At 46.3% G+C, this 57671-nt stretch carries 52 protein-coding genes and 2 pseudogenes (1 of these 54 running past the window's edge); 31 read left to right on the forward strand and 23 right to left on the reverse strand.

The window, feature by feature from the left end; all coding sequences use genetic code 11:
- The first annotated feature begins 352 nt into the window (after positions 1 to 352).
- The 5 genes from JWH17_RS06425 (at position 353) to JWH17_RS06445 (ending at position 5720) form a co-directional block, all read left to right on the forward strand.
- The gene (locus JWH17_RS06425; RefSeq protein WP_205221767.1) at positions 353 to 1876 is read left to right on the forward strand and encodes an ATP-binding protein; all 1524 of its coding nucleotides are present in this window, start codon (positions 353 to 355) and stop codon (positions 1874 to 1876) included.
- A 12-nt stretch (positions 1877 to 1888) separates the two neighbouring features.
- Positions 1889 to 2566: a response regulator gene (locus tag JWH17_RS06430; protein WP_232370944.1), complete on the forward strand. Its 678-nt coding sequence runs from the start codon at positions 1889 to 1891 to the stop codon at positions 2564 to 2566.
- A 409-nt stretch (positions 2567 to 2975) separates the two neighbouring features.
- Positions 2976 to 3749: a DUF1045 domain-containing protein gene (locus JWH17_RS06435; protein ID WP_205221769.1), complete on the forward strand. Its 774-nt coding sequence runs from the start codon at positions 2976 to 2978 to the stop codon at positions 3747 to 3749.
- Positions 3694 to 5028, forward strand: coding sequence for a PhoH family protein (locus JWH17_RS06440; protein ID WP_205221770.1), 1335 nt, complete (start codon positions 3694 to 3696; stop codon positions 5026 to 5028). The genes JWH17_RS06435 and JWH17_RS06440 overlap by 56 nt, the downstream gene beginning before the upstream one ends.
- A complete protein-coding gene (locus JWH17_RS06445) occupies positions 5025 to 5720 on the forward strand; it encodes a hypothetical protein (protein WP_205221771.1) in 696 nt (231 codons plus the stop codon). Before JWH17_RS06440 ends, JWH17_RS06445 begins: the two co-directional genes overlap by 4 nt.
- A 4-nt stretch (positions 5721 to 5724) precedes the next feature.
- On the opposite strand, the gene JWH17_RS06450 is transcribed toward JWH17_RS06445, so the two are convergent.
- From JWH17_RS06450 to JWH17_RS06495, 10 genes are all read right to left on the reverse strand, one after another.
- Positions 5725 to 6717 carry a glycosyltransferase family 4 protein gene (locus JWH17_RS06450; protein WP_232370945.1) on the reverse strand — a complete coding sequence of 331 codons (993 nt, stop codon included), beginning with the start codon at positions 6715 to 6717 and terminating at the stop codon, positions 5725 to 5727.
- Positions 6674 to 7489, reverse strand: a complete 816-nt coding sequence (locus tag JWH17_RS06455) for a UDP-2,3-diacylglucosamine diphosphatase (RefSeq protein ID WP_205221772.1) — start codon at positions 7487 to 7489, stop codon at positions 6674 to 6676. The genes JWH17_RS06450 and JWH17_RS06455 overlap by 44 nt, the downstream gene beginning before the upstream one ends.
- A 328-nt stretch (positions 7490 to 7817) precedes the next feature.
- Positions 7818 to 8972, reverse strand: coding sequence for a glycosyltransferase (locus JWH17_RS06460; protein WP_205221773.1), 1155 nt, complete (start codon positions 8970 to 8972; stop codon positions 7818 to 7820).
- Positions 8973 to 8977: 5 nt separating this feature from the next.
- Positions 8978 to 9538 (reverse strand): DedA family protein, encoded by a 561-nt coding sequence (locus JWH17_RS06465; protein WP_205221774.1) that lies wholly within the window; start codon positions 9536 to 9538, stop codon positions 8978 to 8980.
- Between the two features lie 6 nt (positions 9539 to 9544).
- Positions 9545 to 10675, reverse strand: a complete 1131-nt coding sequence (locus JWH17_RS06470) for an MGDG synthase family glycosyltransferase (protein WP_205221775.1) — start codon at positions 10673 to 10675, stop codon at positions 9545 to 9547.
- Between the two features lie 211 nt (positions 10676 to 10886).
- Positions 10887 to 12701 (reverse strand): putative Na+/H+ antiporter, encoded by a 1815-nt coding sequence (locus JWH17_RS06475; protein WP_232370946.1) that lies wholly within the window; start codon positions 12699 to 12701, stop codon positions 10887 to 10889.
- A gap of 431 nt (positions 12702 to 13132) precedes the next feature.
- The gene (locus JWH17_RS06480; protein WP_205221776.1) at positions 13133 to 13714 is read right to left on the reverse strand and encodes a hypothetical protein; all 582 of its coding nucleotides are present in this window, start codon (positions 13712 to 13714) and stop codon (positions 13133 to 13135) included.
- Positions 13711 to 14397 (reverse strand): potassium channel family protein, encoded by a 687-nt coding sequence (locus tag JWH17_RS06485; RefSeq protein WP_205221777.1) that lies wholly within the window; start codon positions 14395 to 14397, stop codon positions 13711 to 13713. Before JWH17_RS06485 ends, JWH17_RS06480 begins: the two co-directional genes overlap by 4 nt.
- Positions 14394 to 15980 (reverse strand): cation:proton antiporter domain-containing protein, encoded by a 1587-nt coding sequence (locus JWH17_RS06490; protein WP_205221778.1) that lies wholly within the window; start codon positions 15978 to 15980, stop codon positions 14394 to 14396. Before JWH17_RS06490 ends, JWH17_RS06485 begins: the two co-directional genes overlap by 4 nt.
- 118 nt (positions 15981 to 16098) lie before the next feature.
- The gene (locus JWH17_RS06495) at positions 16099 to 17931 is read right to left on the reverse strand and encodes an SLC13 family permease (RefSeq protein WP_205221779.1); all 1833 of its coding nucleotides are present in this window, start codon (positions 17929 to 17931) and stop codon (positions 16099 to 16101) included.
- Positions 17932 to 18251: 320 nt separating this feature from the next.
- Between JWH17_RS06495 and JWH17_RS06500 the strand changes: the two genes are divergently transcribed.
- From JWH17_RS06500 to JWH17_RS06540, 8 genes and pseudogenes are all read left to right on the forward strand, one after another.
- Positions 18252 to 19370: a M20 family metallopeptidase gene (locus JWH17_RS06500; RefSeq protein WP_205221780.1), complete on the forward strand. Its 1119-nt coding sequence runs from the start codon at positions 18252 to 18254 to the stop codon at positions 19368 to 19370.
- 110 nt (positions 19371 to 19480) lie between these two features.
- On the forward strand, positions 19481 to 20566 hold the full coding sequence (locus JWH17_RS06505; protein WP_205221781.1) for an ABC transporter substrate-binding protein: 1086 nt from the start codon (positions 19481 to 19483) through the stop codon (positions 20564 to 20566).
- 170 nt (positions 20567 to 20736) lie between these two features.
- A pseudogene (locus tag JWH17_RS06515) lies at positions 20737 to 21536 on the forward strand (branched-chain amino acid ABC transporter permease).
- Positions 21536 to 22414: a branched-chain amino acid ABC transporter permease gene (locus JWH17_RS06520; protein ID WP_205221784.1), complete on the forward strand. Its 879-nt coding sequence runs from the start codon at positions 21536 to 21538 to the stop codon at positions 22412 to 22414. The pseudogene JWH17_RS06515 and the gene JWH17_RS06520 overlap by 1 nt, the downstream one beginning before the upstream one ends.
- Entirely contained in the window at positions 22414 to 23184 is a 771-nt protein-coding gene (locus tag JWH17_RS06525) for an ABC transporter ATP-binding protein (RefSeq protein ID WP_205221785.1), read from the forward strand. Before JWH17_RS06520 ends, JWH17_RS06525 begins: the two co-directional genes overlap by 1 nt.
- Positions 23171 to 23872 carry an ABC transporter ATP-binding protein gene (locus tag JWH17_RS06530; protein WP_205221786.1) on the forward strand — a complete coding sequence of 234 codons (702 nt, stop codon included), beginning with the start codon at positions 23171 to 23173 and terminating at the stop codon, positions 23870 to 23872. Before JWH17_RS06525 ends, JWH17_RS06530 begins: the two co-directional genes overlap by 14 nt.
- 744 nt (positions 23873 to 24616) lie before the next feature.
- Positions 24617 to 25300 (forward strand): class I SAM-dependent methyltransferase, encoded by a 684-nt coding sequence (locus JWH17_RS06535; RefSeq protein ID WP_205221787.1) that lies wholly within the window; start codon positions 24617 to 24619, stop codon positions 25298 to 25300.
- 256 nt (positions 25301 to 25556) lie between these two features.
- Positions 25557 to 25868 (forward strand): hypothetical protein, encoded by a 312-nt coding sequence (locus tag JWH17_RS06540; protein ID WP_205221788.1) that lies wholly within the window; start codon positions 25557 to 25559, stop codon positions 25866 to 25868.
- Here the strand turns inward: JWH17_RS06540 and JWH17_RS06545 are convergent.
- A complete protein-coding gene (locus JWH17_RS06545) occupies positions 25865 to 26008 on the reverse strand; it encodes a hypothetical protein (RefSeq protein ID WP_205221789.1) in 144 nt (47 codons plus the stop codon). The two genes, JWH17_RS06540 and JWH17_RS06545, sit on opposite strands and share 4 nt — an antisense overlap.
- 330 nt (positions 26009 to 26338) lie before the next feature.
- Here JWH17_RS06545 and proV point away from each other — a divergent pair, with 330 nt between their 5' ends.
- The 6 genes and pseudogenes from proV to map all read left to right on the forward strand — a co-directional run.
- Positions 26339 to 27556 (forward strand): glycine betaine/L-proline ABC transporter ATP-binding protein ProV, encoded by a 1218-nt coding sequence (gene proV / locus JWH17_RS06550; RefSeq protein WP_205221790.1) that lies wholly within the window; start codon positions 26339 to 26341, stop codon positions 27554 to 27556.
- Positions 27557 to 27848: 292 nt separating this feature from the next.
- Positions 27849 to 28688, forward strand: a complete 840-nt coding sequence (locus JWH17_RS06555) for an ABC transporter permease (protein WP_205221864.1) — start codon at positions 27849 to 27851, stop codon at positions 28686 to 28688.
- 16 nt (positions 28689 to 28704) lie between these two features.
- Positions 28705 to 29733: a glycine betaine/L-proline ABC transporter substrate-binding protein ProX gene (gene proX / locus JWH17_RS06560; protein WP_205221791.1), complete on the forward strand. Its 1029-nt coding sequence runs from the start codon at positions 28705 to 28707 to the stop codon at positions 29731 to 29733.
- Positions 29734 to 30037: 304 nt separating this feature from the next.
- The gene (locus JWH17_RS06565) at positions 30038 to 30511 is read left to right on the forward strand and encodes a MarR family winged helix-turn-helix transcriptional regulator (protein WP_205221792.1); all 474 of its coding nucleotides are present in this window, start codon (positions 30038 to 30040) and stop codon (positions 30509 to 30511) included.
- Positions 30512 to 30663: 152 nt separating this feature from the next.
- Positions 30664 to 31320, forward strand: a complete 657-nt coding sequence (locus JWH17_RS06570) for a class I SAM-dependent methyltransferase (RefSeq protein ID WP_205221793.1) — start codon at positions 30664 to 30666, stop codon at positions 31318 to 31320.
- Positions 31321 to 31706: 386 nt separating this feature from the next.
- Positions 31707 to 32480, forward strand: a pseudogene (gene map / locus JWH17_RS06575) (type I methionyl aminopeptidase); the annotation flags it as partial.
- A gap of 272 nt (positions 32481 to 32752) precedes the next feature.
- Here map and JWH17_RS06580 read toward each other — a convergent pair.
- The 9 genes from JWH17_RS06580 to JWH17_RS06620 all read right to left on the reverse strand — a co-directional run bounded on the left by JWH17_RS06580 (position 32753) and on the right by JWH17_RS06620 (position 40894).
- On the reverse strand, positions 32753 to 33613 hold the full coding sequence (locus JWH17_RS06580; RefSeq protein ID WP_205221795.1) for a response regulator: 861 nt from the start codon (positions 33611 to 33613) through the stop codon (positions 32753 to 32755).
- A 282-nt stretch (positions 33614 to 33895) separates the two neighbouring features.
- On the reverse strand, positions 33896 to 35143 hold the full coding sequence (locus JWH17_RS06585) for a lactate racemase domain-containing protein (RefSeq protein WP_205221796.1): 1248 nt from the start codon (positions 35141 to 35143) through the stop codon (positions 33896 to 33898).
- A gap of 10 nt (positions 35144 to 35153) precedes the next feature.
- Positions 35154 to 36362, reverse strand: coding sequence for an L-2-hydroxyglutarate dehydrogenase (gene lhgD, locus JWH17_RS06590; protein ID WP_205221797.1), 1209 nt, complete (start codon positions 36360 to 36362; stop codon positions 35154 to 35156).
- A 180-nt stretch (positions 36363 to 36542) separates the two neighbouring features.
- Positions 36543 to 37316: an EI24 domain-containing protein gene (locus JWH17_RS06595; RefSeq protein WP_205221798.1), complete on the reverse strand. Its 774-nt coding sequence runs from the start codon at positions 37314 to 37316 to the stop codon at positions 36543 to 36545.
- A gap of 21 nt (positions 37317 to 37337) precedes the next feature.
- Positions 37338 to 38069, reverse strand: a complete 732-nt coding sequence (locus tag JWH17_RS06600; RefSeq protein WP_205221799.1) for an amino acid ABC transporter ATP-binding protein — start codon at positions 38067 to 38069, stop codon at positions 37338 to 37340.
- 27 nt (positions 38070 to 38096) lie between these two features.
- Positions 38097 to 39104 carry an amino acid ABC transporter permease gene (locus JWH17_RS06605; RefSeq protein WP_205221800.1) on the reverse strand — a complete coding sequence of 336 codons (1008 nt, stop codon included), beginning with the start codon at positions 39102 to 39104 and terminating at the stop codon, positions 38097 to 38099.
- Positions 39105 to 39167: 63 nt separating this feature from the next.
- Positions 39168 to 39992: a transporter substrate-binding domain-containing protein gene (locus JWH17_RS06610; protein WP_438941063.1), complete on the reverse strand. Its 825-nt coding sequence runs from the start codon at positions 39990 to 39992 to the stop codon at positions 39168 to 39170.
- A 56-nt stretch (positions 39993 to 40048) separates the two neighbouring features.
- Positions 40049 to 40216 (reverse strand): hypothetical protein, encoded by a 168-nt coding sequence (locus JWH17_RS06615; protein ID WP_205221802.1) that lies wholly within the window; start codon positions 40214 to 40216, stop codon positions 40049 to 40051.
- Positions 40217 to 40609: 393 nt separating this feature from the next.
- On the reverse strand, positions 40610 to 40894 hold the full coding sequence (locus tag JWH17_RS06620) for a hypothetical protein (RefSeq protein ID WP_205221803.1): 285 nt from the start codon (positions 40892 to 40894) through the stop codon (positions 40610 to 40612).
- A 406-nt stretch (positions 40895 to 41300) separates the two neighbouring features.
- Between JWH17_RS06620 and JWH17_RS06625 the strand changes: the two genes are divergently transcribed.
- The 5 genes from JWH17_RS06625 (at position 41301) to JWH17_RS06645 (ending at position 47367) form a co-directional block, all read left to right on the forward strand.
- The gene (locus JWH17_RS06625) at positions 41301 to 43439 is read left to right on the forward strand and encodes a hybrid sensor histidine kinase/response regulator (RefSeq protein WP_205221804.1); all 2139 of its coding nucleotides are present in this window, start codon (positions 41301 to 41303) and stop codon (positions 43437 to 43439) included.
- Between the two features lie 279 nt (positions 43440 to 43718).
- Positions 43719 to 44750: a DctP family TRAP transporter solute-binding subunit gene (locus tag JWH17_RS06630; protein WP_205221805.1), complete on the forward strand. Its 1032-nt coding sequence runs from the start codon at positions 43719 to 43721 to the stop codon at positions 44748 to 44750.
- On the forward strand, positions 44751 to 45230 hold the full coding sequence (locus JWH17_RS06635; protein ID WP_205221806.1) for a TRAP transporter small permease: 480 nt from the start codon (positions 44751 to 44753) through the stop codon (positions 45228 to 45230).
- Positions 45230 to 46513, forward strand: coding sequence for a TRAP transporter large permease (locus JWH17_RS06640; RefSeq protein WP_205221807.1), 1284 nt, complete (start codon positions 45230 to 45232; stop codon positions 46511 to 46513). Before JWH17_RS06635 ends, JWH17_RS06640 begins: the two co-directional genes overlap by 1 nt.
- A gap of 11 nt (positions 46514 to 46524) precedes the next feature.
- The gene (locus tag JWH17_RS06645; RefSeq protein WP_205221808.1) at positions 46525 to 47367 is read left to right on the forward strand and encodes a hypothetical protein; all 843 of its coding nucleotides are present in this window, start codon (positions 46525 to 46527) and stop codon (positions 47365 to 47367) included.
- Here the strand turns inward: JWH17_RS06645 and JWH17_RS06650 are convergent.
- From JWH17_RS06650 to JWH17_RS06660, 3 genes are all read right to left on the reverse strand, one after another.
- Entirely contained in the window at positions 47353 to 47790 is a 438-nt protein-coding gene (locus JWH17_RS06650) for a hypothetical protein (RefSeq protein ID WP_205221809.1), read from the reverse strand. The genes JWH17_RS06645 and JWH17_RS06650 overlap by 15 nt on opposite strands.
- Before the next feature lie 176 nt (positions 47791 to 47966).
- Entirely contained in the window at positions 47967 to 49421 is a 1455-nt protein-coding gene (locus tag JWH17_RS06655; protein WP_205221810.1) for a CoA-acylating methylmalonate-semialdehyde dehydrogenase, read from the reverse strand.
- 81 nt (positions 49422 to 49502) lie between these two features.
- Positions 49503 to 50924, reverse strand: coding sequence for an aminotransferase family protein (locus tag JWH17_RS06660; RefSeq protein ID WP_205221811.1), 1422 nt, complete (start codon positions 50922 to 50924; stop codon positions 49503 to 49505).
- Positions 50925 to 51319: 395 nt separating this feature from the next.
- On the opposite strand from JWH17_RS06660, the gene JWH17_RS06665 reads away from it, so the two are divergent.
- The 7 genes from JWH17_RS06665 to JWH17_RS06695 form a co-directional block, all read left to right on the forward strand.
- Positions 51320 to 51799, forward strand: a complete 480-nt coding sequence (locus JWH17_RS06665; RefSeq protein WP_205221812.1) for an Lrp/AsnC family transcriptional regulator — start codon at positions 51320 to 51322, stop codon at positions 51797 to 51799.
- Between the two features lie 358 nt (positions 51800 to 52157).
- Positions 52158 to 52907, forward strand: coding sequence for a (Fe-S)-binding protein (locus JWH17_RS06670; RefSeq protein WP_205221813.1), 750 nt, complete (start codon positions 52158 to 52160; stop codon positions 52905 to 52907).
- Complete coding sequence (locus JWH17_RS06675) at positions 52900 to 54366, forward strand: LutB/LldF family L-lactate oxidation iron-sulfur protein (RefSeq protein WP_205221814.1); 1467 nt, start codon at positions 52900 to 52902, stop codon at positions 54364 to 54366. The genes JWH17_RS06670 and JWH17_RS06675 overlap by 8 nt, the downstream gene beginning before the upstream one ends.
- Before the next feature lies 1 nt (position 54367).
- Positions 54368 to 55093: a LutC/YkgG family protein gene (locus JWH17_RS06680; protein WP_205221815.1), complete on the forward strand. Its 726-nt coding sequence runs from the start codon at positions 54368 to 54370 to the stop codon at positions 55091 to 55093.
- A gap of 32 nt (positions 55094 to 55125) precedes the next feature.
- A complete protein-coding gene (locus JWH17_RS06685; protein WP_205221816.1) occupies positions 55126 to 55911 on the forward strand; it encodes an outer membrane lipoprotein-sorting protein in 786 nt (261 codons plus the stop codon).
- A gap of 2 nt (positions 55912 to 55913) precedes the next feature.
- A complete protein-coding gene (locus tag JWH17_RS06690; RefSeq protein WP_205221817.1) occupies positions 55914 to 57137 on the forward strand; it encodes an ABC transporter permease in 1224 nt (407 codons plus the stop codon).
- Positions 57138 to 57159: 22 nt separating this feature from the next.
- Positions 57160 to 57671, forward strand: the beginning of a protein-coding gene (locus JWH17_RS06695; RefSeq protein ID WP_205221818.1) for an ABC transporter permease. Its footprint extends 727 nt past the window's final position; 512 of the gene's 1239 nt are visible here — the first part of the coding sequence; the start codon lies at positions 57160 to 57162; its stop codon lies off the right edge, out of view.

Genomic DNA, 57671 nt, shown 5'->3' on the forward strand with positions numbered 1-57671 from the left:
GAAAAAGAAGGAAATCCAAAGAAAAGGGAGGAAGAAGAGATAAAAAATGCCAACTACAAAAAGAGGGAAGAAAAGCAAACAGAGAAGAAAAGACACAACATAATTAATCTCGCAACATAATTCCTGTTTATCCACAGTCCAAAATAATTCCTGGACATCGCTATGTTTGTCTTGAATTATCTTTTCCCGGCAATAACTTTGATAGTCATAATCTATAGAAGAAATCTTCACTTTATTAAATAGTTCTGTCCTCTTTTTTGCTGAAATCATGCCCATAAATCCGGGCGAGTCCATATTCCTTGCATATTTGCAGTGTAGAATCGGATTAGCTACATCATTTAACTGCTACAGCATGACAAAAACACCATGCGAAGCAAACACTTTTCAACAACCAAAATCCGTCCCGATCCGCGTGAAACTCAAAATACGACATAAACTTTTTTCTACTCTTCTGTTAACAAGTCTAGTGGTTGCAGCGGTCCTCTTTCTCTTCCTCCAATGGAATTTTGATCGAGGCTTTATCAATTACGTCAATAAACAGGAAATAAAAGAACTCGACCTTTTGGCTGAACTGCTCAGTAAAGAATATGGTTCGCATGGTAATTGGCTTTTTATGGTCGACAACTATGAACTGTGGGTTCAGCTGCACTCTATAATAACCGGAGAATCACTCCCTTTTCCTCTTTCTCAACAGAGGCGAGGAAAACAGCTCGGCAGTCCACCTAGCCACAACGGCCCCAAACCTCATCATCGGGAAATTGAACATCCGCCGCCAAAAGGTGGTTCTTTTTTAGGACCACGAATACTTCTTGTAAACGTTGAGAAAGAAAAAATTATTGGAGAACCGATTCAAGATAGTAAAAATATCACCTTTCGCCCCATCGTCTACAAAACGGAGACAGTCGGTTATCTAGGAGTTGTACCAGTAGAGGAACTTTCAGAAGCCGGCGACCTACTTTTTGTAGAACAACAAACAGTATCATTTGCTGTGGTAACCGCGGTGATGGTCATATTTTCTTTTCTGGTCTCTTTTCTTGTTACCAGTCACCTTATACGACCGATTAACGAACTCATTGAAGGCACCAGAAAACTCATTGGCGGCTGGTTTTCAACGCGCATCCCTGTAACCACAAGAGATGAGCTGGGAACCTTGTCTGAACATTTTAACAACCTCGCTAACACTCTGGAAGAAAATGAAAAAGCCAGGCAGCTATGGGTGGCGGATATTTCTCACGAACTCCGTACCCCGCTGGCGATTCTCCTGGGTGAAGTTGAAGCTATGCAGGATGGTATTCAAAAAACAGATGCGCAGAGCCTGGCTGGACTACATGGTGAGATTCTGCACATGGGAAGACTGGTAAATGACCTGTATGAGCTTTCCATGACAGATATCGGCGCATTGAATTATAAAAAAATCAATGTTGATATCTGTCAAACCCTGATGGAAACGGTAGATCTTTTTGAACAACGGTACCTGAAAAAAGATTTGCAACTGAGCGTGGTCCCACAAAACCTCCCACCTGTCACACTGCTGGCCGATCCTGACCGCATGCAGCAGCTCTTTACAAATGTACTCGAAAATAGCCTGCGTTACACATCTTCACCCGGAGAAGTCGAAATACGTGTATCAATGACAGCTGAAACGATCTCTTTCCAGATTATGGACAGTGAACCGGGTATCTCGCCGGTACAACTTCCCCGTATATTTGATAGATTATTTCGTGCAGATGCGTCCCGTAATCGCAAGTCGGGTGGCGCTGGTCTTGGAATGTCTATTTGTAAAAATATTATTGAAGCTCACCAGGGGTATATTGATGCTGCGGATTCACCCCTCGGCGGCCTGCAGATTACTATCAGATTACCTCGAGCCACGTGAATGGAACATATTATGAAACAGATGGTCCTTGTTGTTGAAGATGAGCCTAGACTTGCGGAAATTCATCGAAAATATTTAGAGCAGGCAGGGTATGAAACACACGTCCTGGATGATGGAAATGCAGTTACGCCATGGGTAAAAGAAAACATGCCGTCCCTTATCCTGCTCGATTTGATGCTGCCGGGATGCGATGGCCTGGATATCTGCAAAAAAATCCGTCAGTTTTCCAACCTCCCTATCATCATGGTTACCGCGCGTGTTGAAGAAATCGACAGGCTCCTTGGCCTCGAGTTGGGAGCTGATGATTATATCTGTAAACCCTTTAGCCCGCGGGAAGTTGTGGCCCGGGTCAAGGCTGTATTGCGTCGCAATTTTCCGCCTAAGAAAAATGAAGAAATGTTAGTCATTGACCAAGAGTGCTATGTGGCAAGTCTTTTTGGGAAAAAACTTGATTTAACGGCGGTGGAGTTCCGTTTGCTGAATATTCTTGCTGCCAGACCTGGGCAAATTTTCTCCCGTGACCAGTTGATGGAACGTATTTACCCAGATCAACGTATTGTGTATGACCGGACGATTGACAGTCACATAAAAAATCTACGGAGAAAAATAGCAGCAATTGATCCGGATTTGGAAATTATTCAGTCTGTGTATGGAGTTGGGTATAAGTATGAGCTGCACATCCCTGATTAATATCAGCAGGTGGACGCAGAATCCGGCTTTAAACATATTAAAGATATGTGTCACTTCAAAGTAATACAAACGGGGCTCCGGCATCTATTTGAAAAGTACCTGTAACTCCTCACAGGTACCCCACGGAGTCTCCCGTTTGTCGCTTACCTCTTCGGACAGTTACCACTTCAAGGCATAGAGAGGCAACCGGAGTCTTTGCTTACCTGATCTCAAACGAACTCACTAATAATTCAAGTTCCCCTGCAAAAAGATACTCGCTTGCCGCAACCGATTCTTTAAACACTCATATACTTTTAACAAAGCTGTAACCGTTCATTAAAAGGCTGGTGGCATACTTTAGGAAAAGAGTTTGGAGCGAAAAGGCATGTAGCCCCTGATCCAGACAATGTTTTTCATCAAGGAACCTTTTATGCGCTACGCCCTTTCTTTTTCGCCGTCTGTCTCCAGTCAACTCTTTCAAGCAGGAAGTCACTGGCTTGGGAGAAATACCTACTCCGGTGAAAACATTTCCCAACCCCAGGTCCAGGGCATTTCCGCAGACAGGTTATGGGAACTGACCAGTTATGCCCGTTATTACGGGCTGCAGGCCGTTATAAGATTTCCTTTCCGGCTTGCTGCAGAGGTTACCTTAAAAACATTCTTTGAAGAGCTTGAAAAATTTGCCGTACAGCAAACACCACTAGTCGTTTCCCCCCTGAAAATTGACCAAGATGTAGGTGTATTTTACCTCGAAACAGAACACTTACCCAATAGACTGCTCCATCTGACAGGTGATGCCGTCAAAATTATCAATCGATTAAGCGCTCCTCTGACCCCCAGTGAGTACGCTCGATTAAAAGCCGGAATTCTCAGCACCCAGGAAAAACAAAATCTCCAAAATTGGGGGTACCCTTACGTCTTTAACCAATATCGTTTTCGGATCTGGTTAACTTCCCACATAAATCATACAGCCGAAAAGGAGGTGATTTATTCTGCGCTCAACAGATATTTTTCTGCTACGTGTGCGGATCCTCTTATGATTGATGCGATTTCTCTTTTTGTTGAAAATGGTCCAGGAGAGCCGTTACGCTTTTTTCACCGCTTTTTATTCACTCCGCATCCTTCAGAGGAAGAAAAACGCCAACGTTATGCAAACAACACAACCAAAAACATTCATTCTGGATACCAACGTAGTGCTCCATGATTCTTCCTGCATCCACCACTTTGACGAGCACGATATTGTTATCCCTATAACTGTTATTGAAGAACTGGACAGGTTTAAAAAAGGTAGTCAATCTTTAAATTATCACGCCCGCGAGTTTGTCCGTATCCTTGACGGTTTAAGTGCCAACAAGCTTTTTAACGGAGGTGTTAAGATTGGTCCCGACAAAGGAAGGGTGAGTATCAAGCTTGAGCACCCTCTCCATAGCGACCTGCGTGACCATTTCCCTGCTGTGGGAAAAGCAGATCACCAAATTCTCAATATCAGTTATCACCTTGCTCATCAGGACAGTGATCGCCGGTTTATTCTTGTGACCAAAGATATCAACCTGCGGATGAAAGCAAAAGCCGTTGGCTTGATGGCTGAAGATTACACCAGCGACCATGTCAAAGAGTGCAAAACCATCTATACCGGTAACCGCCATGTGGAGGTAGAGGAACCACAGATCATAGAAAATTTATACCAAACGGTTCATGGTATTCCACCGGAGCGGGTGGCAGTGGAACCTCCCCTGCTCGCAAATGAATACCTCGTTTTAAGACATGGCCTGCAATCCGCTCTCGCTTTTTTCCATGCCAAGGCGGGAGCCATTACCAATGTGCAAAAAAGAAGTGTTTACGGGATTGTCCCCCGCAATGCAGAGCAGTGCTTTGCTGCCCATGCCCTCACCCATCCCACTATTCCCTTGGTTACTGTTTCTGGAAAAGCAGGAACAGGAAAGACCCTCCTTGCTTTAGCGGCTTCTTTAGAGCAGCGATCACAGTATCGGCAAATAATGCTTGCCCGCCCCATCGTCCCACTTTCAAACAAAGACATTGGCTACTTACCCGGTGACATCCAATCGAAAATAAGTCCTTACATGCAGCCATTGTATGATAATTTATCTGTTATTCGAGCACAGTTTCCGGAACAGTCGTCGGCCAATCAACGACTTGACAGAATGCTGGAAGAAAAAAAATTGGTTATTGAACCGCTTGCCTATATTCGTGGTCGAAGTCTGGTAAAAATATATATGATCATCGACGAGGCGCAAAATCTTACCCCCCACGAGGTCAAAACAATCATCACTCGAGCCGGAGAAGAGACCAAAGTTGTCTTTACAGGCGATATTCATCAGATCGATCACCCCTACCTGAACAGTCAGTCAAATGGATTAAGTTATCTGATTGAAAAAATGCAGGGACATCCCCTCTATGCGCATATCACTCTTGCTAAAGGAGAGAGGTCGGAATTATCAATGCTTGCCAGTGAATTATTGTGACATTTCTTACTCCATGGCGGCCGGATACCGTTCTTTGCATTATCTTGTTTGCTGCAGCCCTGACCACAAAGTCATGGGCTGTGGCACAAGATGTATATGCATACAGGGAACGAACCGGTGATGAACAGCAGATAGACTACACGTGGAGCCTCGAACAGCGAAATGAACTGTTTATCATTTCATCTATCCAGCCGAAAAAACAGTTTCAAACAGTTTGCACAGCTGATGGGGCAACCCTTTCCTGGACTGTGCAAAAAAGCAATGGTGAGCGAATGACAGCACGCCGGGAGGGTAACACTGTGCATCTTTTCGGCACAATGGATGGCAGTACGATTGATCAAAAGATCACCATTGATGCCCGTCCATGGTTTCAACCGCTTTCATTCAGCCTTCGATCCATGGCAACAGGCATACAAACTGAACAAAATTTTTGGATCATACGACCTGACAATTTTGAACTGGTTACACTTAAGGCTGATAAAAAAGACTGTCAACAGTCTGTAATCGAAGACAAAATGGACGATATCTGTGAAGTCGAGATTAAAAAGAGCGGATGGCTTGGCGCTTTCTGGCATGCCTCCTACTGGTTTCGGAAAAGTGACGGTCTCTTTGTAGAGTATCGTGGTGTCCACGGACTTCCGGGGACAAGTGAAACCATTATCGAGCTTATCCAGGAGAGTAGGAAAAAATAGCAGGTTAGTTTATTGCCAAATTGTTAACAAATTGTTTGGTACATGCCTCCCATGCATAGGCTTCGGCTGCCTGGCGACAGCTGTCGGGAGCAACTTTGAGTGCCTCCATGGCCGCATAATGCAGATCATTGCTGACAAATCCACTGGTACCGTTTTTGACGATAAACTTTGGCCCTGTTACCGGGAACGCTGCTACGGGAACACCGCATGCAATTGCCTCAAGCAACACCACTCCAAAAGTGTCGGTAAGACTGGGAAAAACAAATACATCTGCAGCCGCCACATGACTTGCAAGGTCTTCTCCTTTTTTAGTGCCGGTAAAAACGACCTCCTTATACTTCTTTTTATATTCTTGTAAAGCCGGCCCGTCGCCGATGACGTATTTTGATCCAGGTAAATCCAGATCAAGAAATGCAGGTAAATTTTTCTCCACCGCAACTCTTCCCACATAGACAAAAATAGGACGTTTACTTTGCAGAATATCTTTTGGCCTCGGCTTAAAAAGGGTTGTGTCAACGCCCCTTGACCAAGGGGCAAGATTTTCAAAAGATCGAAGTTGTAGTTCATCAATCAACGTTGGCGCAACCATTGTTCGCTTTGCAGCTCCATGGAATCGTTTAACAACCCAGTAGCTCGTTGCCAGAGGAACAGGGAGCCTCATTTTTATATACTCCGGGAAACGGGTATGGTAGGAGGTCGTGAATTCCAATCCAGCCTCTTTGCAGGCCCTTCGCGTTGCCCAGCCGATGGAACCTTCTGTAGCGATATGTACTGCATCCGGGTGTTCAGTTTTCAAAATTTTGCGGACCTTCTTTTTGGTAACAAGTGAAAGCCTGATTTCCGGGTAGGTCGGGCAAGGAATAGTGGTAAATTGAGCTGGGGTAATGGTTACGACTTCATGTCCCCAATTCTTCAGGGTCTGGATGGTTTTGCTCAGTGTGGTAACCACCCCGTTAATTTGAGGATGCCAGGCATCTGTCGCGATACATATCTTCATAATCTTCTTTAGCTGCCATGTGTTCATAGTTGGTGTTTTGGGCCCATTCTATAACGCCGAGTCTACCTTCCTTATTCTCGGCCAACGCCGTACAGCTTTCCACCCAGTCTCCGGAATTTGTATAAAGGATGTTACCTATCTCTCGAATTCCGGCTTTATGGATGTGCCCGCAGATCAAACCGTCCACATCGTTTTCTACGACCTCCTGAGTAACTACATCTTCAAACTGCCCCATGTAGTTAACTACAATTTTCACCTGATGTTTCATCCAGGCGGAAATGGAACGGTAATCTTTTCCCATCATCCTCCTGCCGACATTCAGCCACCGGTTGACGACGAGCAACATTGCATAGGACGAACTGCCAATGCTTGCAAGCCAAGGACTTTTTTGAATGACAGGATCGAATTTATCACCGTGCATAACCAGATATTTACCACCATTAACAGTAGTGTGGATAACATTGTTTTCGATTTGGATGTTGTTAATGGTGTTGCCGCTGAACTGGCGAAGAACATGGTCATGGTTACCTGGAATGTAATAAACTTTGGTTCCATTGGCGGCCTTATCAAAAACTGCCTGCACAATCCGGGTATTAATTGCCGGCCAGTGCCAGTTTTTTTGAGCTTGGAGCAGATCAAGAATATCTCCAACCAGGTAGAGGTATTCGGATTCGGTTTTTTGAAGAAAATCCAGCAGCTTTTTGCTCTGCAGGTTCTTTGTCCCTAAATGTACATCCGATATCCAGATGGATCGGAAGTGTAATTGCGACATGTGATCCTCCTTGTGTGGGATACAACCATGCATAGTGTGATTAACAGTATCGTCACAGTCAGTTCCCTTTGACCAAAACTCGCAAAAAGCTGGGCCTCACGAGACCGAAACGATGTATATCTTCAACACTTGTCATGGTACCAAGAGGATATTTTCATATGATAATGGATCTGTTTTTTTTGTATTGAATTTATATTTGTATTCTCCTTATTTCCTTTATTTTTGAGCAAAGCGAACTACAAAAAAATCCATCATGCGAAGGAGTAACTTTTGCAAATGATGCAAAGAGACTGTCAAACGGCTCTGACAACAGCTTTTACGCTACGAATCATTGCACCGATTGATACCACTCTATATACTGTTGGACCGTTCGATGATGATCGTGCTCGCAAGCACGGTGCCGACTTTCCGCCCCCCATTTTTGCCAATCTGATCGCTGATCCCAAAAAAGCTGGAAACACCTGGCAAGGGCTTTGCTATCATGGGCCGGAAAAAGATAGCCATTTTCATTATCCTCCACCAACTCCGGCAAGGCACGGGCGTTTGCCGCAATAACGGGGAGACCGCTGGCCATGGCCTCCAGGGTCGAGATGGACTGTAGCTCAGCGTGCCCTGCCATGACAAAGCAATCCGCACTGTGCAGTAGACGGGGTAAATCTTGTTCAGGAATAAACCCGGGTAAGATGACCCGCTTTTGCAGTCCCAGCTGATTCCTTTTTTTTGTAAGCGCACTGCTGTAACTTCCCTTACCGGCAAGATACAAAATACATTGCTCATTATCAAAGTCAGCAAACGCTTCCAGCACAGTATCAAGGCCTTTTTCGTGATCTATTCTACCGACATAGAGAAAAACGGTTGCGTCGCTGTCCATTGTAAAATATTGCCGACCATGGTTTCTCTGTAATTCAGTGGGAGGCTGGAATCTGGAGGTATCTATACCGCAGGATATTGCTTCAACGGGTGGCTTAATCTGCTGCGTGCAGAGGATATTCACTCCGGTTTGAGTAGGAGTGGTTACCTTTTTCAACTTATTATAATGTTTGAGCATGTGCGCCCAGAGCAAGCTTGTTGCTGCCTGTTTGGTAAATCGCGGCAAACAGAGATTATCGATAATATTATCAGGTAAAAAATGGTTGGTACCTACCATTGGTATGGAAGACTTTTTCGCAGAGGTATAAACGTTGCCGGAAATGAAATAATGATCCTGCAAATGAATAATATCCGGCCGGAACGATTGAAGAATATCGACAACAATACGGCTTGAACGAAAAGTAATGTTGGTATTGAATGGCATGCGGATCGTCGGCACGTGCTGAACCCGGACTTGGCCCACCATCTTTTGTTCGGCTTTCCCACTTGCTGAAGGTGCAATTACCATCACCTTGTGTTGTGCATCTGCCAGACCTTTGGCAAGGCGGCATGTGAAGACGGCCTGGCCATTATCTTCTCGAAAATAGGTTTGCCCTGCTAAGAGTATACGCATGAGAACTATTGGGGAGTACGGTGGGATGCCGCCGTAATATTTTTATAGAGCATAAACGCTGCAATGATAATTATAGCGCTCGTTCCGAACAGTATTGCATTTTCAAACAGTGCGGTAACTATCCGGCGAAAATTGTTGCCTGCAAACATGCCTACAAGCAGCAAGGCGCCTGTCCAAACAATCTCTGTGCATACTGCGGCAATAAACCAGTGTTTCCTGTTTACGTGGAGCATGCCGGCTGCAATAAGCAGGGGAATTGAACCAATACCGAAACCGAGCTTGGTCAGGATAAAGACCCTCAGGCCTCGGCGTCGAATTTCCAAAGTGGCACGTTTGACTAATCCTTTCTGATAGCGAAGCCAAGGGAGGCAGACTAAAACTTTCTCATGCTTGCTCAAGCTGCCGAGTAAATACCAGCAAAGATCGGCTGTAAGATTGCCAAGCCCGGCCGCTGCAAATACATAGACGACCTTCAAGTCTGGAGATTGTGCAGCCAATGCCGCTGCAGCCAGAGTAGCAATAGGCCCTTCAATCAACACGGCACAAAATAGAAATAAATACGCCATGATTTTTCACGCTATTTGACAAATGTCTGATGCAATATGCAACGCAGCATGGGGTTTAGCGAGAGCGGTCCCATTATCAGCCAGTTCCTGTAATGTTGCCTCGCTATTATCGAGCCACTGTTTCAATGTTGAGACAAGCTGCTTTGTTTGCGGGGCATAGGTACCGGCACCGTGCTGCTTGACAAATGTGACATTGCCGGTTTCCTGACCGGGGATGTAATCAGAAATCAGGACAGGTAATCCGGCAATAAAGCCCTCGCACAGAGTGCTTGGCCCGGCCTTGGTGATAAGGATGTCTGACGCTCCCATCAAAGTAGGCATGTTTTCTACAAAACCAAAGACCTTGGTCGGTATATTCCAGGCTACCTTTTTGAGTTGATTTTCCAGTTTTTTATTTCGTCCGGCAACTATCAGTAACTGGCCGTGATCAATGTTTTTTGCAATAAGACGTGCTGTTTTATACAGTTGCGGTTGGCCTTCTCCTCCGGCCGTCATAAGAATAGTTGGTTTGCCTGGATCAAGACCAAGCTGTTTCTTGTTGTTTGCCTTGTCCTGCTGCAGATTGGAAAATTTCAGCCCTACGGGATGACCATGCAGGGTGAGCTTATTGTATGGCATGCCGTACTCTACGGCCCTTAGCCATGCTTCCTTGGTTGAAACAAAACAACGATCAACATCAGGACAAATCCAGGAGGGGTGAAAGGAGACCATGTCTGTTACCACCGTGACAAAAGGAACGTCCAACCCTGCTTTTTTCAGCCAGTGAACACCAAGGTGGTTCATCAACGGGTGCACTGAAATGACAATATCCGGCTGAATAGAAGTGATATATTTGACCATGTTTTGGGTCGTAAATGGTAAGAAACTGCCAAAAAGCATGGATTGCAGGCGATGATATGATGAGAGTTTCCACATGGTCAGCCACAGTGATTTTCCCGGCCCGGTCATCCAGCCATAGGTGTCAGGGATACAACAAATAGGCCATGGCATGTGGTTTTTCCACAGATCGTCTATCACCAGCTCATATTTACTGGGATGTAAATATTCAATCGCTTCACCAATTGCCTCGGCTGATGCCCGGTGCCCGCCCCCGGTATCAGAGAGAAGGAAAAGGATTTTTTTGGATGCTTTACTCATCGTCGCAACTCTTCAGAGGTTGTGTACAATAGAATGGTGAGACAGGGGTCGTCACCAGCCCTCTATTTAAGCTACGAAATTACACGGGGGATGTTAAAACTATATGAATCATTTGTTATTATTTGGTTTGTCTACCGACAGGCGAAGAAACAACAGAACGAGTTACGAAAGAGAGAGGGGCGCAATCTTGAGCTGAAGTTTCCAAGATACCCTAAAGTAGCAAAAAAGCGGACCACACAACTACTGTCGGCACGAGAGCTCCTTTCAGCAACCCCAATGGGGAAACGCCGTTTTTGAAGTGGCGTTTTAAAAGAGACTGCCCAGCCGGGTTGGGAGCATTGGCAATGACCGTAAGGCCACCTCCTGCAACGGCACCCGCTACCACGGCGTATTTTAAGCTATCTGTGAAGTTAGGGACAAGGGTACTGAGAAAGGTGATCGCTGCATTGTCGTTAAATGCAGTGAGAATGGTTGCACCAAGCATCAGGGGAACCTCAGGCAAACTGCCCAGCACCGGTTCAATCCACCACCCCTGCACTCCACCGTGGATGACCAGCCCACCAAGAAAAAAACCGACCAGCAGTGGTGGTTTGAGGTCTATCCGGTTTTGATAAGGAGCGGTTACTTGAGCAAATCCAAGGAAAAAGAGCAACCCAGGGATAAAGAGTTCGGGGTAATGGGCATTGAAAATAGTCCATGCCATGAAGAAAATGTGTGCCAGAGTCACCCACCCTGGTACTTTATCCTCCCTATTATCCCATTCAGGATCGATGTAGGGAGCCCGTTGCGACTCGGCGAGGATACCAGGAAAATTTTCCCGTAATTTGGACAACTTGACCTCTTCAAGGCGTTTCTCAAATGCCTTATGAGCGAGGTCTTGGTCAACACCGGTTTCCGCTACTTTGTCGAGATAAAGGGGCTCCAGCTCTTTCCTTACGCGGGAGACAACTTCAGCAACTTGTTGCTCAAGTTTTTCATCAAACTGCATCTCATGTCTAACCTTGGGACCGATTGTGTCGATATATGTCTCCATTTCGTTTCGACACAGGTATTTTTTACGAATTTCATCCTTAAGACGACGCATCTCAAACGTTTCAGCCAATTCACCAAGGGTGCGACGGTAGACAACATAATAAACACCGTTGGCAACAAGAATGCCCAATATCGCCTTCCAACCAAACTGCGTGAGCATATGGACGGTACCCCAATCCCATGGATTGGCAACCATCAGCACCGGGGGGGCTGCAAAGTGCGTCAGTGTTCCGCCCACGGAAATGTTGACAAAGAGCAGTCCCAAAGTCGCATATTTAAACCCTTCAGGAGGCTCCAGTTCATAAAACTTACTGCTCAGGAGCAGGGCTGAAATGGTCATAGCTGCGGGCTCGGTGATAAGGGAACCCAGCAACGGCCCTATTGTCAAAATAGTAAACCACCACCCAACAAGCGACCCGCCCATGAGCCCGGCAATCCTTTCCATTACCAATTCCGAGATTTTCAGGATTGGCCGTGTGGCGGCTAAGGCCATGATAACGACGACAAACAGGGGTTCAGTAAAGTTCACCCTATCGGTTAAGTAATACTTGAGGGTTGACCAATCAAAAAACAACACGATGGTCACGCCTAATGCAACAGCCCATATACCGAATACAGCTTCAACCTCGCCTAAAAAATGGTAGACTTCGGCTTTATGTGAAACCGAATTTTTTGGTACCTCCCCCCGAACTTTCAACTTTTCATGGTTTTGTTGCAGGCGATGGGAAATAGACAAGAATTTTGAAGTTAAAAAGGTATGGACAATGGCCAGCACAAAAATGAGGGTGGCGAAAATATTAAAGGGTTTTACTTTTATACGATGCACTAATTGAGCGGCAATACTGCCCATATCAGCATCGTTATAGTTTTGCAAAAGCATGGGAAATTCAACCGAACCAGCCCCTTCCGGAGCTGCCGATAAAGCCGGATCAATGATCACCAAAACAAGGGCTATACAAAAAAAGCTCACCAGAATGGCCCGTATGAATTTCATGGACAATACCTCACGTTTGTATTGTAAGAATAAATGGTAACTAAGAGTATAACACCGCATACAACTGACTCTATGAGACAGATTATACATACACTCAGCCCGAATTTTTCATGAACTTTTTGATTTTAAACTCAATTAATTGATATTATTGTTTAATGAGTAATTGCACAATTAACAGTCTATTTTTCGTTTTCAATCAAAAAGTTCCCCCTTCGGGTCAATAGATTTTTCCGCAGGATCTGCGTTACAAACCACTTGCGGTAGTTTACTATCGGAGTCTACGCTTACCTGCTGCGTGGCTTGTGCCTTGCCCTGCAAAAAACTTTATTGATGAGAAATCCAGGCTAGGGTGTCTTGAATAATAAGATTTTTCAAGACACCCTTAAATCAACGACCTCATACCTGCCTATTTTGTTTTCGTCTGGGAGAAGTTATTCTTTTTCAGTCACGCTGATGCCAATTGCTTCAGTGAGTGTTATCTGTACAGTATCCCCGACCTCGACTTTAGCCAACCGTTCTGGGCTGCGAGCTTTAAAGGTTTTAGTCCTCCCCTCTGCACCTTTAAGGGTTACCAGTTGTTGTTGTAAATCAATTGCATCAACGACAGTGACCAGTGTAATTTCTTCGATGGCAACACCAGCAGGTTTCTGCCCAGGTTCTGCAGAAGCTTCCGTCCCTATAGCCGTGAGACCTGGGACAGCAGAGCCTTTGGGAAAAACTTGAATTGATACAGCTTCTATATATTCAACTGTTACAATATCGCCTTTTTCCACCTGCGGTAGATTTTTAACAGCCTCATCCACCTCTAATTCAATGTAATTTCCCTCTGGCCCTTTTAGCGTAACCATTCGGCTCTGGTGATCAATTTTTTCCACAGTCGCTTCAACTACTGTAACGACAGCATCTACGATTCCCGGTTTTGTAGAATCTGTATTTTCCTGCCCTGATGCGAAAAGGGTAGAAGAGGTAAAAACCAAAACCAGTAAACAACTCAACAATAGCTTAGACTTCATGTGTTTTCTCCTTTTGATTGTAGTGGCCCAGCCAAATGGAAACCGACAAGGCGGGCAATAAACACTGCGACAAACATTTGCCCCACGACCGCTTCCATAACAGCCAGGGTTCTGGCCATATCGCCAACCGGTGTTATCTCGCCGTAGCCCAAAGTGGCAAGAGTCACAAAACTAAAATAGCTAAGTTCAGCCTTCATGTTTGCAAGAGAGAGACCTGCAGCACTGACTGAAAAAGAACCAGGAGCAAACAACTCTGTGAGTGCGTAGAGTTCACTCCACAGAAAACCAAGAAAGAAATAAATACAGACACCACCATAGATTGTGTCTGGCCGTGGTTTTCGCTGGTGCAGGATATATGTAAAAATGGCGTAGGAATTAAAAAGCATGAACAGTGCCGTTCCAACCGAAATCACATAAAGAAGAAACTCTTGCGGCCAATATATATAGCACCAACGGGCTGTAATGGTTGGGAAAAAAAGCAAAAGGCCAACCCAGAGTATCTTACGGTTATGAAAAAGGCTCCAAATACCGGCAAAAAAAACCACTGAATTACCAACATCAACAATGAGTGTGTCATGGCGGAATTCAGCAAACGGCGCCACCAGCATAAGTCCGACCAAACAGAGGAGCAGTGTCAGAAAACTCCCAGTCTGTTCTGTTGAGTTCATTTTAATCCTTATCATCGTTTTTCTCCTGCGGGCATTCCCTGCAACTCACACACATGATCAGCAAGCCCTGCCCCTGCTTCGCCAAAAATGTTAAACACATGATCCACGCCTGCATCTTTGAGCTGTTCGACCTCATCTTCATAGTGTGCGGCTGCGGCTACTACAATCTCATGGTGTACACTTTGTAGTCTTTTAGCAGCTTTCAGGTTGGCCACATGGGACATGGTCAGCAACACAAGCTGCATCTGCTCAGGCCTTGAAATCCCCCGCTGCCAAAAATCATAATCTCCGGCATCACCAAAGACTACCCGACGTCCAGCTGTGCGGTGCTTGGCGGCCCGTTGTTCATCAAAATCCAGGCCGACAACCCGCTTCCCATATTGCTCTTCCAGATGTTGGTAGGCCCCTAACCCTACCCTCCCCATACCTAAAACGGCGATGGTCGCGCTACCAATATCGATGACCTCTTCTCCAGCCATTCTTTTCGCGGTTTCAAATTTCTTTAAAAAACCATTCCAACGCTCGTACATTGCTGGAGCCATGGTGCCAACCGGGGATGCGACAATCATGGAGATGGAAACAGCCACTGCTATAATCACCAGCCACTCACTCCCCAACCACCCCTGGCTTACCCCTAACGCACCAACGATCAACCCGAACTCGCTGTAATTGGCTAGATTTAACGATGTAATCAGAGATGTTCTTGCCCGAAGGCGATACCTGGTCAGTAACAGGTAAAACAAAATAACCTTCAGAGGAACAAACAGGACAAGCAGACCGGCGACCTTCAGCATCTGTATGTTGGGCAGATCCGCCATCCCGATCGTAAGAAAAAAACCAACCAAAAATAGATCTTTAAAGCCAAACATAGCCTTGGCAAGTTCATCGGTTTTTGGATGACCGGCAAATATCATCCCCAAAATGAGCGCACCCAGGTCCGGTTTCAAACCCACATATTCAAAAACAGATGCTCCGGCAATGGGTAAAATACAGGCAAGCAGGACCAGGAGTTCTCCATGGCCGCTTTTATCAAGGATGATGCCCAAAGGCTTTTTAAGAAAGAAAAGCGCAACCAGCCCCAGAGCGAGTGGTGAAGGGACTTTGCCGCTGGAGAAGGTAATGAAAATGACGGCAAAAAAATCCTGCATGATCAAAATACCGATTGCCAACCGCCCGTGATTGGATGCCATTTCCGCTTTTTCTTCGAGCATTTTTACCGCAAAAACAGTGCTTGAAAAACTGAGCGCAAAGGCAAAAAGGAGCGAGGTACTCAGGGTGAGCTGACTAAAATAGGAATACCCGGCAAGGCTCAAAGCGTAAACAACTGCCCCAAACACCACCACCGTAATGCCCATATGCAGAGAAGCAGTTCCCCACACTTGCGGCTGGAGCAATTTCTTGATCTGCACCTTTAAGCCGATACTGAACAGAAGAAGAATAATACCGATATCCGAAAGCTGATAGAGCAACTCACTAACGGTATATCCCAAGGCATTAAGAACAAACCCACCGGCTAAAAAACCAACAAGCGGCGGCAAACCAATTTGTTTGACAAAAAAACCAAGAACAAAGGCAGTAACAATAAATGCGGTATCCATATTCCCTCTTACATGGTATCCTGATACTGCCAGGCCGCAAGTTACACAAAGGGCGGCAGCTCTCTTTTAACTATCCATTCTGATGGTTACACTTTCATGACCCTGATGTTTCTTCAGATTAAAAAATATAGATAAACCAGGCAAGCAGAACGGCAACAATAGCTGTCAGTACAAAAAGTGGAGTTCCAACCCGTACAAAATCTTTGATACTGTACCCTCCTGGTTCGCAAACAACCATATTAACCGGTGACCCAAGCGGCGACACAAAGGCAGAGGAACAGGCTATGGCCACAGTCATAGCGCAGGCCTGAGGTGAAACGCCAAGCTGCAGGCCCATTTCTACCGCAATAGGCGCTATCAATACTGCAGTCGGAGTATTAGATAGAAACAACCCTGTGCAGGCGGTAACAACAAAAAGAAGCGAAAGTAATAGCAAGGGGCCGACATTGCCGAAAATAAGGAGCAACAGGTCGGTAGCCGCACCAGACACCCCCGTTTTTTGCAGCGCAAGAGCAAGAGGCAGTATTCCGGCAATAAGAACAACTGTCTGCCAATCAATTATCTTATATAAGGATTCAAGACGGATACACCGAGTCAAAACAAGAGCCACCCCGGTCAGCATGACTGCGGTCACGGTCGGCACTACATTCAGCACCAGCAGAGAGATCATCACCCCCAGGATAGCGAGCACCAGCGGCGCCTTTTTCCTTGCTGGAATAACCTCATGGTAATCAACCGGAAGGGTCAATAGCAGGTAGTCGTCGCGCTTTTCTCGCAAACGGAGGATATCAGTCCAAGCACCGCACACCAGCAACACATCACCATATTGCAGGGGCAGGTTAGCAATATCGGTTGTGATAGCCTCCATCTTTCTCCGTATGCCAAGGACCTGGCACTTGAATCTGGATTGGAATCCTATTTCTCTGAGTGTTTTCGCGATTAAACTGGAATCCGGAGTCAGCATCACCTCGGCAGCACCTATCACCTGGAAAAACTCTTTGCGCCTGAAAGGGTCGAAAGGGCGAAGCATCCTTTTTACCCCTAACTCTTTGAGCAACTTATCAAGATGTTCTTCCTCTCCCAGGACCACCAAAATATCATTGTGATAAAAGACAGTCTCGGGCCTTGCTGTAACAAATTCCGGCCTACCATTTACAGTCTTTTCAATGGCAACCAGGTTGACACAATACTTTTCCCGTAGCTGAATCCTGGCTACGGCCCTATCGATAAGGGGCGAACCGGCTTGCACCTCCAGCAAGTAGACTTGCTGCCCCAAGTGATAGTGTTGATCAAGATCATTAATGGAGCGCCCCTGTTTTCCAACAGGCATGGTCGCCTTTTTGGAAAGCATGCTTCGCCCGAATATTCCCATGAAGCATATGGCAAGAATCAGCACCAATACGCCAAAAGGGGTAAAACTAAAAAAGGGCAAAACTTCAAGGCCGTGTTCCTTGAGCACATTATTGACGACAATGTTCGGGGACGTGGCGACAAGGGTCATCATGCCGCTGATTAAGGAAGCGGCAGCTAGCGGCATCAGCAAACGTTTTCGATTGAGGCCGGCTTTCTCAGCCACTGCAATGGTCACAGGAATAAAAATAGCCACCGTGGCAGTGGAACTCATGAAAGATCCAACCAAACCGGCAAAGGCCATGAGCAAAATCATCAGCCGCAGTTCGCTCTTGCCGCCGTATTGAATGACCCACTCACCAAGACGCTGGGCAATACCGGTGTGCACAACCGCCTCGCTAACGATGAACATTGAGGCAACAATAAGAACAACAGGATTAGAAAATCCAGAAAGGGCCTCAGGAATGGTCAATACGCCGCTTATCATCAACCCGACCACAACAAGCAGCCCCACCAGGTCCGCCCGAAAGAGCTGTGTTACCAACAGAAACACTGTACCTGTCAAAAGTGTCAAAGAAAGAAACATTTCCTGTCCAATCATGGTTGCCCTTTTGTTATAATCTTCTTTTCCCTTGCCTTGTTCCTGAAACCTCTTTGAATAGATAAAAAATGTAATAGAATCTCCACTCTACTAATTTTTCAGTAATTTTCCATAGCGTTTATTTAAGAGACCCGTTACCGGGATACATTTCTCTTCCTCAAAGCTTCATGAACTGCTTGCCCACTCTCTTGCCAATCAACGAGAGGCAGCAGAACCTGTTACCTGTCCTTGGTTGCAAAAGTCGCCATCACTGACTAAATGATGACGAGTTCAAAAAAAGTCTACCCAAAATAACCGGTTCATCTAACCATAATAGTATTATGCCACATACCCTTGCCTTTTCATTAGCTCAAAACCTGGTGCGCATTAACACGGTTAATCCACCTGGTAACGAAACCGATGCAGTGCGAGTCCTCGCCCCCTTGCTTAAGGAGGCAGGCTTTTCCATCAAGGAGTACCAATACGGTCCTAACCGAAGTTCATTGGTAGCCCACCGAGGAAGATTAAACCAGCCTGCGGTAATTTTATCAGGTCATCTTGATACCGTCCCTTTTGGTGCACAACCCTGGAAAAGACCTCCCCAGTCAGGAGAAGTTCACGATAACAAACTCTATGGCAGAGGCTCTGCAGATATGAAAGGCGGCGTTGCTGTTCTTGTTGCAGCTGCCATCCACTTTGCCGCAAAGGTTACCGATATCCCCATCACACTTATCCTCTCTGCCAATGAGGAAATTGGGTGCGGTGGTGTTTCCAGGCTCATTCAGGAACAGGTTCTGCCCCAGGCTCGCTGTGTCTTAGTAGCGGAACCCACAGGCAACGTGCCGTGTCTTGGTCACAAAGGTGTTCTCTGGGTAAAAGCAACCTTTCATGGCACCACTGCCCACGCAGCATTTCCCCATCTTGGGGACAATGCTCTGCTTAAAGCAGCCCAGGCAGTGGTTACACTGAACAATGGTATTGTGAGTGGATACTCTCACCCGGCAATGGGAGAGCCGACACTTGTTACCAGCAAGCTTGCAAGCGGCGACAATTATAACTCAGTCCCGGATCGTGCAGAACTCGGCATAGATAGTCGTTCCACTATCGCGTTGCCTAACGATGCTATCCTCTCAAAAATTAAGACATTGCTCGCCCATCTTGATGCGGAGCTTGAGACTATCTTTAATCTTCCTCCGTTATGGACAGATCCTGAACTCGATATTGTCAAATCGGTGATTGACTGCTGCGACCTTATCCGCGGCTGTCGACATGAATCCCATATTGCCCCCTTCTATACAGATGGAGGTTTGCTTGGCCCCGGTCTTGGCGGGGTGCCGGTTATTATTTTAGGCCCCGGAGAATCGGGCATGGCTCACCAGGTGAATGAGCATGTAGCTATTGCAGATTTACGGGAAGGGCTTGATATATATCTTGAGATTTTATCTCGATTGTGTTGTTAAAATAGGTCCTTTAATTTTGGCTCAAAAGTCTCTTCTAAAGATGTGCCAGTACCCTTTACGGGTGGTGCACACCATAGGGTACCTTGAAAAGTTTCAACATGGAGGAATGTATGAAAAGAATTACTTGCGCCCTGTTTTGTTTTTTCCTGGCAACAGCTGCGTATGCGGAAACGGTAAAGATTGGCGCTGTCCAACCACTTTCCGGAAAAATTTCAGTGTATGGAGAAGGTTTTCAACGAGCCATCAATCTGGCTGTGGAGGAAGTGAATGCAGCAGGTGGAATTAAAGGGAAAAACCTGGAAGTTGTTTATGAAGACAACCTCTCAACAGCTCAAGGTACGGTGTCTGCTCTGCAGAAATTAATTTCCATTGAAAAGCTTCCCGTTATCATCGGACCGGCTGCCAGCTCAAACTTCCTGGCAGCATGCCCCATTGCCCAACGCGAAAAAACCATCTTTATCGGCTCCGAATCCGCCGCTTCCGACATCAGCCAATGCGGCTCGTATGTGTTTAGAGTTTTTCCCTCTGATATGCTCCAGGGAATCGGGGTAGCGGAGCTTGCAGAAGAGCTTGGCTATAAGGAAGTAGCACTCACCTATATCAACAACGACTGGGGCGTAGGGCTAGCCGAGGTTTTCAAACAGAAATTCAATGGCAAAATTATAGAAGAATTTGCCCACGACGAAGGCAAGGCTGATTACCGTTCCGAACTTATGCGGCTTAAGCGTAAAAAACCGGTCGCAGTTGTCAACCTTACCTATATCAAGGAAGGTGGCACCCTGCTCAAGCAGGCGTACGAGATGAAGTTTACCCCTAAGTGGCTGATGGGATCCGCAGCAAAATCACCCAAGCTGGTAGAGCTCGCAGGAAAAACAGCGGAAGGCATCATCGGTACCTACCCTACTTTTTCCAAGGAAGGCGACCGCTACGAACATTACAAAACCGCCTTTGCCGCCAAATATCCCGAGAAAAAACTCCCTATCTTCGGCGAATACAATTACGACATGGTCCACCTGCTGGCCAAAGCACTCAACAATGCCGAGGCTTTCAATGCAGACGCTATTCGCGCTGCACTCATGGAGTCCTCTAAAGGTTTTGTTGGCATAACCGGTGATAAAACCTTTGATGAAAATGGGGATGTGGGAGCAACCTATGGTCGCTGGACCGTAAAGGACGGCAAAATAGTAGAATATTGATCCATCACGCAAGACAGGCGAATATTAACTCCATATTCGCCTGTCCCCCTCCCGGCACCCCACAGTCCTTCCTCAAGAGGTAAAAACAACATACTGTGTATTACTTACAGTTACTTATAAACGGCATTGTCGCAGGAGGCGTTTATGCCCTTTTTGCGTTAGGCCTGACGATGATCTATTCCATCTTCAGATTCATCAATTTTGCCCATGGTGAATTAATTGCATGGGGCGCGTATGGAGTGTACTGCTGTTTGCCTCCACTCCCTTTCATCTGCCCCTATGGGGAGCTGTTGTCCCTGCTCTGTTGCTGGTTATTGTGCTTGCTCAACTTCAGAATAAGTTGGTCTTCGGCCCGCTCAAAAACTCTCAGCCGGTTACTCTGCTCATTGCCTCCATAGGTTTATCGTTTTTATTGCGGGGTGCGCTGCAGCTCTATTTCGGTTCAGACCTACGCTCCTACACAACCGTCTTTTACGAAAGCATTGAGCTTGGCGGCATATTTATAACCTATGTGCAGATAGCCATGGTGTTGCTGTCGCTCCTGTTTTTCTTACTCCTCTATCTGCTCCTTACCAAAACCCTGATCGGTAAATCCATGCGTGCCGTCTCTGACAGTATTGAACTTGCTGGCATTTATGGTATTTCCACCAAAAAGGTAAGTATCTTTGTCTGGACTATTTCTGCAGTCTTTGCCGCTTCCGGGGGTTTCCTTTTAGCCCTGGACACCAACCTGGATCCAATGATGGGACTTGCGTTCATGATTAAAGCCTTTGCAGCAGTCCTGCTTGGCGGGGTTGGTAATGTGTGGGGAGCACTTTTAGGCGGGCTTTGCATCGGTATCATAGAAAATATGGGCACCGCATTTATTTCTCCTGGATATAAAGACCTAAGTGCCTTTGTCCTCATCATCCTGGTTCTGCTCTTCCGGCCCCAGGGGATACTTGGGTCTGCAACAGGAGGAATGCGCTGATGGAATACGGGCTGCACATCCTGATCCTCTGTCTTATTTATATTCTCTTTTCATCTTCCCTTAACCTGGAACTCGGCTACGCAGGGCTCTACAATTTCGGCCATGTCGGCTTCTTTGCCATTGGTGCCTATAGCTCAGCCTTGGTCACGGTTGCCGGTTACCCTATTTGGGGAGGTCTGCTGTTAAGTATGGTGGTTGCCGCTGTGGTAGGCCTGTTGTTTGCCTGGCCTGTGCTGCGGCTCACCGGCGATTATTTTGGGATAGCTTCGTTGGCCTTTGCGGAAATGATCCGCCTGCTCCTGCTCAATGAACGTTGGCTGACCCGCGGCCCCATGGGTATTCCCGGCATTCCAAGAATAGAAATCCTGGGACTCTCTGCCAATATGGCGGCTCTTATCGTTATTTTTCTGCTCACCACCCTTTCCCTGCTCTGTTTCAAAATAATTCTTTCTTCTCCATTTGGCAGGACACTCAAACTTATCAGGGAAGATGAGTACGTGGCCCGTGCATTTGGCAAAAACGTGGTCTCCTTTAAAATCAGGACCATTGCTGTCGGCTCCGCTTTTGGCGGCCTTGCCGGAGGGCTTTGGGCCCATTACATCGGCTACATCAGTCCCAATGATTTCAGCCTGCAACTGACGGTGCTCGTTATTTTATGCGTTGTTCTCGGCGGCAGAGGGACTCTGTTCGGCCCGATACTTGGTTCCCTATTGGTGATTACCGTTGGGGAAGGACTGCGTTTTCTTCCTCTCCCCGCTTCCATGACAGCCGGTGTCGCCCATATCCAAAGCATGCTCTTTGGCTTGGTACTGGTACTGCTCATGCTCCGCAGACCCCAGGGAATAGTAGCTGAATCACATTTACTGCAGGAAACCTGATGCTGGAATTGCATTCTATATCTAAACAGTTTGGCGGCAACCAGGTGTTGCATAATGTAACCATTGACCTGGATGACAATACGCCGATAACCGGACTGATCGGCCCCAATGGCTCCGGCAAATCCACCCTTTTCAGCGTGGTGATGGGTTTTTATCAGCAAGACAAAGGAACGGTACACTTTAACGGCAAACAGCTTGATACACTGTCCCCGGACAAACGCTGTCACCAAGGGCTCTCCTGTACCTTTCAGGACAGTCGGATGCTTACCTTCATGACCGTGCTCGATAACCTGACAGCTATCCCCACCCCCCAAGCCGGTGAATCTCTGATAAAAACTTTTTTTTCTCCACGCCAGGTTCAGCGCGAAGAAAAGGCCATCAAGGAAAAAGCCTACGAAATCCTGGACCTGCTCCATCTTAGCCGACTTGCAAAAGAGCCTGCAGGCAGTCTCAGCTACGGGCAAAGAAAACTGCTGGAAATAGGGAGGGTTATGATGACCGATCCTAAACTGGTCCTGCTGGATGAACCCACCGCCGGGATTAACCCGACCCTTATCCAATCTCTGGTAGAAATATTACAGACATTAACACAAAAAGGGATGCGCTTTTTTTTGGTGGAACATAATATTCCGCTGGTGAATCAGCTGTGTGACCGGGTTCTGGTCCTGGATGCAGGCGAACTCATCTTTAATGGCACTGCTGAAGCGGCACGAAGAGACAGACAGGTCATACAGGCATATCTTGGGAGCGATGGCTATGTTGACGCTTGATTCCATTACTGCCGGATACGGCGAGCTTACCGTCCTCACGGACCTGAGCGTTACCCTGGAAAAAGGCGAAACCGTGTGCCTTATCGGCCCCAACGGTGCCGGTAAATCAACGGTTTTGCGAGTAGTTGCCGGTCAGCTGCGCCCTACCAAAGGCAAGGTCCTTTTTAACGGCCACGACGTTTCCGGAAAAAATTGTTTTGAAAAAATAAAAATGGGTATTCTTTTTGTGCCCCAAGGTCGCAATGTTTTTCCCAGCCTTTCCCTCAAGGAAAACCTGAACCTGAGCCGGATTTTTATCTCCGAGGACCTCTTTCAAAAGCGTATGGAAACGGTCCTTGCAACCTTTCCATGGATGAAAGACAAACTTGGTGATCCTGCTGGATCGCTCTCCGGTGGCTTGCGGCAGATGCTTGCCCTTTCAAGAATTCTGCTTCTATCTCCCCAGTTGGTATTGCTCGACGAACCGTCTCTTGGCCTCTCTCCTCTGATCGTGGATGAGATATTCGCTCTTATCTCCAGCCTCAATCAACAGGGTATTTCTTTTCTACTGGTGGAACAAAATGCCAGCAAAGGACTTTCCATTGCCCATCGAGGCTACGTATTGGAATCGGGAAAAAATCGCCTGACCGGAACTGGTCGGCACTTACTCAAAGACCCTGAGGTTCAAAGACTCTACCTTGGTGGGTAAATGGGCTGCCGCTTTACTTGCTTCAGCAATGCTGGAAGTGTTGCCGTGTATGACAGACGACACAATTACCCACTGATACATCAAGACAGGTACTGCCAACACAGTTAGACCATGTTTCCTTTGTAGACCTGCTGTCTGCCCCAAGTTTAACATCAGCCCCACTACATTGCATACACCATGTCATATCAGCAGCATGTTTAAACTTTTTGATATTTTTCCAAATAGTTACCAATCAAACTGACCTGAAAATAAGCTTAAAGGACAATATCTATCCAGTTTATTTCAAGTGATTATTTTCATTCAGGGTCTGGTGGTTTTAATTTTTAATTTTCCCTTTCCACCCCATCTCACAACCCATTAAAAAAAAATTGGCAACCATGGCTTATTGGTTGTTCATTTTGAACCACTTGCTTGATATGCACCACCAATTGTGGTGCATATGCACCACAATTTCTTTTTCTCATCGTCCCTTTAACGCTGTAGGTTCTCTGTGAGATTTGAACACGTTCCTTTGGCTACATCCACCACCAAAATGGCGCAATATTTGCTGTGATTTGAAGCAAAGATGCAGCACTTGATAATGCACTCCAGCATCTGCTGTTCGGCAGGCTTTTTCATATAATACCAGCAAGCCAACCGTTTGAAAGCTGAGTGAGAGTTGTTCAAAGATGGAGTTAAGCTAATCAATATCATTTTTCATCCTTCATCCGAGGAAGTTACAATATAAAAAAAACTCTGGAGGCGATGGCGGAGATGCTCAAGAAGGGCGCGAAAGTTATCAGCAAAAAAGGAGTAAATTACCTCCTGGGCAACGACGGCAAGCCCCAGGTATTTAAACCCTGGCTCGGTGATTCTTTTTCGTTTCTCTATGATTGTATTATGATGAAGTTCATATTTCCCAAAAAATTTGGCGGCAACATGGGTAAACACCTCGACATTCTGTGCAGGGAGCTGAAGGATGTCCATGGAAAACGGGTACTTGAATTGGCAACAGGAAGCGGTAGCGCCGTTAATTTTCTCCATGCCGACAACAGTTACACTGGCACGGATATCAGTCCGGGGCTGCTTACAAAGGCTGTCAATCGGTTCCGATCTGTTGGCTTTGATCAAGCTGAATTCTATGTAACTGATGCCGAATGCCTCCCCTTTGAAGATGCATCATTTGATGTATGTATCTGTATATTATCTTTAAATTTCTTTGATGACCTTTACAAGGTGCTCAAGGAAGTCAAAAGGGTCATAACCACCTGCTCTGTTTTTATCTGTGCTGTGCCTGTGCCTGAAAGAAATACGCTTGGGAGCACCATTAGAGGGAAGATACACTCAGAAGAAGAATTGATGAAAATATTTAGTGAGAATGGGTTCACATTTGAGCGTATTCCCTGCGAGAATGGATCGTTACTTTATTTTCGAGCACATAAAGTATAGGTGGCAACCTTTACGGAACCCTGCACAAAGTCTTCATATACATGGAGAGTGCGAAAGTATCAAAAAGGCGGTGAGGAAATGACGAAAAGCTAAGTCAAGGTAAAACTTACGCATAACGCCGCCATCGAATCTTAAAGACCATCTGCGGAAGGGCACGAGGTAACAAAGCTGAATGCAACATGGGCAAGACCTCTTTGCCGGCAATCATGCCGCAATGAGTATAGCTCACTTTTTAATTTAAAAGAGGAGATATATAATGGCAACTGAAGTCAAGAAATACCACACTTTGGTTTATGGTAGTCCTTCTGGTTATCAAACAAATCGAGCACAAATTGCGCTGTACGGTAAAGGTGGCAAAACCATAGCCTACATCAGATTTAATGATCCAGGTATGCATTTTGAAAATGATAGCGAAAGTGGGGGACAGATAAAAATGCACCTCCCGTCTACTATGTTCCAGAGTGTATTGGATGTGTTACGCAATGAAAAGCCTGTGTATATTTACTTTGCCCAGGGCCGTGGTTTTTTATCAACTTCCAAGGAACCGGTAGGTGAGGGTGAAGACTAGCCTTCGGCCATTGCTGCACCGGAAGTTAACAGCTCCCTGGTTTGGAATTTTGCTTTTTGCTTCCGGTGAGACACGCCCCATTCTTTGCTTGGCGGGAAACGTCGTTTGTCATTTGCTTGACTACGATAACTGACAGTCATAAAAACGTGGCTCTGGACAACAGTCGCTTAATTTCTTGCTGGAATAATATATACTCTTCGTCACCCACCTTCTCTGCCGTAGCCCCAGCTCATACCGACTCTACTTTCAAAAAAATCACTTCCGATAGCCTATTTACAATGGGCCTGAACAGAATATCGTATTACGCAATACAATATTGCTCAATATAATATTGACCAATATTGTTATACCTGGTATGATTTTGCACAATACAATATTAGTCAATATTATATTCTGCAAAATAGTACTCTATTCTATTCATAAATTATTCTTCCAATTTTAAAACTTCAAAAGACGAGTAACGTATCGTTATGCCTGAAATATCTGTCAAGAATCTCTATAAAATATTTGGTGATTCACCCGAGAGGGCTCTGAAACTCCTTGAAAAAGGGCAAAGCAAAGAAGACATCTATGAAACAACAGGAATGACCGTTGGCGTTCAGGATGCAAGCTTCGAGGTCGAAAAAGGGGAAATCTTTGTTGTGATGGGTTTATCCGGATCAGGCAAATCAACCCTGGTTCGGACTTTAAACAGATTAATCGAACCTACTGCCGGAGAAGTTATCATCGATGGCCAAGATATCCTGAAAATGGGAAAAACAGAACTTGTAAAGTTCAGAAGAAGCAAAACAAGTATGGTTTTCCAGTCATTTGCACTTATGCCTCACTTAAGTGTACTCCAAAATGTCGCGTTTGGGCTTGAGCTCGATGGGATCGAAAAAGCTGTACGCACCGAAAGAGCTATTGATGCCCTCAAACAGGTTGGGCTTGATGGCTGGGAAAATGCGCTCCCTTCCGAGTTGAGTGGTGGGATGCAGCAGCGCGTTGGTCTAGCCCGTGGGCTTGCTGTTGACCCAGACATTCTCCTCATGGACGAGGCTTTTTCTGCATTAGATCCACTCATCCGTACTGAAATGCAGGATGAATTACTCAAACTCCAGGACAGACAGGAAAGAACCATTGTTTTTATCTCGCATGATCTTGATGAGGCTCTTCGCATCGGTGATCGGATTGCAATCATGGAAGGAGGAAGAGTTGTTCAGGTCGGGTCCCCGGAAGAAATCCTGCAAAATCCAGCAGATGATTATGTTCGAGCCTTTTTTAGAGGAGTTGATCCCACAGGTGTTATTTCAGCAGGGGATATCGTGCGCCATAATCAGCCAACCGTTATATGGCATACTCCCCAGGGCAGCCCTCGGGCAACGCTTGAGCTGTTAAATAACCGGGATAGAGAATACGCGTATGTTCTCGACTCGGAACACCGCTTTTTCGGAGTTGTTTCCACAGATTCCCTTCGCACTCTCCTTGAATCACCTCCCCATGATGCGAAAAAGAAAATAGAGGATGCCTTTATTAAAGAAGCGCTGGTTGTAAAAGAGACCGAAGTTCTTCAAGATATTCTGCCTCAGGTGGCATCCCACAAATGGCCTATACCCGTGATTGACGAAAACTCTGTTTTTAAGGGCGTGGTATCGAAGAACAGGTTCCTGAAAACGCTTTATCGGTCAGATAATAACAGCAATATGTAACCCGAATTCTCAATGAGCATCGTGTTGTGTTGTCCAATTGCAATCATTTTATGCATGTTGTGTAAGGTGATATGAAATGACAATTTTACGCAATGTTCACTTATGGGCCATCAGTCCGGCGTTATATTTCTCAGTTTTAGCGGCAATGAAAAGAGACGACTCTCGGAGTCTACGCTTACCCGGAGTCTAAGCTTACCTATGCATATATCCGACGACATTGATTCTGACGCTGTCTGACCAAATGAGAATTCAAGACTAACCCCACTATTTATTAAATTTTCTGGAGATCATGATGTTTGATTTTGAAGAAAAGCTTATTCCGCTCGATGATTGGATTTCTTCTTTCATTGATTGGTTGGTTGAAGGCTATCGATGGTTTTTCCAAGGTATTAAATGGCCTGTGGAAGTAACTCTCTCATGGCTTGAAAATGGGCTTCTAGCTATTCCGCCACTCCTTATCATAGCTGTAATGGCCTTCATAGCCTGGAGAACGTCTGGAATCCGGCTGTCCATTTTTACGGTGGCAGCTCTCGTCTTCATTGGGCTGCTCGGCTTTTGGGAAGATACCATGATAACACTGGCAATGGTATTTTCCTCGGTTGTCTTTTGTACCATTGTAGGAATTCCCCTAGGGATATACTCGGGGAAAAATGACAAATTTGAATCTTTCATGCGTCCCATACTGGATGGAATGCAGACAACACCGGCATTTGTGTATCTTGTCCCCATTGTCATGCTTTTTTCCATAGGCAATGTTGCAGGTGTTCTAGCCACCATTGTTTTTGCCCTTCCCCCCATTGTTCGCCTGACGGCTCTCGGTATCCGACAGGTTCACCCGGAACTTGTTGAGGCAGCACTGGCTTTCGGTGCAACCAGCAACCAGGTACTCTTTAAGGTTCAAATTCCACTGGCATTGCCTACCATTATGGCCGGATTAAACCAAACCATAATGATGGCGCTTTCCATGGTGGTCATCGCAGCTTTAATTGGTGCCGGTGGTCTTGGCGCGCCGGTGGTCCTAGGGTTAAACACCCTTGATATAGGTCTGGCTACCATTGGTGGCCTTTCCATTGTACTTATTGCCATAGTTTTAGATCGAATAACCCAGTCTCTGGGATCAAAATCAAACTGAAAAAGGAGAAGAAAACATGCTCAAAAAATTATTGCTGGCTACTATAGTAGCATCAATGACGCTGGTAGGTTCAGCCTATGCTGAAAGCGCACAACCAGGCAAAGGGACAAAACTCCAACCCGCCAGAGCAACATGGAATACCGGCTTTTTTCAAGAAGCATTGGTGCGTAAGGGTCTGGAAGAACTGGGCTACAAAGTGAATAAACCCAAGGATTTGTCAAACCCTATATTTTACAAATCGGTTTCTCTTGGTGATGTTGATTACTGGACAAACGGTTGGTTTCCCAATCATGACGGCCAACTTCCAAAAGGTTTCTATGATAAGGCTGAAAAAGTCGGCTATGTCGTAAAAGCCGGTGGACTGCAGGGATACCTTGTTTCCAAAAAGCATGTGGACGAATTTGGGATAAAATCACTTGATGATTTTAAACGTGATGAGGTGAAAAAAGCATTCGATAAAAATAATGATGGAAAAGCTGATCTTACAGCATGCCCCCCTGGTTGGGGATGCGAACAGGTAATCGCCCATCATATGGAAGTCTATGACCTTAAAGATCATATCAATCCCGTTAAAGCTGCATATGAGGCAGGAATGGCTGCCACCCTTGCCGAATATAAGGACGGAGGACCAGCATTTTTCTACACATGGGCGCCGAACTGGACAATTTTCAAACTTCAACCGGGCAAAGACGTAATGTGGATCAATGTCCCCAAAACCATGCCTAAAGAATCTCAGATGGCAGGTAAAGACCGGATGGAGATGAGTGGTATTGAAGGAGCTGTTTCTGATCCTGTCAAGCTCGGTTTTGTTGTTTCAGATATACAAATTGTTGCCAATAAAAAGTTTTTGGCCAAGAACCCTGCGGCCAAGAAATTTTTTGAACTTTTCACTTTACCGCTCAGCGATATTAACGAACAAAATACGCTGATGAACGAAGGCGAAAAAAGCCAGAAAGATATTAACCGTCATGCGGATGAATGGATTGCTAAAAATCAGGAAAAATGGAATGGCTGGCTTGATGCGGCAAGAGCTGCCGCAAAATAAATAAACACTAGGCAAGTAGTATAAGAATCCCAGGAGCCTGTTGAATAATATTTTTATCCTCAAAGCAAAGCATCTACAGCTATCCAAGTGCAGCCTAAAACTGATATCACAGTTGACGCTTATCGGCGAGCATTGGATTTCGACCAACAACGATGAGGAAAAAGGTTATTCCCGACAGGCTCCGAGGGGTGTTTTTTCAATACCCTTGATTCTTTTTTAGATGTCGTCGCCCTAATAAAAAGGTATAAAGCTTAGATTGCAGTTTTGGGTAACAGGCATAATGTATTTAACCTGAATAGGGTCAATGGACAAACGTATAGAACAAGAAAAAACTATAACTCAGCAACTCAGAAAAATCTTCAAAGCCATTCAAGCTCACTCTAAAAGTATTGAAAAATCATGTGGATTAAGCAGTGTGAGACTTTGGATGCTGTTTGAAATCAGCTCGACAGAAGGTATAAAGGTTTCAGAACTTGCCTCAATACTATCTATCCATCGATCTACTTGTTCCAACATGCTGGATAAACTGGAAGACAATAACCTCATTTACCGCAAACGGAGCAAAACCGATCAACGTATAGTTCACCTCTACATCACTGAAGAAGGTAAATCCATACTTGCCAAGGCTCCTTCCCATCCCGAAGGAAAATTGAGCGCCAGTTTAAATAAATTATCCCAACAGCAACTCACCGAACTTGAACAGAGTTTTAGTGTCTTGTTAGAAGCTATGCACTATGATGACGAGCAAGCCGGTCTCATGCCAATTCAGCCGACCTGATTACTTTCTTCTCTAATAATCGTTTTTTACCTGCCGGCTAGTTGGCTATCTTAAAAACTTCGCTCTTTCTTCAAGCGTAGGCAAACCCCATCTCCGGGGTTATGTATATCCGCCCGCCTACATAGTATAAAAAAAGTCATTCTGGTGATTATATGATTATCGATAGAGAGAACGTCGCTGTCCGCACCATCCTTTCATGTACAAATTTTGATGATCTCAACGTGCTGGAAATCGGATGCGGTGACGGCAGAATCACCATTGGATTGCATAAAAAATGCAAAAAGCTCGTCGCCATCGATCCCTGTAAAGAATCAATCACCACCGCCCGAAAAAAGTTTCCGGAAATAGACTTTCGACAGGGAACCGGCGAAGCGCTTGATTGTGGAAACGAAAAATTTGATATTGTCTTATTCAGTCTCTCTCTTCACCACCAAAATAGTTGTAAAGCATTACTGGAGACGGAAAGAGTGCTAGCGCACGATGGTTACGTTTTGACATTGGAGCCATCGATAGACAGCCATATTTCAGTTATATGCAATATATTCAGGGACGAATCAAATGAGCTGATGGAAGCCATGGAGGCCATCCATACCAGTAACTTTGATCTGCTATCGATCCAGCAAATCGATACGGAGTGGATTTTTGAGGATGTACAGGAATTATACGCTTGGTTACACGATTTTTTCCCGCAGAAACATCATCCTTCCACGATAAAACAAGTTGACGCACTTCTCGGTGAAAAGACGTCGGCGAAACCGCTCATCATCTCTGATACTCTTCTCCTGTCTGAACTCTCCCCCCGCCTGTAGCAGCATCTCTCGCATACCTTGATCTTGAACTACAGCGTATATACGTCAAGCTTCCCTTCGATATATATTACCAAATGATTGAATAGCACTGTGGCTACACGACTGCAAAAAAGAGTTTTTTGCTATTTCATGTAATTTCAGCTATATAAAATAAAGATTGGATGTAATTACTCACAGGCACCCCACGGAGTCTCCCGTTGGTCGCTTACCTGCGAAAAATAGCGCCTGTCCAAATAAGTAAACGAAAACTCCATAAGGTTCCTCTAAGCAGTTACAGGTTTTAGGTGTAATAAATCAAGGAGTTGTCAACCGTTGAGTAGTTACGTTTGCTGAACAATTACAAAAAAATATCAATGTGAAATTTTTTCAAAAATCAACAGAAGAATGTCGAGAACATGGCTATCATAATTAAATCAAAAAAACAAATAGATGGAATAAAAATTAGTTCTAAACTGGCAGCCGCCACTCTGGATTATATTTCGAAATATGTTGAGGCAGGCGTATCCACTGAATTTCTTGATGACCTCATCCATGATTTCATATCTGAAAATGGCGGTATACCTGCACCATTGGGTTACCGCGGCTTTCCTAAATCATCCTGTATTTCACTCAATAATGTCATTTGCCACGGCATCCCTTCTAAAGAAACCATTTTAAAAGATGGGGACATTCTCAATATAGATGTGACTACTATAGTGGACGGATATTATGGAGATACCAGCCGTATGTTCACCATAGGTGAGGTGTCTGCACAAGCGAAAAAACTTATCCAGGTGACCAAAGAGTGCCTTGATTTAGGTATTGAACAAGTACAGCCTAAAAAACGATTTGGGAACATAGGCTTTGTTATCGGCAAACATGCTAAAGCCAATGGGTTCAGCGTGGTGTATCAATTTTGTGGCCATGGCGTTGGCTTACAATTTCATGAAGATCCCCAGGTCAACCATATTTCACCTAAAAAAAGTGGGGCGAGAATGAAACCTGGTATGATTTTTACCATTGAGCCCATGATTAATGTTGGCAAAGCAGAAGCCACCATTGACAAAAAAGACGGGTGGACCGCAAGGACAGTTGACAATCAGCTGTCAGCTCAATTTGAGCATACCGTTTTAGTGACCAATTCCGGCGTTGAAGTCTTAACAGAATCTGGTGAGAATTAATGCGCTTTGATCGATAGACGTTGCTTCACAGCTTTCGGAGTTTGCCGCTTACCTCCCTACATTGTTTGCGTGAGGAACAAACGCAAACTCCGATATCAACGATATACCTGTAGCAACCCCTATTCCCCTCGCCTCAACTTCGATTTATATCTTGTTCAGCATTGCTTCAGATGCGTACAAGCAAGCTGGATAACGATAGTAATGCTCTGTTTTCTTGCCTGATCGTGCGCAGTGGTTAGCGCGAATGCCGTGCGGTAGTTCCGTATAGTTACTCACTTGAAAAGAATAATTTTTGCAGCCTCTTCTCTCAGCGCACTAATGTCCATCGGCTTGGCAAGATATTGGATATTCCTTTTATCGAAAAAGGATTGCCTCTCAGAAGAGAGATACCCTGTCATGAAGAGAAATCTATTGCTGGACGACGGATATTTTTCTACCGCTTCATGGTAGAAACGTAGCCCATCCATTTTAGGCATGTCGATATCTGAGACTATTAATTTATAAAATTTTTTCTCCATCATGTTGAGCGCTTCTTGCCCATCATGAGCAATATCAACGTTCCCTGATCGGTTAAGCAGTGATTTAATAAGTCCGGTAATCATCTTTTCATCGTCGACTATTAAGATATTTTCAGTCCATACTGGGGGTAATTCTTTTATTTTCTGCAGTGCTTGCGTTCGTCCTTGCACTGTCTCTAAATAGTGTTCAATTTCCTTGATATGGGTTTGTATTCTTGCGGCTGGATATTTGAACTCACATGTTCTATCTTTTAAAAAATTGACGACGTAAAGAAATATATCATTCCATTCTGAAAGCTCAACCTCGACTATTTTCTCGATGAGTTCTGCTTTGGAAAGAGTTCCTTCCGTACTGCCTGAACTGATTTCTAAAAAATATTTTGTGATTTTTTGATTTGTTTTATCATCAACGGAAATAACAGGTATAACGTCAGGCTCTGCAGAAAGATATTCAGCCGCACTCCCCATAACGTGATAGTGCCAAGCTTCCTCTTCGGCTGTGCGCTCTAAAAAGCTTTTAAAATTTTCGTCATTTGCATGAAACAATGCAGCTTGCGAATATACGTTGTTTGCTAAATGTTCAATTTCACGGAGCCATTTAATAATTTCTTTCATTATATCTCAAAAGAATAAAGAAGATTTTGCAGATTATGATTAATTGCTCTTTCGCATTAATTCTTTCATCCAATCTCTCACAGCCTGCGCTTACCTCGTTATGTGAAAAGATACCCTCAGAGCAATGCGAAGACTCCGATAGTGGGTATAGGCTTATTGTCTTTTTTCCGACATGCCTCAACCTTGGGCGAAAACCCTATTATTCAATCTCCCTTTCTGTTTTTACATTTCTTGACAGGACGTATTTTCCAATACCTTATACAAAGATTTCAATGACCCAATCTACGAAACGTTTGACATACGATCCGAAACCAGGAGAGAACTATTTTGCACAACTCCAATCCTGCCGGTTACACCATTGAAGGAACAGGCAGCCTGCTCGAGTGTCTGTTTCTCGACGTGTAATTTTGCACAAATATCACCAGGCAAACTGGTCACTAAAGCTATGTTGATTCGGTTTGTTTTTTCCATCATGGATAGAGCGGTACCACCGTTGCCGGTATAATTATCTGCTAATGCCTTAAACGCATTATCCCATCCGCCCATCTCAAAATACGGCAAAAAGGTTGTTGACCCAATCCCGTCTCGACACTCTGCAAACATGACCAGTTTTCCTCCATCTCGGACCAGATTGGCAGCATTATGGAGAGATTTATGTGTCTGAATCATGTTAATATCCTTCGGAAAACCGCCTGCTGAGGCAAAAAGCAGATCAAATGGCTTTTCAACTTCAATCTTATAACAATCGTCCAGCATCCTGCAGACATCAAGGAAATCGTCGTAGTTTTTCCCGAAATGGTAGCTAGCCGGTTTACCCTTGCTGTCTAAAACAGCATGGATGGATCGGTAGTTGGGAAGCATCTCGTGAATTTCTTGAAGATCCTCTGCCAAAGGATTACCATCAAGGTTTCCAGGCCAGCATCCTTGAGCGAGTCGTGCGTTTTCTTTATCCAGAAAAAGTCCATGGTTCGTATAAATAGCCTTTTTTTCCCCCAATCCTGGAAAAAGCAACTTCCTCCCGCCTCCATACCCTGCAAAATAGTGATGTGAGACAGCCCCGAGAGTAAGAATAAATCCGGACTCAACAACATCCCGCCGTACCTTTACTTGTGTCCCCTGGCGCGTTGCTCCCAACATAACAAATGCATCCTGTTGGGTGCAGTCATGATGAATGAACCGGTACTTTTGATACACTTCTCCGTATGCCGCAAGGCACTCGTCTTCTGACTGTGGTAAATGGGTCCCATAGGCGATATAAAAAGTAACCTGATCATCATTTATGGATCTTTTTTTCAAGGTTTCCATAACCCAGGGGAGAACCTGCGGATAACCGCACAACCTGTTTTTATCCGCCACGATGATTGCTATGGGCCCCTTGGAAGCCTGGTTGCCGATGAGCTGATCCAGACCACTGACAAATTTTTCTTTGCCTACTGATGCCGGCGGCTCGGTTCCATAAAGCAGTTGCGCCCGACCAGGAAGCTTTATGGCTACCTCCTTATTGCCATACTTAAAGACAACTGTTTTCACTGCGCTCCTCTTACAGACTGAATTTTTCAGCAGCCTTGGTTAACAAATAGTCGCCGATCGGAAGGGCCGATGTAGCAGCCGGTGAAGGGGCATTGCAGACATGCAGCGATCTGCCTGTCTCTGCAAAAAGAAAATCATGCACCAAGCTGCCATCTTCCATGACCGCCTGTGCTCGGATACCTGCAGGATAGGGCAATAAATCTTTCGCCCTTATCCGGGGGCAGTATTTTTGCACCCGTTTGAGGTAACCCGGTTTATACAACGAGTCGATCGTCTCCTCAATTCCGGCATGCAAATTATGGCCTAGCACTTTCCAGAACCCCTTATATTGTACCATCTGTGCTATATCCTTAATGCTCGCATTGAAACGACCATATCCTTCCCTTTTCCAACCCAATACTGCATTGGGACCTACAATCAGCGAGCCATTAACCATTGGTGTAAGATGGACCCCAAGAAAAGGAAGATCTGGATCGGGGATAGGATAGATAAGGTGTTTTACTAGAGATCTTAGACGAGATGGTAGCTGGTAGTATTCTCCCCTGAACGGAACAATCTGAAACGTAAGAGCAATGCCCATCATTCTCGCCAGTCGATCAGCCATCAGGCCACCACAAACAACCACATTTACAGCATGGATACGATTGCCTGCTGTTTGCACCCGAACCTCCTGTTCCACCTCCTGGATTTTAACCACTTCGGCACCGAAAAGTGTTTTACCGCCGAGATCTCTAAATAACCTGTTCATCTGCCTGGTGATTTCGGGATAATCGGTAATCGCGGTCGCTTTAACTAACAGAGCCCCTTTGCCTGTAATATTTGGCTCACGCCGTCTGAGTTCTGGTGCAGATATGGTTTGGACAGTGATGCCATTCTCATAGCATCTTTTACGTAGCGCCTCCATCCTTGCCATTTCCAGATCAGAGGTCGCCACCAGGAGCTTGCCGCATTGCACATAGGGCAAATTGTGCTGTAAACAGAACGTTTTTGTCAGTTCAACACCCTTTTTGCACAATTCAGCTTTAAGGCTGCCAGGCTTATAATAAACGCCTGCATGTACAACTCCTGAATTATGACCGGTCTGATGACCGGCACAATGTTGCTCTTTGTCGAGCAGCAAGATGTTGAGCTTTGGACACTTTTTTTTTAGTTGAAGCGCAGTGGAGGCACCGACAATGCCATTGCCAATAACCAGCAAATCGGCTGATATATGTTCCATAGGGCTTCACTCGTTGGCTGGGATTACTTTCTGCTACGAAAAATAGTGTCTGTTATTTATCCTGAAACTTAAACAATAACCAATAGAACGAGATGCACAAGACGAGTCGAATCCTTTCCGTGAAGATGACGGCAAAGAGGAGAAACTGCGGGAATACTAAAAGACGAATCGATCTATAAATTAACGCCGCCCTTCAATGCTCAGATAATTAAGAGTGGTATGAACCGTAAAAAGGGGAAACAACAGCGCCATAAAAAAGATATTGATCAATGGAATGATACTGACAACCGCAGGAAGCAAGCCAAGGCGAAAAGCCTGATTCCGGTGCTTTTTGATCCAACCTATTTTCTGCCCCAGTTTCCAGCGATAGCGCGACGATGGGAAATCAATAAACATCAGGGCGGAATAAAAAACATACAAAAGGAAGGCACTTGCCTGGCCTATGACAGGAAGAAAATTTAGCAACAGAGCAACAATGGTTACCACAATACCGACCATTGCAATCTTTACGCCCTCAATCAGATCAATGCACATCCCGATAAGTGTCATGGATGCCTCTCCTTCCCTGGCCTGACCGGTAAAACGATTTCCGGCAAGAAAACTCAAAAAAACATAGCCAGGCGTGGTCAGGCAGTAGGCCAACAGAAAGGCTAAATAAAAGGCTATCACACGGGAAACGATTAAAAAAAGCCATCGCAATGCGCTCCACCCCCACACCAGCGGCCAACTCCAGAAATGATCGGGCTCAGGCGGGTGAGCAAAAAAATCACCGGTCAGCGAATCAATGAAGGCGAGACTTTCGTAAGTGCCCAGCCAGGTGAGCAACCCTGTAGCCACTACCAGCATCATGCTGACACTCAGTACCTTGGGATAGCGGAAAATAAAACGGAGAGAATAGCCAAGGGATACCCATGGCGTGGCGTATGAGCGGGATTGAGATGTACGGCCCTGCATAATATATCAAAAAAATCGTACTTATAAGATCTGTTTGAGAAACAACTTGGTACGTTCGGATTCAGGATTAATAAAAAAGTGCTCGGGCGAACCTTTTTCCATTATTCTCCCCGCATCCATAAACAGCACCTCGTCGGCTACTTCTCTGGCAAAACCCATTTCATGGGTGACAACCGCCATGGTCATGCCTTCCTTGGCCAGAGTTTTCATTACATCCAACACTTCACCTATCATTTCCGGGTCCAGGGCGGATGTGGGTTCGTCAAAAAGCAGAACCTTAGGTTCCATGGCCAGGGAACGGGCAATGGCTACCCGCTGCTGTTGCCCCCCTGAAAGTTGCGCAGGATACACACCAGCCTTGTCACGGATACCGACCTTGTTGAGCAGCGACATCCCGATGGACACAGCTTCTTTTTTCGATCGCTTACGCACAACCTGCTGAGCAATAGTCAGATTTTCAATCACCGTTTTGTGGGGAAACAGGTTAAAAGACTGAAACACCATTCCTACTTCTTCACGGACTTTATTAATATCTGTTTTCGGCGATAGGATATCAACCCCATCAATAAAAATATGTCCGGAATCGGGGTATTCCAATCGGTTCAGACAGCGAAGAAAAGTTGATTTACCAGACCCTGACGGTCCAATAACAACAACGACCTGCCCCTGCTCAATGGTATGGGTAACATCGTACAGCGCCTGTATCTCTTCAGGGGCGTAAAAAGTTTTAAATATATTTTTGACTTCTATCATTGTAAATTTCTACCCTCGGAAGAGTGGTTATTGTACGGATTTACGCTCCAGATACTGAACAAACATGGAAAAGGCAAATGTCAGCACCAGATAAAGAATTGCACATAAAAACCACAGTTCAAAGGGCTGCAAACTACTGGTTACGGCTTCCCTGGTAGCCTTGGTCAGATCGCGAATGGCAATAACCCCCAGCAATGAGGAATCCTTAATCATGCTGATAAACTGCCCGGCAAGAGGCGGCAGAATTCTTCGAAATGCCTGTGGCAATATAATGTGACGCATGGCCCGATACTTGGACATTCCCAGTGAGCGGGCGGCCTCCACCTGGCCGGGATGAATAGATTGGATACCAGCCCGCACAATCTCTGCCACATAGGCCCCGGCAAAAATGGCAAGGGAGGCCACCCCGAACCACAGCGGTGAAATCTGACCAAGGCCTATATTTGCCAACATTGAATTTATCAGAGTACCCAGTACAAAATACCAGATAAAAATTTGAACCAGCAACGGTGAGCCACGGATCAGTTCAATATAGGTAATTGCCGACATCCGCAATGCAGGATTCTGAGAAATCCGTGCAAGCCCGGTAAGCAGGCCCAGGATTACGCCAAAAACAATGGCAATAGAACTAACCTTTAAGGTTACCCACAGCCCGACGAGTAATAGACCTGCCTGCCACTTGGTTTCCCGACCCAGCACGTCACCCATAAAGACAGTATCGTTTTCATTGACGACAATACCGCCGGCAGGGACAGTGTATGATTCAGTGAATTCATCTTCTCCAGACACTTCGATCTGGGCAGTCTCACCATTGAGCGTTATACCACTAACAACCCCTTCAATTTCAGTCCGAATATCAATCTGTTCTTCGTAGTAAAAATATTTTGGAATCCTGTTCCATCGCCAGACATAATCAACCTGCAGGGTAGCAGCATAGAGCCCGGCAAGGCTACCAATGACTATAACGACAAAAACGCTGTACCAAAACAGATTATACTTCCGGGTTTGCTGAGCACGTGCTGATGAGTCAAACATGAAAGATACCGCAGGAAAAAAGGAAACCGGGAGAGAGAATCTCTCCCGGTATAAAAAAAAGACTTACTGCATATTTTTACGCCATTCAGTGCTTTCAAACCATTTATGATACAGCTTCTGGTAACGCCCGTCATTTTTGATCTGATGCATGAAATTATTCAGGAAGTTGATAAAATCGGGGTCACCCTTACGAATACCCCAGGCAAGCGGTTCAAAAGTAAACGGCTCTTTAATCAGGAACAGTTTGTCGCCACCCTGTTCTGCGGTAAAGATAGAAGTAAAGGGCAAATCATAAATCATGGCATCTGCTTTACCGTTCAGGACTTCGAGCGCGGCATCGGTTTCAGTCTCAAACGATTTGTAGTTGGCCTTGGGCAGATACCGTTTTGCTGCCATCTCGCCGGTGGTTCCCAGCTTGGAAACAATCGTAAATGCCGGATCGTTCAAGTCACGGTAACTCTTCACCTTACCCTGATGCTTGCTGTTGATCATAGGAGTCTGGCCGATAACAATGAAGGGTTCCACAAAATTAATCTTCAGATTACGTTCCTGGGTTACAGTCATACCTGCAGTGATAATGTCGATTTTATCAGTCAGCAAGGCTGGAATAATACCGTCAAAAGCCATGTTGACAGGCACATACTTCACGCCCATTGACTTGGCAAGCTCACGGGCAAGATCAATTTCAAATCCAATAAATTTTCCGTTTTTATCGGTCATTTCAAATGGCATGTAACCCGAGTCAATCCCGCATCGCAGTTCCCCGCGCTTTAAAATGGATTCAATGGTAGATTTGCCGGCAAGGTCTATATCAGCAGCTGTCGCATTCATCACCATTGCAACAACACCGAGTAAAGCCAGTGCTACAAGCCTCATTCCCTGTTTCATCATTTTCTCCTTTGCAGATATATTTAATTTTCAGACTCTTACAGCTCTTTTATACTTCAGCCGTACTTCCCTTCGGTCAAAATTTCTTTTAGCACCATTTCAATTCGACAATACTGACAGACAGGCATCGTCTCTTTAGGGAAATAGACTATCTGAGTTTGACGACATTTCGGGCACACAACTTCAACGGCTTTTTGCCGCTCTTCTTTTGCTTTTCTTGTCATTCACGATCTCCCTTTTCTTGTCATTCACGATCTCCACGTCGAAAAGAAAGGCCTGTTATAGTCGCAACACACAATCCAGGCAAGAAATTCCTATCACAAAATGGACTCTGTTTCATTCACTCTTTTCAAAACGAAACGTAACTTTTCAGCCAATAACAAAGAACCTCGCCTTCCCTTCGAGCTGTAAGGCTTCAACGGTGCTCCAGATGCGTACAAACAGGCTGGATAACTTTAATAGCAAGGCTTATGTTTTCCTGTTTGTTCGTTCGCAGAGGTAAAAACAGATTTTGTAGGTTACTGTTAAATAGCTACAAAGCAGCCAAACAAATGGGATGTAGGAGACTTCCCTACAGCATGTATCTTTTTCCCGCCGAACCGGCGGAAAGAAGCTCATCAGCCTTGATAGGTGCAGCTGACAAGGTCAGAAAGAGTGTACCTGATCTGCCCGGCTGTGAGTTCTCCGAGGATGGTGTCCAATTGTTGTTTGTCTACAAACGAGATCCACGTTGTCTCTTGTTCTTGCTGCACAAGAATCCCTTTGTCCTGCAGGGCGTCCACCGCTTTTGGGAGTTCACTTACAACAAGACCCAACACAGAAAAATCATTCATATAAAAATGAGGGAACGAGATCACCTTGTTAAAATCAGAGCCTTTTTCAACAATACGAAGCATACCCATTTTTTTTCCCTGGAGAATATTCTCCGTTAAAAGTTACCGTGAAAAAATGCCAACCCAGAACCGATTGCCCTAAACAGATACGGGTATAAATATGAATCTGGAGGACAGTATTCCATCCTTTGGCAAGAGCAATTTGCTGGAACGACAAAGCAACAAAAGTACCATCACACTGACTGGGAGCATTTTTTTTATATTTGCTCGACCAACCAATAAGTACATGGTAACAATTACAATTATGATAAGATCACAACAGCAATTAAGCACTTAAAACTCATTTTAATATACACACAAAAAAAAATCTTGCTTGCTTCTGCCTGCTTAAAACAAGAATTTTTCTCAAAACAGTGGGCCCGATGAGCAATATAATTCAATAAGAATTGCAAGCCGGCTCCATAAGAGGAAAAAAGTGCACCCATTCCATACTAAAAAACGTCTAAGCATTAAAGCAATCATGGGGTTACTGGTTGTACTCTCCCTGACTGTCTTTTCCCTCTTTGCTTTCTTTTATCAACGACATGTGATTGCTTACCAAATCGACCAGTTAAAAAACCATGCCACGGTTGTCAGCACATCGCTGTGGTCCTATGAATCGCAGGCCCCAAAAGCATATCTAATGCTGGCTGTCAAAGCAAACAGGTACGAGCACGCAACCATATTTGACGAACAGGACCAGGTGTTTTTACACATTGACGGAGAACCCTATACACAAATCGAAAACTTATTTTTAGCCCTTGGTCTCCTCCGTACTTACCAACTGAAAGAACCCATCACCTTTAACGGTACCACCATTGGCCACATTAATGTCAAGTTGGTGTGCAGATCAATTTACCCGTTTTTGTATATTCTCTTCTGTTTACTGCTCTTTTTAACGGCCATCTGGTTGTTTCTCACCGTGCTTGATGCAAAAGCAATGCTTGAACAACGGGTTCTAGCACGAACTGCCAAATTGGAACAAGAAGTACACGAACGAAAAAAAGCCGAAGAAAAACTCCGCCTTCAGGCACAGCACCTCTCCATGCACGTGCAGCATACCCCGCTTGCAGTTATTGAGTGGAACCTCGATTTTCAAATCGTTGAATGGAATAAAGCCGCAGAGGTAATCTTTGGTTTTTCACGCGATGAGGCAATGGGCAAAACGCCTTTTGAGTTGCTCGTCCCTGAAGAAGAAAAGGAACAACTATCTATTTTATGGAAAAAAATAAGCAACCAGAAAGGTAGTATACGGCAGATAAATACCAATCTGACCAAAGACAAAAAAATTAAAACCTGCGAATGGTTCAACACCCCGCTTTTAAACAGTCAAGGCGATTTCGTCGGCGTTGCCTCCCTGGCTCTGGATATAACAGACCGAATAAAAGCAGAACAAACAAACAAGATGCTCCGGGAACAACTGCTTCAGTCACAAAAGATGGAAGCCATAGGCAATCTTGCAGGGGGCATTTCCCATGATTTCAACAATCTGCTCCAGGGAATATCAGGTTATACCCAGCTCATGCTCACTACCTGCGATCCAACCAGCAAAAATTATTCACACCTCCAAGGTATTCTCCAAGCCTGTGAACGGGCAGCTGATCTGATCAGGCAACTTCTGACCTTAAGCAGAAAAGTAGAAAGTGCCCTGGGTCCGCTTAATCTCAATGAGCAAGTCACGCAGGTCCGAACCATTCTTGACCATACCATCCCCAAGATGATTGATATCAAGATAGACCTTGCTCCGAACCTGCATACGATTAACGCTGATCCGATCCAGATTGAACAAATCATCCTCAATATGGCTATTAATGCCCATCAAGCCATGCCGGATGGAGGTACACTTTCCATTTCCACGGCAAACACTTGTCTGGATGCTGCTTTTTGCGCAAAGCACCTTCAAGCAACCCAGGGGCCAAATGTAATGCTGAAAATTGCCGACAACGGCCCTGGTATGGATCAAGCTATCCTGGAGAGAATTTTTGAGCCTTTTTTTACAACCAAAGAAGTTGGACAGGGCACAGGCCTCGGGTTGTCGACAGTTTATGGCATTATACAGTCACATGGAGCATATATTCAGTGCGTTAGCAGCCCCGGCAAAGGGACCGAGTTCACCATTTATTTTCCAGCCATTGTCCGCCAACATGAGCGCCCGAAAAAGCCACAAAAAGAAGATGTTGATTTGGGTGGAAATGAAACCGTCTTGATCGTTGATGATGAGGCCATTGTTCGAGAAATAGCGGCTGAGATACTCACCACCCATGGATACGCAACTCTTCTTGCCGAGAGCGGGGAAGAGGCCATCCGCATTTATGCTGCCAATAAAAACACAATCGATATTGTAATCATGGATTTAAACATGCCTGGCATGGGAGGATTCAATTCCATCCGTAAGCTAAAGGCATTAGACCCGAATGTGTGTATTCTGGTGGCTAGCGGTTACATCCCGACTGAAAGCGTCAAGCGGGCAACCGAGCTTGGTGCGGATGGTTTTATCTCTAAGCCGTTTCAAATGATAAATTTGCTGAAAAAAATACGCAAAACTCTAGCGATTGCCAAGCAAACCACAACATAAGAGCAGAGCATTTCTCTAACGTGTCCGACTGGATTTAAGGTTGACCTCTCCCCCCCTTTCCTCTATCATCAGCGACCATTATATCCTATGTAACTTCAGCACCCGTCCACCTGCGCAGTATCAGGATGGAAGCTATAACATTTTATAGCTATCCAGCCTCCTTGTGCGCATCAGGAACTTTGCGGGACAGTTACAGGTTCAGGTGACAGTAAGGGTATTTGTTATTCGCTCAACCGTTACCATTCCGTTTACATTTTCACCAAAAATTAAGGAGTCGCTATGCTTAAGAAATCAGGGTTGTTTCTTCTTTTTGTTGCCATGAGCATGATTATCCCCAGTACGATTCTGGCGGCGAACGGCTACAAAAAAGAATACAAGATGAGTGTTGTTGTCGGCCCAAAACTTCCTTGGGGTGCCGGTGCTACCAAGTTTGCCGATCTGGTTCGCGAACGTACTGATGGCCGAATTAATATCAAAGTGTACACTTCTTCCTCGCTCATGGCCGGTAAACAGACCAATGAATTCCTGATTCACCGTCAGGGTGTGGCTGAATTCTGCTTTGCCTCCACCATTAACTGGTCTACCACCATCAAACCACTCAACCTTTTCAACCTCCCTTTCTTCTTTCCTGACTACAAAGCACTGGATGCCGTCACAGGCGGAGAGGTGGGTGCCGAAATTGCAAATCTCCTCCACGATAAAGGGGTTACGCTGCTTGCCTGGGGCGAAAACGGTTTTCGTGAATTAACCAACTCCAAGGGCCCTGTCAGCAAGCCGGAAGACCTGCATGGGATGAAGGTACGTGTAGTCGGTACACCGATCTTTATCGATACAATGAAAGCGCTCGGTGCCAACCCGGTCAACATGAACTGGGGCGATGCCCAAGTAGCGTTTCAGCAAGGCGTAGTCGATGGTCAGGAAAATCCGGTGGTAGCCATCGAGATCCCGGTAAAAATCTGGCAATTCCATAAATACGCAACCATCTGGCGCTACGTTATTGACCCACTGATGTTTACCGTTAACAACAAGGTGTTGGCAAGTTTCACCCCGGAAGACCAGGAAATTATCCGCCAAGCTGCCATTGAAGCAGGTGCCGAGCAACGGGCCATCGTTCGCAAGGGCCTGATCGCCCCCGATTTGAGCGCTCTTGAAACACTACGCAGCAATGGCATGGAAGTTGTCGTACTTAACCAGCAGGAACGTATGGCCTTTCGTGAAAAAACCAAACCAGTATACGACAAGTGGGTCAGCAAGATAGGAAAAGACCTGGTTGCTACAGCTGAAAAGGCGATTGAGGCTTCGCAAAAATAAATGATGCATACACGTTTACGCTGGATAGCCGAGCACCTGGAAGAGGTGCTCGGTGCTTCGTTACTGGCCGGAATGGCATGTTTGGCCTTTGCCAACGTTGTGACCCGCTACATTTTTGAATACCCGCTGGCTTTTACCGAGGAGCTGGAAATTAACGCCCTGGTATGGTTAACCCTCTTCGGCACGTCCAGTGCTTTTCGGAGACGGCGTCATCTACGTATGCTTTTTTTCCAGGAAAAACTCCCACGTTCCGTCAGACGCCGGCTTAATTTTGTGATCGGTTTAGCAGGAGCCAGCCTGTTTGCTTTCCTGGGCTATCTTGGTTACAAACAACTACTTGATGAGCGGTTGCTTGAAATCACCTCTGAATCGCTTGGCCTTCCTCAATGGTGGTATACAGCATGTATTCCCATCGGTTGCAGCTTGATAGTTTACCGGATAGTGGTGGCGGCTGTTGCAGATTTTCGGGAGCAAAAATAATGGGTATCCTGCTCTTTGTCGGATTTTTTGCGTTATTGCTTGCCGGTGCGCCCATAGCTATTTCTATTGCCATGCCGACCTTTCTGGTCATTTGGGCAGCAGATCTCGGCACCCCGGTTATTGCCCCCAATTTTTTTGCAGGCATTGCCAAATTTCCCCTGCTGGCCATACCCCTTTTTATACTTGCCGGCTTTATCCTTGAGCGTTGCGGTATTTCCCAGCGTATCATCCATTTCGCCAATTTGCTGGTAGGGAGAAGAAAAGGTGGATTGGCCATTGTGGCCATTGCCGTGTGCGTGTTCTTTGGCGGTGTTTCCGGTTCCGGCCCGGCTGATTCAGCAGCCATAGGGGCTATTCTTATCCCGGCCATGTATGCCCAGGGGTATAGCCGTGGTTACAGTGCCGCACTCATCGCAGCTGCAGGCTCAACAGCCATTATCGTTCCCCCTTCCATCGCCCTGATCATCTACGGCGCTATCACCAATACCTCGGTGCCCGCCCTCTTTGCTGCCGGGGCTGTTCCCGGTTTCCTCGCCGGTCTTTCGTTGCTGATTCCAGCTGTATGGGTAGCACGAAAAAAGGGATATGGTGCGGTAAAAGAGGCAAGGGAAGAAAAACCAAGTTTACTCAAAGCCTTTCGAGAGGCGTTTTGGGGATTGCTGGCACCGATTATTATTCTCGGCGGCCTGTACGGAGGTATTTTTACCCCCACTGAGGCGGCTGTGGTCGCCGTATTTTACAGCTTACTGCTAGGATTTGTTATTTATCGCACCCTGACGCTTCAATCTGCCTACACCATTCTGGTTGAGGCATCTGAAGCCTCTGCCATTGTTATGCTTATTGTCGCTTTTGCCGGTCTTTTTTCCTGGGCCGGCTCTACTGTAGGTATCCTGGATACCTTTGCCGGAATGCTGATGGGCATCAGTGAGAATGAATGGGTGGTCCTGATCCTGATTAATCTCCTGATTTTTATCGGCGGCATGCTGATCGATGCCATCTCGATTTTCTACATTTTCCTCCCCATCTTCATGCCGATTATTGCCCACTTTGGATGGGATCCCGTCTGGTTTGGGGTGGTCATGACGCTGAATCTTGCCATTGGCCAGTTTACACCGCCGGTTGCGGTCAACCTTTACGTTACAACCCAACTGGCTAACATCCGAATAGAGAATACTTTCAAGGCTGTGATTCCCATGGTACTGGCAATGATCCTTGCCCTGGTGGCAGTGGTCCTCTTTCCAGATCTGTCCCTGTTCATTCCCAGGTTCTTTGACTTGATGTAAGTATCTTGCTGATGATTTTGTGGAAAATAGGGCTTTCCGCCCTGATGGTATTGGGTATTACCTGGATTGCCGAGCGTCTGTCGCCTCGATTTGCTGGAGTCTTGCTCGGCTTTCCCCTGGGAATGGGATTATCTCTGTTTTTCATCGGACTGGAGCAAGGGACCTTGTTTGCGTCCCAGAGCGCCCTCTGGTCTATCCAGGGAGTCGTTGCCGCCGTGGTATTTTGCCTGGTGTACAGTAGTACGGCTGCAATGAGTGCGACTCTCTCCCGTCTGCTTAATATTACCCTGTCAATCCTGACCAGTCTCTCCGCCTATTTTGCAACCGCCTTTATGATAATGCAGGGAATACCATCCGAAATGTGGCTACGACACCTGCTGGTATTACTGACGCTGGCTGTAACAGCTGTTTTATTTCGCTTTTCCGCTTCCGGGGTTAAAAAAAGGAAAATACGATTAACTCCTTTGATTCTCTGTTACCGAGCCTTTGCCGCTGCTGCTATTATCCTGCTTGTAACCGGCACAGCTGCAATAGTTGGCCCCAGGTGGTCAGGCTTGTTTTCCGCTTTTCCGACCACCATTCTCCCCACTGCGGTCATCCTGCACATCCACTACGGTCCCACAGTGATGGGCCCTCTTTTTCGTGAACTGCCGCAAGGCATGCTGGCCCTGATTCTTTTTGCATGCTGCATTCACTTGCTTTATCCACTCACCGGGGTGTACACAGGAATTTTCTTGTCGTATCTGGCCTCTGCCTGCTACTTGTTACTCTACGAAACATTTCTCCGGCAACGGCTGAACCAAATCCTGGCTAAAATAACGACGGTTCCTTATTCACCATTAATTAAGAAGTAGTGCTGCAAGTTTTTTCTTCTCTTTTGCGTGTTTTTTTGCCAAGCCCTTCATTGCCCTTGCCACATCAGCCTGACCCTGTAATTTTTCAGCAGCCTTTTGATAATAGCATACGGAACGTTCCGCCAACGCCTCCGCCTTTGCTGCAAGTTGGGCTAGCGCCGGAGCGGAACCATCTTCAACCTTCACCTGATATGCATCCCGCTCAAACCCTTCTATTGCCGCCAGTACCATCTCCGATACATTTTCCCGCCTCACTCGCTGTACTTCAGCAACTCTTTTTTTGGCGCTCTTTGCCAGAGATTCAAACAAAGCACGGTGTTGGTCACAGTCAGGATTACCAGATGCCTGGGATAAAAATTTCAAATGCTGTTTTTCTATTTCCTCAGCAAAGCCGAGGATACTGCCAAAATTAACAAGGGGCATAGCTACCTCTTAACGACCTAATAATGTGTTATTATATTTTGCCTTTTTCTTACAAAAAAGGGGACTGATCTTCTTCTATCGCTAGATGAAACAAGGGGGAGGTTCATGTTCACCAATAGACATGAACAAAATCAGTCCCCTTAACACTCACAAAAGAAATGGAACATTCTTCCCTGTTAGAAATACCTTTCAATCACGACCTTGGTATCGGTAAAAAATTGAAAAATCTCCCTTCCATGCCCTTTGATATCACCAAACATGGAATTGCCTGAGCCACCAAAAGGGAAAAAGCTCATTGGAGCAGCAATGCCGATATTGACCCCTATCATGCCCGGGGCTGCCTTATACCGCATTTCACGAACTGCTTTTGCATTCTGGGTGTAGATACAGGCAGCATTGGCAAAGTTACGGGTATTGACCAATTGTATGACATCATCCAAGGTCTCGGAGCGAATGATGCTCACCACCGGACCAAAGATTTCCTCCCTGGCAATGGTCATGTCCGGGGTCACATTATCAAAGATAGTAGGCCCTACAAAAAACCCGTCAGGATACCCAGCCACACTAAAATTCCGACCGTCAAGAATCAGGTCGGCACCCTCAGCTACTCCCTTTTCTATGTATGCTAAAACCCGCTCTTGATGCGCCTTGCTCACTACCGGTCCCATGGCTACGCTTTCATCCAACCCATCACCGACCTTCATTGCCTTGGTAGCGGCGACAAACTTATCGACAAAAGCATCAGCCCCCTCGCCCACAGGAGAGAGAATGGAACCAGACAGGCAACGTTGCCCGGCACAGCCGAAAAAGGAAGTAATCAGCGAAGGCATGCCTGCTTGAACGTCGGCATCAGGCATGACTGCTACAATATTTTTCGCGCCACCCAATGACTGGACTCTTTTCCCGGTAGCACCACATCGTTCATAGATATATTTCGCGGTGGGGGTGGAACCAACAAAAGAAACCCCCTCAATATCCTCATGCTCAAGAATGGCGTTGACCACATCCCTGGACCCATTCACCATGTTGACCACACCCTCTGGAAATCCGACATCATCGATCACCTCAAAGATGCGATTCTGGGTCATGGGCACCTGCTCTGATGGCTTTAGCACAAAGGTATTGCCCGTCACCAGGGCATAGGGAAGAAACCACCAGGGTACCATGGCCGGAAAATTATAAGGGGCTATACAGGCAAAAACGCCCATTGGCTGCCGATAAAGGGAGGAATCAACTCCCTGGGCAATGTCTTCCAGGCAGTAACCGGTCATCATGGTGGTAACTCCCGTTGCATGCTCAATATTTTCAATCATGCGCCGAACTTCACCCCTGGATTCATCAATAGCCTTTCCTTGCTCTATGGTGAGGACACGGGCTATTTCTTCAAACTCTTCTTCAAAGGCATCCTTCAAACGAAAAAGGTACCTGGCACGAGCCAGGGGTGGCGTCTCTCTCCATTCTGGAAAAGCATCAACCGCTGCTTGTACAGCCATATTCACGTCTTGAGCGTTTCCATAAGGGACTGAGGCAATTTGTTCTCCCAGAGCCGGATTGGAAACAGTACCAAAAACATCGGTGGTTGAATCCACCCAGTCGCCATTAATATAATTCTGCATTACCCTGATACTCATTGTCACTTCTCCTTACTCCTGACTATGGCCTTGTAAACGGCCTGAATAAACTCGCCCAACACTACTGGTTTGTTTTTTTATTTAAACCGCTGTTGCAAGATACTCTGCAAAGGTCTTTTCAATGGCCTTTTTCACGGCAGCCACAATCTCGTCAACCTCCTCCTCAATCACTGTCAGGCAAGGAACAAAATAGAGGGTTGTATTCAACCCGGGGAGACTTGAGTTGGTACGACCGACAATCACCTTTTCCGCCAGAATATTGGCCATCAGCTGCCCCATCTGCGCTTCGCTTACCGGAGTTTTATCCTTCTTATCCAGCACCAATTCAAGACCGCTGAAAAGGCCAATACCTCTTACATCACCGACAACAGGCAAGTTGGTTAATGCCTGAAGTTTTTCCAACAGCAGGACTCCCATTTTCCGGCTGTTTTCGACAAGACATTCATCTTCAATAATTCTGGTGCTCTCCAATGCAGCAGCCATAGGCGCGGTACAGCCACCATAGGTGCTAATATCACGGAAAAAGTTTGTCTGTTCTTCCGGGTTGTTGGGATCATTGAGAAACATGTCGTATATTTCCTGCTTCACCACAGTGGCTGAGAGTGCCTCATAGGAACTTGCCAGCCCCTTGGCCATGGTCACGATATCAGGATCCACATCAAAATGGTCATGGCCCCAAAACTTACCGGTCCTGCCGAAACCGCATACCACCTCATCCATGATGAGCCACACGCCATATTTTTTGCAGATATCCTGGAGAATGGGAAAGTACTCTTTGACCGGCATAATAATACCACCGCCGGCGGTGATTGGTTCAACCACGAAACCGCCTACAGAATCAGCACCCTCTTTCAAGATCACCTCTTCCACCGCCCGTGCACAATCGATATTGCACTCAGGATAGGTTTTGTCAAAAGGGCATCGATAACACAAACAATGCGGAACCTCGGCAAATCCCTCCACAAACGGACCAAACCCTTTTTTACGCTCAAACTGCCCGCCTGCACTCATAGTTGCCACAGTTGTTCCGTGATAGTCGCGATCCCGATATAGGATTTTGTATTTGCCTTTGCGCGACGAAATAATATTAGAGGCCAGGCGTACCATTTTAAACGCCTTTTCATTGGCCTCGGATCCGGAATTGGAAAAATAGACCTTGTCCAGCCTTGGGAGGAGTTCAAGAAGTTTAGCAGCAAACCTGATGGAGGGGATATTACCGTAAGCACCTGCAAAGTAGGGCATTACCTTCAACTGCTCATACACTGCCCTGGCAATGGATTCGCGTCCGTAGCCGACCATGACGCTCCACACCCCGCCGGAGGTGGCATCTAAAAATTCATTGCCCCGGATATCTTTAATCTTTAACCCATCCCCTTCCACCACAATCATCTGCTCCCCGTTTTCAAAGCAGGTGTGAGATTTGAGATGGTGCCACAGACTGTTTTTATCGTGGGAAACCATCTCTTCAACATCATAGTCGTTTACATCTATTGGTGATGTCATGGCTTTTTCCTTATTGCTAAACGTTAACCTACCGGTTCGATGACAGTATTATTTCTCAGATTACCGGCCGGAGGGCATTTTGTACCAACCAAGGATTCTTCGATAAACCTTAACAGTAAAGCTGAAAAATAATGTTATTCGTATTTCCATGTACTCTAAAAGACGAAACGCCCAATGTCAAGCACGCTAATTACGTTATTCGAATTTTGAGCATAAAAAAGAACTACAATCCCTCAAAAAAATATATCTATTTGCTGCTTTGCATTGCCACAACCCAATTTATCCGTTAGAAATAGTATTCCAGTCCCATCTATTAAATTGGCCGGCAGCTTTTTTCCGTTGCAGCGTATAAAAGCAAGCACCCCTCCTTTAGAAGGAGAAAGACAAGAGGATCCATGAAAAAAGCAGACAAACCGCTTGATCGCACTGACTGTGAAATTATCAGCCTACTCCAGCAAGATGGTCGGATTTCTAATATCGATATCGCGAAAAAAACCAATATATCAGAAGGAACTGTCAGGAGTCGGCTCAGCAGGCTGATCAAAAACGAGATCATCCAGATAGTAGCAGTGAGCAATCCCATTAAATTAGGATTTACAATTGTGGGCCATCTGAGAATACATACGGAACCAGCCTTTACCGACGAGATAGCACGTCACCTGAAAACCATTGACAGGCTCTGGTTTATTGTAGCCACCACCGGCGGCAACACCGGCATTGATGCTGAATTTATCGCTAAGGACCTTGAGGAATTCAATGAAGCCATCCTCGATAAGATCAATCGGATTAAAGGCGTAATCAAGGTCGAAACCACCCTGACCCTTGAGTTTTTGAAAAGGAAATACGACTGGGGGACAGCAAACAGCGAAGACTAAGAAAGAAAAACAGACTACGGTTTCTTTTGCCCAATTTTATATTTCCGTATATATACACCCTCCAGTTGACAGACCACCTTTAAAAATTCGTTATTCTGCCGACCTTTTTCCCGGCACCCACAAAGATCTCCGAAAAAATCTGCATGGAATGCCATGTGGGTGCCTTAAAAAATTAGATATTACGTTCAAGGTCAAGGCATGCGCAAAAAATTACCGCAGGCATATAATTAATATCGGAGTCTAGCGCTTACCTCCGAGGATAATTTTTAAAGCATAACGCAGAGACTGGGCGGAATAGCATTTTTCAAGGTGCCCATGTACTCTTTCAGCTTGATTTCATCCGGTCAGGAGGACCGCCATGTCTCAACCCAAAACTGTTTCCCTGTTTATCCAGTGCCTTGTTGACTCCATGTTCCCGGAAGTGGGCGAGGCCATGGTCAACCTCTTCGATCGCCTGTGCATACCGATTACTTACCCGGCAGATCAAACATGCTGTGGACAGCCTGCATTTAATAGTGGTTATCGTAAACAAGCTGCTGAAGCAGCAGCCCACTTCCTGAATGTGTTTGCCGATGCTGAAGTTATTGTCTGCCCGTCAGGCTCTTGTGTGCACATGGTCCGCCATCACTATCCTCTGCTTTTTGAGGACGACCCGGCCATGCTTCAACGTGCGCAGCAGACAGCTGCGAAAACCTTTGAACTCTCAGAATACCTGGTGGATATTTTAGGCATCACAGACACGGGCTCCACCTACGCGGGTACAGCGACGTATCATGATTCCTGCCACCTTTCCAGGGAGCTTGGCATTAAAGAACAACCCCGACAACTCCTGCGAAATATCAGCGGTCTGCATTTTGTAGAAATGAACGATTCCGAAAAATGCTGCGGGTTTGGGGGCACCTTTTCCGTGCACTATCCTGAGATATCGACAGCCATGGTTGACGACAAGCTGGATGCAATCCTTGCAAGCGGTGCCGATACGGTCACCGGCTGTGATATCAGTTGCCTGATGAATATCAAGGGACGGGCATCAAGACGGGGAGAAAAGCTGCAGGTACTGCATATTGCGCAACTGCTTGAACCCGTTCATGGAGGATCCCATGAGTAAGCAATCTGAACGGGCATCGTACACCGACCTTGCCCACCAGGGGCTCAAGAATGCCCCTCTGCAAAAGGGCCTGCGAGGCATTCAGCAACGATATGGCCAAGGAGCCTTGCACATATGGGACTCTTTTGCAGATCCCAGCCTACGAAAAAGAGTTAAAGCAAAAAGAGAATCCACCCTCGCTCACCTCGATATTGTTTTGGAAGAACTGACAAAAAACATCGAACAACGGGGCGGCAATGTCTTTTTTGCCCCTACGGCCCAGGATGCGGTGAACTATGTGCTGGATCTCGCCTCAAAAAAAGAGGTACAGCGGGTTGTCAAAGGAAAATCGATGACTTCGGCAGAGATCGGAATGGATGAGGCCTTGGAACAGGCGGGAATCAAGGTGGTCGAAACAGATCTGGGAGAATATATTGTCCAACTCAACCAGGATACAGCCTCCCATATTATCGCTCCCTGTATCCATCTTGACCGAAAGCAGATCGGCCGTCTTTTTCACGAAAAATTGGACATTCCCTACACCGATGATCCACCAACCCTGACCCAGGAGGCCAGAAAAGCCCTGCGCAAAGAGCTCCTTTCTGCAGACATGGGTATAACCGGCTGCAACATTGCCTGCGCAGAAACCGGGCACATATCGCTGGTCTCCAACGAAGGAAACATCCGCATGGCGACAACCATGCCTAAAATCCATGTAGCGTTGATGGGAATGGAACGGGTGGCAGCCACTTTGGACGAACATGCATCCCTTTTACAACTCCTGACCCGGGGGGCTGCTCTGCAAAAGTTGTCGACCTATGTCAGTTTCCAGGGAGGACCGAGCGAAAAAGGTTCCCCTGACGGGCCGGAGGAATTTCACCTGGTGATTATCGACAACGGCCGCTCCAAGATTCTTGCCGATCCAGACTTTCAAGAGGTGCTGTCCTGCATTCGCTGCGGCGCCTGCCTCAACATCTGTCCCGTCTACGGACGCATTGGCGGCCATGCCTACAACTCACCGTACAGCGGGCCCATAGGAGCAGTCATCACCCCACTGCTCCACGGAATAAACAACCATGCAGATCTGTGCAAGGGAGAGACCTTGTGCGGTGCCTGCAAAGAAGTGTGTCCTGTGGAGAATGATCTCCCCCGGATGCTCTCTGTCCTTCGCCATAAGCTGGCTTACGGTGATCCACAATGGAATGTTACCCCGCATAACAAAAGCGAGCATCGTTTTTTCAGCCTCTGGAGCAGATTGGTCCGAACGCCAAAACTATATCACATCCTGATCAGGCTGAGCGGAGTACTACAGCGCCCCTTTCTAAGCAGAGACAACATGGTCTCCAAGCTACCAGGCAAATTCCATGGTTGGACCACCACAAGGGACCTGCCTCCGATTGCCGAATCTTCTTTCAGGCAAAAATGGCTACAAAACAAGATAGCTTCCAAGAACGTTGTCCGTAAGGGGCAAAAGGATTAGCATGAACAACCACGAAATGTTTTTCAACAAACTACATTCCATCTGCAGCCAAAATCAAGGACAAAGAACAGCGGCAACTTTTGCTGAACTGGCTGAGGCACACAAACAAATTGCCTGCCCGGTGACCGACAGCAGCGAGCCTATACAGCAAGACGTGGTTGCTCTTTTCCAGCACAACGCGACTCCACTCAACCTACATGTGCACCGCTGCTCCGATTGGCAGGACGCGGCTGCAACCATCGCAGCCATTGCCCAACAAGCCGGCCTGGAGTTCACCGCACAAAAGGAAATTATCGCCCACGACCACCCGGATCTTCGACAGTTGGACCTGGGACCACTGCTTGCCAAACAGCGGATTCCATTCCATCTGACTAGCGGGAACGGGGCCGAGATACAAAAAAATACTCGCAACAGTTTCATCGGCATCACTGCAGCTGATTGGGGGGTGGCAGAGTCAGCTACCCTGATTCAACTCACGACTGAGGGGCGCCCAAGATCCACCTCCCTGGTTCCCTCCATCCACATTGGCGTGTTACCGATAAACAGACTGCTCGCAACCCTGGAGCAGGCCTATGCCATGCTCATGAATATACCCTTGCCGGACTCTTTTGTCTTTATCTCGGGTCCGTCCAAGACCGCAGACATTGAGGCCCACATGGTACACGGTGCCCACGGCCCCAAGGAAATGCATACCATCCTGGTTGATACGGAGGGAAAAGCAGTGTAATATATGGTCTTAACCTCAAAGGAGTCGCTGCTATGAGCTTTCCCCTTCGAATGGTTTTACACATTTTCCTGCTTTACACTTTTCTTTCCTGTACGATATGGAGTACGTCTTCACGTGCTGCCGACACCTCCTCCCAGGCTCTTACCATTCTTGAACATGCCATAGACCACTGGCGAGGCACCAGCTCCATTGCCACCTTTTCCCTTACCATCCATCGCCCCGACTTTGAACGTACAATGCGCATGAAAGGCTGGACAAAGGGGCGACAGAACGGCCTTTTTTTTGTCCTGGAACCTCCCAAAGACGCCGGCAACGGCACCCTTAAAAAGGGTCGGGAAATGTGGACCTACAATCCCAAAATCAACAGGGTCATCAAATTGCCGCCCTCGATGATGAGTCAATCCTGGATGGGATCGGATTTCTCCAACAATGATCTTGCCAAATCCGACAGTGTGCTCGACGAATACACCCACCGCATTATTAGCGAGGAAATCATCAACGGCCTTACCCATTATACCATAGAGGCCACTGCCAAAGAGGAAGCGCCTGTGGTGTGGGGCAAGCAGGAATTACTGGTACGCGAAGACGATATCCTACTCCGTCAATCGTTCTATGACGAAGATATGGTCTTGGTGAAGGAGATGATCGGCAGCGATATTATCTCACTCGACGACCGACTTTTTCCACGACGCTGGGAGATACGCCGGGCAAACAAGGCAGATCATTACACCCGGCTCGAATACCGTGATATTGTTTTTGATGTGGACATCAGCGACACCACCTTCTCTCTGATGAGCCTTAAACAAAAAGGACGCTGAAGATGGGTGACATGATCCTGGCCTGGCGCAATGTGTGGCGCAACCCGAGAAGGTCCCTGCTGACCATTCTTGCCATCGTCTTTGCCGCCGTCCTCCTCGTCTTCATGCTCTCGTTTCAGTTCGGCTCCTACGAGGATATGATCAATGCAACCGTGCGACAAAGCACGGGCCACCTGCAAGTGCAGTCACCTGGCTATCATGATCGCCAGGAAATGCACCTTGTGGTTGCCGACGCTCAACACCTTGTCGCTGAGATAGAGCCCATTAACGGGGTAAGCAACGTAGCCCTCCGTTCTGAGGCCTTTGCCCTGATGTCTGGGGAAAAGCGAAGCAGGGGAACAACCATCTTCGGCATCCAGCCGGAAAAAGAGAAAAAGGTCACCACCCTGCCCAGGCAAATCAAACAAGGACGATACCTTCAAAAGGGTGATCATGGCGTTGCCTTGATCGGTTCTCTGCTTGCCAAACGGCTCCAACTGACCATCGGCGACGAATGCACCATGCTTGGTCAAGGTAAGGACGGCTCCATTGCCGCAGCCCTGTTTACCATCATCGGCATCTACACAACCGGTGTTGATGCCGTTGACCGGGCAACAGTTCACATCACCTTTGCTGACTTTAACCACATCTTTTTCATGGAAAAAGCTGCACACCGGGTCATCATCACCGCCGAGCACCTTGCAGACATTACTCCCATTACCCAGGCCCTGCAAAGCAACCCAGCTTTCCGTTCGCTCACCATCCTCACCTGGGACAAGCTGGCACCAGGCCTCAGGCAATCCATGGAGCTTGATTTAATCAGCGGCATTATCATGTATATCATTTTGGTGGTGGTGGTTGCCTTTAGCGTGCTGAACACCTTTTTTATGGCTTTTTTTGAACGAACCAGAGAGTTCGGCGTTCTTCTTTCCATTGGTGCCAGGCCGGCTCGTCTGGTACGAATGATCCTGACAGAATCAATGCTCCTGACCTTCACCGGTATTGCGCTCGGCACGTTGATCGGTATAGGTCTCACCGTGTATTTCAGCCACCAGGGTATCAGCTTTGGAGATGGTGGTGAACTCCTGGCCCAATATGGATTTGAAGATCGTTTTTACCCCCGGCTTTCATGGATGTCCGCCTGCCTTGGCCCTGCCCTCCTGCTGATCATCACATTTTTCACAGCGCTTATTCCGGCACTGAAAGTACCTGACCTGAAACCGGTGGATGCGCTCAGGTCCTGTTAGATACAATGTTTAGAGGAGATATATGTACATAATCCTGGCCTGGAGAAATCTCTGGAGAAACCGACGCAGGACCTTAATCATCCTCACTGCGGTGATCATCGGCATCAGCAGCATGATCGTCATGGCAGCCTTTTCCAGAGGCACTGTCCAGGGCATGGTTTCTAATTCCATCAATAACCTGGTAGGGCATATAAAAATTGAGCATCAGCAACACCCTGCTGACCCGGCGATAGAACATCGTATTATTACCCCGGAAAAGCTACTCCGTCAGATTACAGCAATGCTGCCGCCGGGATCAAGAGTTGTGCAACGCATTCGCGCCGACGCCATGCTCAGCACCAGCAGAGAACATGTTGGCCTGGTGCTGGTGGGGATTGATCCTGATTTGGAACAGGGCGTTTCATTCATCGGCAGACCGCCGGCGCAGGGCACGCTGTTTGGCAACCAAAACCAAGGCGGTATTATCGTCGGCCGCAGCTTGCTCAAAAAAATAAACGGTAAACTGGGGCAAAAGGTGGTGATCACCTGCCAGGG

This window comes from Desulfogranum marinum (assembly GCF_016918565.1).
Lineage (GTDB): Bacteria > Desulfobacterota > Desulfobulbia > Desulfobulbales > Desulfobulbaceae > Desulfogranum > Desulfogranum marinum.

What these genes read in the sequence shown, in the direction of transcription:
- JWH17_RS06535 (WP_205221787.1), top strand. Translation starts at nt 24,617, where the DNA reads ATGGCGGAGATGCTCAAGAAGGGCGCGAAAGTTATCAGCAAAAAAGGA.
- JWH17_RS06485 (WP_205221777.1), bottom strand. Translation starts at nt 14,397, where the DNA reads ATGATAAGGATTAAAATGAACTCAACAGAACAGACTGGGAGTTTTCTG.
- JWH17_RS06430 (WP_232370944.1), top strand. Translation starts at nt 1,889, where the DNA reads ATGAAACAGATGGTCCTTGTTGTTGAAGATGAGCCTAGACTTGCGGAA.
- JWH17_RS06680 (WP_205221815.1), top strand. Translation starts at nt 54,368, where the DNA reads ATGAACAACCACGAAATGTTTTTCAACAAACTACATTCCATCTGCAGC.
- JWH17_RS06490 (WP_205221778.1), bottom strand. Translation starts at nt 15,980, where the DNA reads ATGGATACCGCATTTATTGTTACTGCCTTTGTTCTTGGTTTTTTTGTC.
- JWH17_RS06435 (WP_205221769.1), top strand. Translation starts at nt 2,976, where the DNA reads ATGCGCTACGCCCTTTCTTTTTCGCCGTCTGTCTCCAGTCAACTCTTT.
- proV (WP_205221790.1), top strand. Translation starts at nt 26,339, where the DNA reads ATGCCTGAAATATCTGTCAAGAATCTCTATAAAATATTTGGTGATTCA.
- JWH17_RS06690 (WP_205221817.1), top strand. Translation starts at nt 55,914, where the DNA reads ATGGGTGACATGATCCTGGCCTGGCGCAATGTGTGGCGCAACCCGAGA.
- JWH17_RS06605 (WP_205221800.1), bottom strand. Translation starts at nt 39,104, where the DNA reads ATGTTTGACTCATCAGCACGTGCTCAGCAAACCCGGAAGTATAATCTG.
- JWH17_RS06460 (WP_205221773.1), bottom strand. Translation starts at nt 8,972, where the DNA reads ATGCGTATACTCTTAGCAGGGCAAACCTATTTTCGAGAAGATAATGGC.
- JWH17_RS06500 (WP_205221780.1), top strand. Translation starts at nt 18,252, where the DNA reads ATGCCACATACCCTTGCCTTTTCATTAGCTCAAAACCTGGTGCGCATT.
- JWH17_RS06670 (WP_205221813.1), top strand. Translation starts at nt 52,158, where the DNA reads ATGTCTCAACCCAAAACTGTTTCCCTGTTTATCCAGTGCCTTGTTGAC.
- JWH17_RS06650 (WP_205221809.1), bottom strand. Translation starts at nt 47,790, where the DNA reads ATGCCCCTTGTTAATTTTGGCAGTATCCTCGGCTTTGCTGAGGAAATA.
- JWH17_RS06520 (WP_205221784.1), top strand. Translation starts at nt 21,536, where the DNA reads ATGGAATACGGGCTGCACATCCTGATCCTCTGTCTTATTTATATTCTC.
- JWH17_RS06480 (WP_205221776.1), bottom strand. Translation starts at nt 13,714, where the DNA reads ATGAAGTCTAAGCTATTGTTGAGTTGTTTACTGGTTTTGGTTTTTACC.
- JWH17_RS06475 (WP_232370946.1), bottom strand. Translation starts at nt 12,701, where the DNA reads ATGAAATTCATACGGGCCATTCTGGTGAGCTTTTTTTGTATAGCCCTT.
- JWH17_RS06645 (WP_205221808.1), top strand. Translation starts at nt 46,525, where the DNA reads ATGATTTTGTGGAAAATAGGGCTTTCCGCCCTGATGGTATTGGGTATT.
- JWH17_RS06440 (WP_205221770.1), top strand. Translation starts at nt 3,694, where the DNA reads ATGCAAACAACACAACCAAAAACATTCATTCTGGATACCAACGTAGTG.
- JWH17_RS06540 (WP_205221788.1), top strand. Translation starts at nt 25,557, where the DNA reads ATGGCAACTGAAGTCAAGAAATACCACACTTTGGTTTATGGTAGTCCT.
- JWH17_RS06505 (WP_205221781.1), top strand. Translation starts at nt 19,481, where the DNA reads ATGAAAAGAATTACTTGCGCCCTGTTTTGTTTTTTCCTGGCAACAGCT.
- JWH17_RS06655 (WP_205221810.1), bottom strand. Translation starts at nt 49,421, where the DNA reads ATGAGTATCAGGGTAATGCAGAATTATATTAATGGCGACTGGGTGGAT.
- JWH17_RS06660 (WP_205221811.1), bottom strand. Translation starts at nt 50,924, where the DNA reads ATGACATCACCAATAGATGTAAACGACTATGATGTTGAAGAGATGGTT.
- JWH17_RS06630 (WP_205221805.1), top strand. Translation starts at nt 43,719, where the DNA reads ATGCTTAAGAAATCAGGGTTGTTTCTTCTTTTTGTTGCCATGAGCATG.
- JWH17_RS06570 (WP_205221793.1), top strand. Translation starts at nt 30,664, where the DNA reads ATGATTATCGATAGAGAGAACGTCGCTGTCCGCACCATCCTTTCATGT.
- JWH17_RS06495 (WP_205221779.1), bottom strand. Translation starts at nt 17,931, where the DNA reads ATGATTGGACAGGAAATGTTTCTTTCTTTGACACTTTTGACAGGTACA.
- JWH17_RS06675 (WP_205221814.1), top strand. Translation starts at nt 52,900, where the DNA reads ATGAGTAAGCAATCTGAACGGGCATCGTACACCGACCTTGCCCACCAG.
- JWH17_RS06620 (WP_205221803.1), bottom strand. Translation starts at nt 40,894, where the DNA reads ATGGGTATGCTTCGTATTGTTGAAAAAGGCTCTGATTTTAACAAGGTG.
- JWH17_RS06615 (WP_205221802.1), bottom strand. Translation starts at nt 40,216, where the DNA reads ATGACAAGAAAAGCAAAAGAAGAGCGGCAAAAAGCCGTTGAAGTTGTG.
- JWH17_RS06665 (WP_205221812.1), top strand. Translation starts at nt 51,320, where the DNA reads ATGAAAAAAGCAGACAAACCGCTTGATCGCACTGACTGTGAAATTATC.
- JWH17_RS06525 (WP_205221785.1), top strand. Translation starts at nt 22,414, where the DNA reads ATGCTGGAATTGCATTCTATATCTAAACAGTTTGGCGGCAACCAGGTG.
- JWH17_RS06450 (WP_232370945.1), bottom strand. Translation starts at nt 6,717, where the DNA reads ATGAAGATATGTATCGCGACAGATGCCTGGCATCCTCAAATTAACGGG.
- JWH17_RS06425 (WP_205221767.1), top strand. Translation starts at nt 353, where the DNA reads ATGACAAAAACACCATGCGAAGCAAACACTTTTCAACAACCAAAATCC.
- JWH17_RS06610 (WP_438941063.1), bottom strand. Translation starts at nt 39,992, where the DNA reads ATGAAACAGGGAATGAGGCTTGTAGCACTGGCTTTACTCGGTGTTGTT.
- JWH17_RS06455 (WP_205221772.1), bottom strand. Translation starts at nt 7,489, where the DNA reads ATGTCGCAATTACACTTCCGATCCATCTGGATATCGGATGTACATTTA.
- JWH17_RS06640 (WP_205221807.1), top strand. Translation starts at nt 45,230, where the DNA reads ATGGGTATCCTGCTCTTTGTCGGATTTTTTGCGTTATTGCTTGCCGGT.
- lhgD (WP_205221797.1), bottom strand. Translation starts at nt 36,362, where the DNA reads ATGGAACATATATCAGCCGATTTGCTGGTTATTGGCAATGGCATTGTC.
- JWH17_RS06465 (WP_205221774.1), bottom strand. Translation starts at nt 9,538, where the DNA reads ATGGCGTATTTATTTCTATTTTGTGCCGTGTTGATTGAAGGGCCTATT.
- JWH17_RS06685 (WP_205221816.1), top strand. Translation starts at nt 55,126, where the DNA reads ATGAGCTTTCCCCTTCGAATGGTTTTACACATTTTCCTGCTTTACACT.
- JWH17_RS06530 (WP_205221786.1), top strand. Translation starts at nt 23,171, where the DNA reads ATGTTGACGCTTGATTCCATTACTGCCGGATACGGCGAGCTTACCGTC.
- JWH17_RS06545 (WP_205221789.1), bottom strand. Translation starts at nt 26,008, where the DNA reads ATGACTGTCAGTTATCGTAGTCAAGCAAATGACAAACGACGTTTCCCG.
- JWH17_RS06635 (WP_205221806.1), top strand. Translation starts at nt 44,751, where the DNA reads ATGATGCATACACGTTTACGCTGGATAGCCGAGCACCTGGAAGAGGTG.
- JWH17_RS06600 (WP_205221799.1), bottom strand. Translation starts at nt 38,069, where the DNA reads ATGATAGAAGTCAAAAATATATTTAAAACTTTTTACGCCCCTGAAGAG.
- JWH17_RS06580 (WP_205221795.1), bottom strand. Translation starts at nt 33,613, where the DNA reads ATGAAAGAAATTATTAAATGGCTCCGTGAAATTGAACATTTAGCAAAC.
- JWH17_RS06565 (WP_205221792.1), top strand. Translation starts at nt 30,038, where the DNA reads ATGGACAAACGTATAGAACAAGAAAAAACTATAACTCAGCAACTCAGA.
- proX (WP_205221791.1), top strand. Translation starts at nt 28,705, where the DNA reads ATGCTCAAAAAATTATTGCTGGCTACTATAGTAGCATCAATGACGCTG.
- JWH17_RS06595 (WP_205221798.1), bottom strand. Translation starts at nt 37,316, where the DNA reads ATGCAGGGCCGTACATCTCAATCCCGCTCATACGCCACGCCATGGGTA.
- JWH17_RS06470 (WP_205221775.1), bottom strand. Translation starts at nt 10,675, where the DNA reads ATGAGTAAAGCATCCAAAAAAATCCTTTTCCTTCTCTCTGATACCGGG.
- JWH17_RS06555 (WP_205221864.1), top strand. Translation starts at nt 27,849, where the DNA reads ATGTTTGATTTTGAAGAAAAGCTTATTCCGCTCGATGATTGGATTTCT.